The following is a 57,671-nucleotide window of genomic DNA, read 5'->3' as shown; positions in this document are numbered from 1 at the left end:
CAACTACGGCTACTTTTTTGCCTGCCTTACATGCATTAATAGCAGCCCCTTCACCTGCTGGACCACTGCCTAGCACTACAACATCAAAGTTATAAATCATGTCTTTTCCTTTATTACCGCTTGCTAATTATTCTAAATAGCTATTCTTGTTAATTACAGACCAACAATCATTTCAATTGTTCAGTAAAGAACTTTAAAAATCCCACTATTATAAGCGATTGTTCATATTTTAGTTTGAAAAAATAATGTTCCGTATCTCTATTTACGCAACTGCATTCCTGCTAGATAAATAGCTTCTCCCTCCAGATGAACAAGCTCTGCCGTTTTTAATGGCAATGCAAAATGTTGACTTCCCTCTGTCAATAATGCAGCCAAAACGCCTAATAAAGGTTGATGACTTACAATCAGTATATTTTTACCCTCATAACTATCTAGTTTTTTTATCACTAATTGAGCATTATCATCAGGTGTAATCCAATCAACTTCCTGTATTTTACCCTTATAGCCTATTGTTTTACAAACAAGCATAGCAGTTTGAATGGCTCGTTTGTATGGGCTATGCAAAACAATATCAATAGGTACATTTTGTAATTTTTGTGCAGAGATTAATACTTCTTGTTCGCCATGTTCAGTTAGATTGCGAGCGGCATCTGTTGTTATTCTGAACTCAGCTTCACCATGTCTTAATAACCAAAGATTCATTGTTTATCCTTTGTTAATAATGTTTACATATATAAATCATTTCAGATTGTATTAATCTATTAGATATTACATAAAAACAGTATAATACATTTAACATTTTATTTTAGGCTTTTTCATATGATACCCTTTTCAGTTCTTGATTTATGCCCAATCCTCCAAGATGGTAATTCAGCACAATCATTTGCAGACTCGGTTGAACTTGCACAACTGGTCGAAAAACTTAATTTTAAACGTTTTTGGTTAGCTGAATTTCATAACTCAGCCAGTCATGCTAGTGCTGCTACTTCTATAATTATTAGTCATATTGCGAATGCTACAAATCATATTCGAGTAGGTTCAGGTGGTATCATATTACCCAACCATTCGCCCTTAATTATTGCCGAACAATTTGGTACTTTAGCTACCCTTTATCCTAACAGAATCGATTTGGGAATAGGTCGTGCACCTACCGCAGATCCTATCATAGCAGACGCATTAAGACGGGATTTAGAAACAGAATTAGATACTTTTCCTGAAGATTTAGTAGAGCTTAGGTACCTATTACAACCTAAGCAAGACAATCAAAGTCTTGTTGCTATACCTGGAGAAGGAACAAAAGTTCCTATGTGGCTACTTGGATCAACATTGTTTAGTGCTGGCCTATCAGCTAACTTAGGAATGCCCTTTGCTTTTGGCTCTCATTTTGCTCCAGATTTTCTAATGCCAGCTTTAGCACTCTATAGAAGTCAATTTCAATCTTTAAATGAGCTTACTAAACCTTATTGTATGGCTGCATTAGTGGTGGTTGTGGCAGAAACTGATCAGGAAGCACAATATCAATTTTCATCACTACAACAACAAATAGCTGCTCAACAACGTGGTAAATCGATTCCTTTACCGCCACCTTGTAAAGATATTACTAGTATTTGTAATAATCAAGAACTTGAAAATGTTAATCGTAGTTTAACAGAAGCTATTGTTGGCTCACCAGATACTGTTAAATATAAGCTACAACAGTTTATTGATAAGACTCAGGTTGATGAATTAATAATAACTTCCCGTATCTATGATCGTGAAGCAAGACTATACTCATTCACCAAAATAGCTGAAATTCGTGATTCTCTATAAAAGAGTTAAGATTATGGCAAACTCTATTCAAAAAATAATTATCTGTTTTAGTTTTGTGAGCATAACGACACATTCACTAGCAGAAATTGAGTTTATTGACCTATATAATCGCTCTCCAGAAGAAATTGCACCTGTTATTAATAATAACTTTCCGAACATACCTGTTAGTAAATACGGTAACCAATTAGTAATTAATGGTACCTCAAGTGAAAACCAACAAATTAGAGAGATGGTAGCGCAATTAGATACTCCTGCCCGTCGACTTCTTATCACACTTGATACAGGCGACAATAGCCAATCCAGCCAACAAAGTTTACAAACAAGAGGTCATATTCAGTTAGGCAGTAATAACTCTATTCATGGACGAGCCCGATTCGAACAAAGAAATACTATTAACAATAGTAACTCCATTAAACAACTAATGGTTAACGAAGGATCACCCACGATGATTCAGGTTGGACAAGTTATTCCTGTTAACTACACAGTACCTGATCGTTATGGTCGTCCTATAATGGCTACGCAATATCAAGAAGTTATGCAAAACTTATATGTGACTGCTCAAGTAGTAGGTCAACAGGTTTTTGTTAATGTAAACAGTCAAAATGATCATGTTTCACAAACCACAGGTAATATTAACCAACAAGCAATTAATACGCGCGTATCAGGATCATTAGGTAGTTGGATTACTATTGGTTCCTTACAAGATAGTAATAACTATAATAGTCAAGGCATCACAGGTTACTCTCAACGCTCAGGCGCTAGCAATACAGCAATACGACTCAAAGTTGATTTGGCAAATTAAATTTTACATAAATTTATGATGTCGTTTTTTCTCAGTTTCTGCCATAATATTTGACTACATTAACTCCTGCGAACTTAGTAATGTTAGAAATCTTTCAGAATACTAGTGCTTGGCTGCTAATCGGCTTATTTTTTGCCCTTCTTTTTGTTTTATTCTTTGAGTTTATAAATGGTTTTCATGATACAGCTAATGCTGTAGCGACAGTTATTTATACTAACTCCATGCCAGCCAAGACAGCTGTTATCATGTCTGGTATTTTTAATTTTCTAGGTGTATTACTAGGTGGTGTTGGGGTTGCTTATGCTATTGTTCACCTACTGCCTGTTGAATTATTGGTAGATTCGCACTATGGATTAATCATGGTGTTTTCTATTGTAGCCTCTGCTATTGCTTGGAATTTAGGTACTTGGTATTTTGGTATTCCTGCTTCTAGTTCGCATGCTTTGATTGGTTCAATACTTGGTGTGGCTTTAGCTAATGCAGTGCTTAAAGATATACCTATAGGCCAAGGGGTCAACTGGCAGAAAGCCATTGATATTGCCATTTCACTCGTGGTATCACCACTGGCTGGTTTTGCCATGGCTGGCATCTTGTTATTACTTTTAAAGTTTCGTTTCCCTAAATCTAAAATGCACCAAACGCCTGAAAAAAGAAAAGAAGTTAAGGCAAAAAAGAAACCTCCTTTCTGGAATCGTGTTGTACTGATCTTATCAGCTATGGGAGTTAGCTTTGTACATGGCTCCAATGACGGCCAAAAAGGTATTGGTCTGGTTATGTTAGTATTGATTAGCTTTGTCCCTCAATACTTCGTACTAGACCTTAATAGCTCAACTTATCAGATAGAAAAAACACGCGACGCAGCACTTCACTTAAATAACCTTTTTGTACGTAATCAAGAAAAACTCTCTCCAATCTTATCGCTTAATATTCAATCAACACCATTGAATGATGAGTTTAAATGTACTCCCAGCGTGACAGGGACTATATTTCATGATTTAAACAAAACACTATCAGGCATTAGAGATTATAAATCGCTTACTGATGAACAACGTGTGTTAACTCGTCACTATATTCTTTGTATTGATGATATCGCTAAAAATGTAACAAAAACTTCTATTTTAAATGCTGAAGATAATGGCAATGTCACTCGCTTACGTAACGATTTACGCTCTACCACTGAATATGCACCTTTATGGGTAATTTTTGCAGTTGCATTAGCCCTTGGCACTGGTACAATGATTGGATGGCGACGTGTCGTATTTACTGTAGGTGAAAAGATTGGTAAACAAGGCATGACTTATGCCCAAGGTATGTGTGCCCAAATTACAGCGATTATAGCGATTGGTGCAGCTAACTTATTTAGCTTACCTGTGTCTACTACTCATATTTTATCTTCTGGTGTTGCTGGTACTATGGTAGCCAATAAATCAGGGCTACAAAAAGCAACTGTTGTTAACATTGCACTGGCATGGGTATTAACATTACCTGCTGTTATTGTTATGGGTGCTGTGTTCTTTTGGATTAGCTCTCTTTTCATATGACACTTAGCCTTTTAGAGTATATAATTCGTCAGTTTTAAGTAATGTAAAAGAGCTTTGGTTTGAAACAAACAACAGAAGAAAACTCATTATTATCTTTAAGCTTTTGGCGACAACAAGCCATAGCAAGATCTTTAGAAGTACTACTTATTATATTAGTGCTTGTAGGTGTTTATTGGCTTTTAACATTGTTAACCTGTAATCCTAATGACCCTACCTTTAATAAAACTGCTAGTTATATTGAAATAAATAATATTGGTGGTATTACAGGCGCAAAAACAGCTAGTCTTTGTTTCTTTTTATTTGGCTATATCGCTTATCTGCTTCCTATTTTATTAATCGCTAAGTCTGTACAGATTTTTTATCATCGTAAACAGATCAATCTTAAAAATTTTTGGCTAATTGGATATCGTCTTTTAGGTTTACTATTAATCATTTTTAGTAGTTGTATTCTAGCGCACCAACATTTTGCCACTAATAATATTTTACAATCCGTTGGTATAGCAAGTGGTGGTGGTATTATTGGGGACTCTATTGGAACATTATTCCTATCCTCGCTATCAAACCAACTATCAACTTTAATCTCTTTATTGTGCTTTTGTGTTGGCTTAACTGTTTTCTTACAGTTTTCTTGGCTTAAACTCGTTGATTTTGTTGGTAAGTTTACTATCGATCTGTATGAGCTATTAGCAATTAAACTAAACCAATGGTGGCAAAAACGTTCTGATAAAAAGCAGATTAGACGTAATCTACGCGATGTTGATGATCAAATTAATGAAGTAGTAGCGCCTGTTGTTGCTGATAAACAAGAACAAGAAAAAATTCGTGAAAATCTCATTAAACGCCAAGAGTCTTTGGCAAGTTATATGAGCAAGCAAGAAGAGCGGCCTGCTGTTAAAGTAAATAAACCAATACCCACTAAAATAGCTGAACCCAGTAAGCGTGTTTTAAAAGAAAAACAAGCGCCTCTTTTTGAGGATTCTGGCGATCCCTTACCACCCTTCTCTCTACTTGATCCTGCTGAGAAAAAACAACGTAGTTTTTCTGCTGAATCCTTAGAGGCTATGTCTCGTTTACTTGAAATCAAACTTAAAGAGTTTGGTGTAGAAGTTACTGTAGTAGATGTGCATCCTGGCCCTGTGATCACTCGCTTTGAGATTGAGCTTGCACCGGGTATCAAAGTCAGTCGTATCTCAAATTTAGCTAAAGATTTAGCGCGCTCACTGGCTGTATTAAGTGTGCGTGTGGTAGAAGTTATTCCAGGTAAAACTACTGTAGGTATTGAAATACCTAATGAAGACCGACAAATTGTACGTCTTTCTGAAGTCATTACATCAGAAGCTTATGACCAGCAAAAATCACCTGTTACCCTAGCATTAGGCCAAGATATTGGTGGCGAACCCGTTATTACTGATTTGGCTAAAATGCCTCATTTACTAGTAGCAGGTACTACTGGTTCAGGTAAGTCTGTAGGCGTTAATGCCATGATTCTCTCTATTCTGTTCAAATCCACACCTGAACAGGCTAGATTAATTATGATTGACCCAAAAATGCTAGAACTTTCAATCTATGAAGGTATTCCTCACCTACTCTGCCCTGTCGTGACTGATATGAAAGAAGCAGCCAACGCATTACGTTGGTGTGTGGCAGAAATGGAACGCCGTTATAAATTAATGGCAAAAATGGGTGTTCGTAATATTGCTGGCTATAATCGTAAAATTAAAGATGCTTTGGAAGCTGGCGAAGGTATTGAAGATCCATTTTATAAACGTGAGTCAATGGATGATGAACCACCATTACTAGAGCATCTTCCTATTATTGTCGTTGTAGTAGACGAATTTGCCGATATGATGATGATTGTGGGCAAAAAAGTAGAAGAACTTATTGCTCGAATTGCTCAAAAAGCTCGTGCCGCTGGTATCCATTTAATTCTAGCAACACAACGGCCATCAGTAGATGTAATTACGGGTTTAATTAAAGCCAACATTCCTACTCGTATGGCTTTCCAAGTGTCTAGTAAAATTGACTCGCGCACTATTCTAGATCAAGGTGGCGCTGAACAACTACTAGGTCATGGTGATATGCTGTACTTACCACCAGGTACTGGTCTACCTGTGCGTGTTCATGGCGCATTTGTTTCTGATGATGAAGTGCATCGTGTAGTAGAAGCATGGAAACAACGCGGTGAACCTGATTATGAAGAAGCTATTTTAAACGGCATTGAAGAGTCCAATGGCTCCTCAGATGGTAATGGTGACAGTGGTTCTACTGAAGATGATGACCCACTTTATGATGAGGCTGTACGTTTTGTTACAGAATCGAGACGCGCCTCTATTTCATCTGTGCAAAGAAAGCTTAAAATAGGCTATAACCGTGCCGCTCGGATGATCGAGGCAATGGAAGATGCAGGTGTTGTAACTGCAATGAGTTCAAATGGCTCACGGGAAGTGTTAGCACCACCTCCTGTCCGTGATTAATAGGATACTTAATGAAAATTTTACGTGCTTTCTTTTTTACTGCTATCACCCTTTTTGCTTTTCATAATGTGGCAATGGCAGCAACTGAACAACAAAGTATTAACGAACTTTCTAAACTACTTGATCAAGCAAAAAGTATGACAGGGAATTTTACCCAAGTCACCTTAGATGCTACAGGTACTCGTTTACAAGAAACAAATGGTGAGTTAGTACTTAAAAGACCAGGTTTATTCCGCTGGCATACCAGTGCCCCACAAGAACAATTATTAATTTCTGACAACCAAAAAATCTGGTTATATGATCCTGATCTAATGCAATTAACCATTCAAAAGATGGATCAACGTATGAGTCATACCCCTGCTCTACTTTTATCTGGCAATGTTTCAGAAATCCAAAAGAACTTTAAAATCTCTTCTAAAACAACAGGTAAATTACAATCTTTTGTATTAGTGCCTAAAGATAAAGAAAGTTTATTTAATAGCCTAACCCTAACCTTTAACGATAAAACTGTTAATGGTATGCAGTTAGTGGATAATGTAGGACAACGTACTAATATTACCTTTAAAAATATTAAAATGAATGTACCTGTTGATAGCAAACTATTTAAGTTTGATCCACCAGAAGGTACTGACGTTATCGAAGAGTAAAGATGGATCTATTTGCAAATGCAACTTCACCTGTTCAACCACTTGCTGCTCGATTAAGAGCAACTAATCTAGATGAATATGTTGGACAGGAGCATTTGCTTGCTCATGGTAAACCATTAAGAGATGCCCTAGAACATGGGGCATTACACTCCATGATCTTTTGGGGGCCTCCAGGAGTTGGTAAAACCACCCTCGCTAAACTGCTAGCTAATGTCTCTAACGCTCATTTTGAAACCCTTTCAGCAGTGTTGTCTGGTGTTAAAGAAATTCGCCAGGCAGTAGAAATTGCCAAACAACAGTTAGCTTACGGCAAACCTACCCTACTCTTTGTAGATGAAGTACATCGTTTTAATAAAAGCCAACAAGATGCTTTTTTACCTTATATTGAAGATGGTACGTTTATCTTTATTGGTGCTACCACTGAAAATCCTTCTTTTGAACTAAACAACGCACTACTTTCTCGTGCTCGTGTCTATGTATTAAAACCTTTAGATGAACCCGCATTAAAAAAACTAATCAAAAGAGCCTTAACAGAAGAAAAAGGCTTGGGTAATAGACAACTCACATTGCCTGAAGATAGTTTACAGCTACTTTTAACAGCCGCTGATGGTGATGGCCGTAGAGTTCTTAACTTACTAGAAAATGCTGCTGATTTAATAGAAGACGGTGGCACGATTACTACACAGTTATTACAAGACTTACTTACCAATAGCTTAAGACGCTTTGATAAAGGTGGCGAAGCTTTTTATGATCAAATTTCAGCCCTTCATAAATCAGTGCGTGGCTCAAATCCTGATGCGGCACTTTATTGGTTATGTCGTATGCTTGATGGTGGCTGTGACCCACTATATTTAGCTCGCCGCATTGTGCGTATGGCTAGCGAAGACATAGGTAATGCTGACCCTAGAGCACTAAACCTATGTTTAGCCGCATGGGAAGTACAAGAAAGGTTAGGCAGTCCAGAAGGTGAGTTAGCACTGGCACAAGCTGTTGTATATCTAGCTTCTGCCCCTAAAAGTAATGCTGTTTATATGGCTTATAATACAGCTAAAAGAGCAGTTAAAGAATATGGTTCGCTTGATGTGCCATTACATCTACGCAATGCTCCTACTAAACTAATGAAAGAGCTAGGTTATGGTGATGAATATCGCTATGCCCACGATGAACCTGATGCTTTTGCAGCAGGTGAAGACTACTTTCCAGAAGAAATAGAACCCCAACAATTCTATTACCCAACACCTCGTGGTTTAGAAGCTAAAATTAAAGAAAAATTGGCTTACTTAAGAGAGCTTGATAAAAATAGCCCCAAAAAACGACGTAAATAGTATTCAAAAATCATAATACATCACTACTATTAACATTATTATCATTAATGATGGGGCAACAAAATTAAAAAATAGGATCGTTTTAGCAATCTCACTACCTTTATTTAAATTAATTTTTCTAATATCTAGCCACATAACTCTTATTAAAGAAGCAACAAAACCACATATTCCAGTATATTCCAGTAACAATCATGCCTAAATAAAACCAATATATCTCAAACCCACTTCTAGAATATAATACCAAGAAGAAAGTTAATAAATTAGTTAAAGCAATAGCAACAATGGTTATAAATAACACTAATAAATAATTTAATTGATATAATCGAATATAATAATGAAAAATACTACCTAAAAGAATGGCTGGTAATGTACAAACTCCCATTAATACTAACCATATTACAAAAAACTCAATCATTACTTTTACCCTAAAAACCTACTATATTTGTTATAGCAATTATTAGTTAGTTTTATGAAATAATGATGAGTTTTATATGGAGATTTAATAGAAATAATGGCTAAGAATGCTATAAATAGCAGTAACTCTTGATTTAATACTGTTTTAATAGATATCGATTAACAAATGATTTGTAAATAATTATTATACAGAGCGTTTATATGATACAAGAATTTAACCCTTATCAACCACCTACTACCAATACTATTAAAATTAATCCTAACGGCGAGTACTGGGCTGAAGGAAAGTTATTAGTAATGCCTATAGGACAAACTGAGTTACCTCATAGATGTATATACTGTAATAAACCTATAACTATACTCAAAAAGAAAACATTTTATAAATCTACTTTACAATTTCCATTTTTAAAAATAGTTCCTTTGCAATTTGGCTTCTGTAGTAGCCATAGAATACAACGAATAATAAAGTTTTTCTTAGGATGGATATTATTTTTCGGCAGCTTTATTTTAATTAGCATTAATAATTATTTTTCTAAATTTGGAGTTTTATTATTGTTTATCGCTATTATTTCCCTAAGTAATATGTCATATATATTAATAGTAAAGAAGATTAAGAATGGTTTAGTTTATATCAAGAAATGCGGTAAACCTTTTTTAAATAGCCTACCTAAGAATAGTTGATAAGAGTTTAGTTTAGTAAAACTATCTGCGAACTTACTAGTTTGCAGATAACACCTCTAAAGTATATGGATAATAATAATCGCTATTACCACACATTGTTCTAAAGGTAATTCCCTTCATATAAAACTTATATTTACCTGTTTTTTCTGGAATACCTTTAAGAATCCAACTATAGTGATCTCTATGCTCTGCTGACTCTTTGTCATCGTTTTCAACCATAACTAACTCTAACCCTGCAGGTAATTTATCCTGCTTAGTATCTAATACCCAACGCATATAGGATTGATCTTGTGGATATTCAAGCACAAATTCGTAATACTCACCTATTTTAGCCTTTGGTAATACTTGAGTTTCTAATGTTTTATCCCAAGTTAATGCTTGATTAGTACCACAAACTATGACAAACATTGCCTCACAACCTGTACCAGTCAATATCATTAATATCACTGGTATTATTTTTAATTTATTGATCATCCTCCTAATCTTTAAGTTAGCTTATCACCAATAAATAAAACTGTTTAGCAAACTCATCTACCTTATTCCAATTGGTATAACTATAGTTTTGCTTTATATCGTGGTTTTTCTCACCACCTAATCGCATAATTAAGCGAATCATTGTTCGATCAAACCAACCATATTTTGGATAGTATAGTGCCCCTGCAAATACACCCTTTAAATTAGGTTGCCATTGTACTTTTTGGAAAAGTTTACGTACATACAGACTACCCTCTGGAGTATCCTTACCCACTTTCCTTGCTGTTACACAAACACAAAAGAAAGCAGTTTTTTTACTATTTAATAACTGTGTATTTTGTTGAATAAATTGTATTAACGGTTTTCTAAAATGGCCATAACGAATCGAGCCACCAATTAATATTGTTTCATAATCGTCTAGATTTATAGGCAGTGCTTCTTCAATATTGTAAAGATCATAACTTATCTCTGGTGACTGTGCAGTAAGATGCTCAGCTATCTTTTCCATTATTGTTAAAGTCTGTCCTTCAACAGTTGAATAGAGTAATAATGTTTTTTTCATCATGTATTAAAATCTTTGTTAAATTTCTTCTGTATAAGTATATACATCTACCCAGAAGAAAGGGATCTCTGACCAATTTTGTCGTTTAGTTACTAAAGTTTCATCTGAACCCATTGTAATATAATAAGTTATATTAGTCTTTGGATCTTTATATTCACCTTCATTTTTGCTATACCCTGCTTTTCTAATCTTATCAATAGGTTCCCAGATACAACATACAAAATAAAGGCTTGGCATATCAAAGTTCTTTATAAGATATTGTTCGATTACAGCAGCTTGCTCTCCTGTAACTTTATAAGTAGCAACAGCGGGCTTAGCTTGTTTATCATGTTTCACTTCACAATATTGAAATACTAGATTGTTCGGCTTATGATTAAATATAGCTAAAAAATCATCACATTGAGATGAAACTGATTTATTTTGGTTAGAAGAGGAAGAGCAACCTATTAAAAAAACCATGATAATTAATAAACTATAATTAGTTAATTTCATTTTAAATCTTTGAAACGTAATAAATAGAACAGATATTACATTATCCACTAGCATAAGATAAACCTTTTTCATTTTGTTAACTTATCTTTATAATGAGTAGTTATTTTTATACACTATCTTCTAATACTTAATTAATCTATTGAGACAGAATAATGCTTGATTCAAAATTGGTAAGAACCCAACCTCAAGAAGTAGCTAAACGACTAGCAACACGTGGTTTTACCCTTGATGTGGAAAAAATTGAAGCGTTGGAAGAACAACGTAAAACGGTACAAATTAAAACTGAACAGTTACAAGCTGATCGAAACTCACGAGCAAAAGCTATTGGTCAAGCTAAACAACGTGGCGAAGATATCATACCACTATTAAATGAAGTTGATCAATTAGGCACTGATCTTGAAAGTAGTAAACGTGAATTAGAGGCTATTCAAGCTGAATTAGATAATATCTTATTAAATATCCCTAATCTTCCTGATGAAAGTGTACCTGTAGGTGCAGATGAAGATGATAATGTTGAAGTCAGACGTTGGGGTACGCCAAGAACTTTTGATTTTACAATCAAAGATCATGTAGATTTAGGTGCCAAATATGGTTGGTTAGACTTTGAAGCAGCAGCCAAACTATCTGGCGCACGCTTTGCCGTACTTAGAGGCCCTATTGCTAGATTACATCGTGCTTTAGCTCAATTTATGATTAATCTACATACCTCTGAACATGGTTATGAAGAAGCTTATACACCTTATTTAGTACAAGCAACTGCTTTACAAGGAACAGGTCAATTACCTAAATTTGAAGAAGATTTATTTAAATTACCTCGTGAAGATGCAGCTGACCTATATATGATTCCTACGGCTGAAGTTCCTTTAACTAATTTAGTGGCAGGAGAAATTTTAGACGCTAAACAGCTACCTATTAAATTAGTGGCACACTCTCCTTGTTTCCGTAGTGAAGCAGGCGCATCAGGTAAAGATACCCGTGGCATGATTCGCCAACACCAATTTGATAAAGTAGAAATGGTGCGTATTGTTGAACCTGCAACTTCTATGCAAGCATTAGAAGAATTAACCGCTAATGCTGAAAAAGTATTACAGTTATTAGAACTACCTTATCGTGTTATTACTTTATGTACAGGTGATATGGGCTTTGGCGCAGTAAAAACCTATGATATTGAAGTATGGGTCCCTAGCCAAGATAAATACCGTGAGATTTCTTCATGTTCTAACTGCGGTGATTTCCAAGCGCGTCGTATGTTAGCACGTTATCGTAACCCAGAAACTAATAAACCAGAATTAGTACATACCCTTAACGGTTCAGGTTTAGCAGTAGGTCGTACTTTAGTAGCGGTATTAGAGAATTACCAACAAGCTGATGGCTCTATTGTAGTTCCTGAAGTATTAAGAGCCTATATGGGTGGTATTGAGGTAATCAATTAATTTTTATGGATTTCTTACCTCTTTTCCATAATTTACAAGGACGTAAAGTTTTATTAGTAGGTGGTGGTAATATAGCTCTACGTAAGGCTAGATTATTGCTGGCTAGTGGCGCTAATTTACAGGTTATCGCCCCTACTATTAATAATGAGCTTATATCACTTATTGAACAGCATCATGGTAGTTATACATTACATGACTATCAAACTACAGATATTAAAGAACATGTATTAGTGGTAGCTGCTACAGATGATACAGCTATTAATCAACAGGTTTCTAGCGATGCTCAAACACTTAATATCCCTGTTAATGTGGTTGATAATCCAATATTAAGTACAGTTATCTTTCCTGCTATTGTTGATCGCTCCCCTATTATTGTTGCCGTATCTAGCAGTGGTAGTTCTCCTGTATTAACTCGTCTATTACGGGCTAAATTAGAAACACTATTACCAAGTAGTTACGCCAAACTAGCTAAATTAGCTGAAAAATTTAGAGAGAAAGTTAAACAGCATTTTAGCCATTCCGAACAACGTCGTATTTTTTGGGAAAAGGTATTACAAAGTCCTATAGCCGAACAAGTGCTAGCAGGTAGAGAGCAACAAGCTGAACAACAGCTACAGCAACTTTTAGACAATACTAAAGACCAGGCATCTCAAGGTGAAGTTTATTTAATTGGCGCTGGCCCTGGTGATCCTGACCTACTAACTTTTCGTGCACTACGTTTAATGCAACAAGCTGATGTAGTTTTATATGATCGTTTAGTTTCACCAACTATCATAGACTTATGTCGTCGTGATGCTGATCGTATTTATGTAGGTAAACAACGTAGCAACCATAGCGTACCGCAAGAAGATATCAATCAACTGCTAGTAGATCTTGCTAAGCAAGGTAAACGTGTTGTCCGTCTAAAAGGTGGCGACCCATTTATTTTTGGGCGTGGTGGTGAAGAAATAGAGACCTTAGCTGACAATAATATCCCCTTTCAAGTAGTGCCAGGTATTACTGCCGCCAGTGGTTGTGCCGCCTATGCAGGTATTCCCCTTACCCATCGTGACTATGCACAATCAGTGCGTTTTGTAACAGGTCACTTAAAAGACAATACCATTGATCTACCTTGGCAAGAATTGGTAGCAAAAGAACAAACGGTTGTGTTTTATATGGGATTAGTGGGACTTGCTACCATTTGCCAACAACTGATTAACCACGGTCAATCAGCAGATGCACCCATTGCCTTAGTAGAGCAAGGCACAACTGAGGCACAACGAGTATTTACAGGCACATTAGCAACCCTACCAAAGCAAATTGCTGACCAGCAGGTACATGCACCTACTCTTATTATTGTGGGTGATGTAGTAAAATTAAGGGATAAATTAGCTTGGTTTAAATAATTCAATGTAACAAGTAATATGGATATCAATCTATTAAAAGTCGAACTACCTAATCTATTACCTAAAGCTATTAAATGGGCTGAAGATATTGAAGCACAAATTATTAAACATGGTATTGCTCTTAATAATGCTCAACAAGCTGATGCAAAAGCAGTTGGAGTTATTCAACCAGAAAAAATCCACTTATTAGAATTAGAGAGTTTTCCATTGCCTGAAGATCCAGTTTTACAAGATGCTGCTACTACACTTGGCTTACTAGGAAAAAATACTGCTGGCTTAACATTAGGTTATGGTATTTTAATTAAAAAAGGCTTGTTATCTAGAAGACTTTTATCTCATGAATGCAGACATGTTTATCAATATGAGCAAGAAGGTTCAGTAGCTGCTTTTCTTAAAGGTTATTTAGTATCTATTGTAGAGCATGGTTATTTTGAATCACCCTATGAAATAGATGCTAGAAAATATGAGATATTATTATAATTATGATAAAGACATACTTGTATTAAAAAGTAATTTTAACTTTTCTTCAAAAATAGCAATAACTTCTTCTTGTGTTGTTCTGGTTAACTGCTCATCATTATAAAAATAATCATCTGCTATAAACATTGATACATCTGCATTTATATAAGGATTATCTTGTTCAGTTCTTGGAAATGAAGCCATTAGATTATACATATCTAATCTAAATACTAATCCCTTATATGCATTTGAGGTTTTATAAATTTCTAATCGATAGTTTAAAGACTCATCTAAACCATCGATCTTATAATTATAAGTAGCGATTAACTCACTTTTTTGTATCGATAACATATCTATTATTAAAACAAAGTTGCTGTTTTATAAAAAACTCTTAATGCTCTAATTAAATAGAATAAATCTTTAGCACCTGCAGTCTCTCTAATAGAATGCATAGCCCAAGTAGGAATACCTATATCAACTGTTTTAATACCTATCTTCCCTGCCGTAATCGGTCCTATTGTGGAGCCACATCCCATATCACTACGCGTTACAAAGGTTTGTACTGGTATTTCATTACTATTGCATAAATGACGGAAGAAACTTGCTGTTTCACTATTGGTTGCATAGCGTTGATTAGTATTAATTTTTATAACAGGCCCACCATTAATTTTAGGAGCATGTTGCTCATCATGTTTTTGAGGGTAATTTGGGTGTTGTGCATGAGCATTATCAGCCGAAATCAATAGTGAGTTTTGAATACAGCGGTTACGTATCATAGGGTCAGGCATTAATCTAGACAATACTTGTTCTAGAAATGGGCCATCTGCGCCACAAGCTGAACAAGAACCTACTTCTTCATGGTCGGTACATATTAATAAACAATTTTGGTCCTCATTGGAGTGTAATAACGCTTCTAACCCTGCATAACAAGAAAGTAAATTATCTAGTCGTGCACTGCTAATAAAATCCTCATTAACACCTATAATGCTACCTTTTTGGTTATCATAAAAACTCAGCTCATAATCTAATAGCTCAACCTCTTGTAAACCATGTTCAGTCAATAACTGTTTAGCTAATAACTCTCTTAAATCAAAAGGCTTCTCAGTATCTTCACAACAAACTACAGGTGGTAATTCTGTTTGTTGATTAATCGCCCAGCCCTTATTAGCCTCACGATTTAAATGAATCGCTAAATTAGGAATAACTGCAATAGGACGATCAATATTGATTAAACGACTTTGTAATTGCCCTTGATGGGTAAAAGTAACACGCCCCGCCAAAGAAAGATCTCGATCAAACCAAGGTGCTAATAATGCACCACCATACACCGCTACCCCTAACTGCCAGCATCCACTTTTATTTAATTCTGGTTGTGGTTTTACTTGTAAGCAAGGGCTATCTGTATGAGCACCTACCATTCTAAAACCTGAGTCTTCTAATTTATTCTTACCTAGTTTAAAGGCAATAATAGAAGAATCATTACGCACTATATAATACCGCCCACCTTCACGAATAGACCAATTAGCACGCTCAAATAAATGCTGATAGCCTGCTGCTTCTAATAAGCTAACCATATTAGCAACAGCATGGAAAGGCGTGGGGGAAGTATAAATAAAATTAATAAGTGCCTGATTCAGAGGAGTAGTCATACAATATCCTTTACCCTTTTGTGATCAGATTACCCGCATGTAGACCACATTCTTTTTGTGTAGCCTCTTCCCACCACCAACGACCTTCTCGTTCATGCTGGTTAGGTAATACAGTTCGTGTGCAAGGTTCACAGCCTATACTGATAAAACCTTTACTATGTAAGCTATTATAAGGTATTTCCATCATCCTAATATAGTCCCATACCTCTTTACTTGACATATTAGCCAATGGATTAAACTTATAGAGCTTATTAGTTGCTGTAGAGAAAGCTGTATCTAACTCCATAACGGGTACATGACTACGGGTAGGACTTTGATCACGGCGTTGCCCTGTTATCCAAGCCTTTACAGTAGCTAACTTACGACGTAAAGGCTCTACTTTACGAATACCACAACACTCACTATGACCATCTTTATAGAAACTAAATAATCCTTTTTCTTTCACAAAAGGTTCTAACTTTTGATAATCTGGTGTTAATAGCTCAATATCAATGTTATAAAAATCTCTTACTTCTTCTATAAAACGATAGGTTTCAGGGTGTAATCTACCTGTATCTAGAGAAAATACTTTAACAGACTTATTAATACGCCAAGCCATATCTATGGCTACTACATCTTCTGCTCCACTGAATGAAACCCACAACTCATCAGCAAAGTGTTCAAAAGCCAACTTTAAAATATCACGGGATGATTTATCAGCATAAGTTGTAGCTAAAGCTTCAACATCAAAGGTAGAAACAGTCATTTAGTTATATTCCAAGTTACTAATCACAGTATTAATTTTAAGTCCCATAGTAACAAAAATAACTTTTGGGTTAAATGAACGTATTTTTATAAGCTTATTTTAAAATGAGCGCTTTTATTTCAGCGATTAATCGATTTGTTATTTACTAGGGGATTTTTCATATTCAGAAAAATTATTCATATTATGTATAACCAAGTACTATTACAATCAGTATAAGTTATATAGATTAAACGTACCTTAACATTTATTAATTTCTAAATAACTACTCAATTTAAATAATATTTTTTAAACTACTATTATATACGGAATTAGCAAGAGAATATTTTATGCCTGAACTACCAGAAGTTGAAACAACTCGACTTGGAATAGAGCCACATATTATTAACCAAAAAATTACACAGGTTATTGTTAGAGAACGCCGCTTACGTTGGACTATACCAGATGAACTAGATGTGCTTGCATCTGAACAGCATATCAAGCAAGTGAAACGCCGAGCCAAGTATTTACTGATTGAGCTTGAGTCAGGCACTATTATTATTCATTTGGGGATGTCTGGCAGTTTAAGGGTTGTTGAACAAACAGCTAGCTGTCAAAAGCATGACCATGTGGATATATTATTAGCCAATGATTTAGCTTTACGCTACCACGATCCTAGACGTTTTGGCTGTATATTATGGACTAATGATCCTGTTACTCATGAATTATTAACCCATTTAGGCCCTGAGCCATTAACTGAAGAGTTCAATCCTAATTATCTTTTTCAAACCTCTCGTAACCGTTCAATAGCTGCAAAACTATTTATTATGGATAATAAAGTAGTGGTTGGTGTCGGTAATATCTATGCCAATGAAGCTTTATTTGCAGCAGGAATTAACCCTAATAAACCTGCTAATACTATTTCCAAAGCCCGTTATGAAAAATTAGTAACATGTATTAAAGAAATATTGACTCGCGCTATTGAGGTTGGAGGAACTACCTTAAGAGACTTTGTAGGTGGTGATGGTAAGCCTGGTTACTTTCAACAAACGCTAAATGCTTATGGCAGAGGTGGTTTACCCTGCAACAAATGTGGCAGAATAATGAAAGAAACAAAACTAGGCCAAAGAGCCACCGTATGGTGTAGCTATTGTCAACGCTAATAATTATCAATAAGCTATCGCCTTTCCCATAGAAAAGCAGTAGAATCAGTGAGTTTGAATTTAATTATGGATAAATAAATTGACGCACCGCAGTTACACCAGAAACTTACTATTTATCTTACTTATCATTGGACTACTCTGCTCTTTCTATTTTAGTAAAAGCTGGATTGACCTTTGTGCTGGTCTTGCATTCTTTTTATTTGGAATGCAGTGCATGGAAGATGGCTTAAAACAGTTAGCTGGAGGTAAATTAGAACAACTACTGGCAAAAAGTACCTCAACGCCTTTTAAGGGCCTATTGTTTGGAATAGGCTCAACAACAGTATTACAATCCACTACTTTAGTATCTTTATTAACCATTGCTTTTATTAGTACGGGTTTAATTACACTAGCAGGCGGTATTACTATTATTTTAGGGGCTAACCTTGGCGCAAGTAATGGTATTTGGTTACTAGCAATTGCAGGACAAAGCATTAGCCTTAGTGCATTTGCTTATCCACTAGTCGTGCTAGGTGTTTTAGCTGCTTTTAATGGTGATAAAAGTAAAGCCATTGGTCGTATATTATTAGGTATTGCTTTTATCTTTTTAGGTATTGATCAAATTAAAAGTGGATTCTCAAGTTTTACTGGTGATTTAGACCTAGCACAATATCAATTTACAGGCTTTTTAGGTGCTTTACTCTTTTTAGGTATTGGTTTAGTTATCACGGTTGTTTTACAATCTAGCCATGCCACCTTAATGCTAATTCTAACAGCCTTAGGACTAGGACAGATAGGTTTAGAACAAAGTTTTGCTTTAGCTATTGGTGCTAACGTTGGTAGCGCTGTTACAACAGGTGTAATGGGGTTTATAGGAGGTAATCGTAGTGGTCAACGATTAGCTTTAGCCCATGTTATATTTAATGTGACAACAGGATTAATAACCTTTGTATTACTAACGCCTCTAACATGGACTGTAGCTTCTTTGGCAGAGTTATTAAACCTTAATCCATTGATTCAACTAGCCCTATTCCACACTATTTTTAACGTTTCTGGCGTTGTTATCTTTTGGTTTTTACAATATAAATTGGCTGCTGCTCTTATTAAGTGGTTACCTGATATTGAAGAGCCTAAAGTACTTATTACCGAAGTTTCACAGCCAACCACGTCTGATACAACTCCTGTAGAAGAAATAATAACGCCTGCACGTTACTTAAACGATAACGCGTTATCTTCTGTAGAAACAGCTATTACCACCGTCATTAAAGAACTTGAACATTTAGAACGAATAAGTTTAGAGGTTATTTGCCATGCGCTTTATATTCCTGTTGAACAATTATCCGCTAATCAAATAGATTTAGTATTATTAAACGCCTCTCCTGAAAATAGAGGCATTGACGCAGATACGCTGTATAAACGTCATGTAAAAGGTATCTATAGTGATCTACTAACCTTTATGGGACGCATTGAAATCCCTAGTGATGATGAAGAACATCAACAACTGTTTATGACTTGTCAGGTAGTAGCATTACAATTAGTTGATGCGGTAAAAGATGCTAAACATCTACAAAAGAACTTACATAACTATTTAGATAAAACTGATTCTACAGCTTATACATTCTATATAGAACTCAGAAAATATTTACTAGGTAAACTACGTGAAATCTATAAATTAGGTAATTTAGATTTACCTGATGAATTGTGGTTTTCTCGTTTACAATTATTAAATGATGATTCAGCAAGTTTCGATACTAGTTTCCGTAATAGATTATTTTCTTCCGTTCGTTTACATCAATTAAATGGTACACAAACCAGTTCTTTAATGAATGATGTTGGTTACGCTAGTCGTATTGTACAAAGCTTACGTAATGTGCTTATTCTTAGCCATAGCTCTGATACCAATATTTTTAATAAGTTTAAACAAGCAGTAGATGAAGATAGATCAGAACATTTGATTATTATGTAAATAGGTGTAGACTGAGAATAATTATTATTAATCAATCTAATTGATAAACTACTTGTTAGTTTTTATTAGCTTTCCTGTATTAGCCATAACTCAATTTTTATTCTCTTACTCAAGAAGGTGTTATGCTTTTTGAACGTTTTGAAAAATTTGTAGACCCTTTTAAAAAAGCACCTGATGTAATGCCACCCAAAAATATTTTGGCTTTCTATTGGCACTATCTAAAACAGGTGAAAGGTATTCTCTTTTGCTTGTTAGTAGTAGGTTTTTTTGCAGCGATTATTGAAGTAGCCTTTTTCAATTTCTTGGGAAAAATTGTTGACTACATTCAAGCTTCCCAATCTCCACAACAATTCTTTGCTCAACATAGTTCTGAACTATTGTGGATGGCTGTTGTTGTCTTATTGCTTCGGCCATTCTTTTTCTTAATCCATGACTTATTAGAAAGACAGACTATAACCTCTAATCTAGTGACATTAATTCGTTGGCAACAACACCGTTATATATTAAAACAAAGTCTTAACTTCTTTCACAGTGACTTTGCAGGTACGATAGCTAATCGTATCATGCACACTGGCAATGCATTACGTAGCTCAGCAATGAGTTGTGTAAATGCCATTTGGCATGTTGTTATTTATATAGGCAGTGCCCTCTTTCTATTTTTTGAAGCAGATTGGCGCTTAACCATCCCTTTATTCGTTTGGCTAATCACTTACGTTATTACACTTTACTATTTTGTGCCAAAAACCCGAGAGCGCTCTGCTATCTCGGCTAAAACTCGTTCAAAATTGATGGGCTGTATTGTAGATGGTTATACCAACATTACTACGTTAAAACTATTTGCTCATACAGAATTAGAACAAAACTATGCAAAAGCAGTCATGGCGGAACAAACCTATGCGGCACAAAGATCCACTCGTTTAGTAACAGCAATGACTTTAGTATTATCCATTATCAATGGTGCGATGATTGTAGCTACTACAGGATTAGCTATTTGGCTATGGAGTAATAGCCTTATTACCATTGGTGCAATTACTTTAGCAACTGCTCTAGTGATACGTATTAATAATATGTCTGAATGGATTATGTGGGTTGTAAATGGTATTTTTGAAGAAATTGGTGTTGTCCAAGATGGTATTCGCACTATTGTACAAGCGCGAGCAGTACAAGATAAAGCTGATGCTAAACCATTAATTGTTCAACAAGGAAACATCCATTTTAACCAAATAAACTTTTGCTATGATAATAAACGACCTGTTTATCAAGATTTAAATTTAAATATCCAAGCAGGTGAAAAAATAGGTTTAGTAGGACCTTCTGGTGCAGGTAAATCTACCCTTGTTAATCTATTGCTACGACTCTATGACTTACAAGGCGGTAGTATTACTATTGATGGTCAAAATATAGCTGATGTTACCCAAGATAGTTTACGTTCAAAAATAGGTATGGTCACCCAAGATACTGCCCTTTTACACCGCTCTATCAAAGAAAATCTGCTCTATGGTAAGCCCGATGCTACTGATGAAGAAATATTAAAAGCATTGCGACGAGCAAAAGCAGATGAATTTGTTTTTGATTTAATTGATAGTGATGGTAAACATGGATTAGAAGCTAAGGTTGGCGAACGTGGTGTTAAATTATCTGGTGGTCAACGACAACGTATCGCAATTGCCCGTGTATTACTTAAAAATGCACCTATTCTTATTTTAGATGAGGCTACATCTGCCCTAGACTCCGAAGTAGAAGCTGTGATTCAAGAAAGCTTAGAACTATTAATGGAAAATAAAACCGTTATTGCTATTGCTCACCGACTTTCAACCATTGCTAAAATGGATCGCTTAATTGTTTTAGATCATGGGGCTATTGTTGAGGTAGGAACACATCAACAGCTTATTAAACAAAATGGCTTATATAGTCGTTTATGGCAACATCAAGCTGGTAATTTTATGGGAGCAGATTAAATTCTACTCCTATTATACTGAGTGTTTAAAAAATGTAACTGTAGTAGCTACTATTATTACTAACAGTCCTACAGGTAATAAAATTTTCCAACACTTATGGGGCAATGGTTGCATTTTTTCTCTTGACTCAACCCATGCCAATACTAGCATACAAATACCTGTAGCTAATAAACCACCTGCTACAACATCAGTTACCCAATGTACTCCCAAATAAACCCTTGATAATGCAATAAGCACAGCAGGTAAACTAGCAATAAATAACCACAACATACGTGTTTTAGAAGAACGCCCTAAGCCCGCTAATACCCCTAAACTAAGGAAAAAAGCAAAAGAAGCAGAAGTATGCCCACTAGGGAAACTAAATGTCTGCATTATATCAGTCATTGCCTGTGGCCGAGCTCTATCTACTGTCTCTTTAATAATCCAACCTATTGTTGCTGTTCCAAACATAGTACAAGCAAAGAAGATTAATGGTTTTATCTGACGCATAAATAACAGTAAACAGCATAATACCGCTGATATTACAAACTGTACTTTATAACCACCCAACTCGGTTATAAATTGATTAACACTATCAAATTCAGGAGAACGTACTTCTTTGGCAATTAATAGCAAACCTTGATCTAATGATTGTAAATAAGGTAAAAAAAGATAAAGTGCTAATAACAATAAAAAACTGACAAAGGACATATAAGCAGCAATCCATCTTTTTTGCTTTATACATCCATAAATACCAATACCTAATAATGTCCCTAATATAGCCACGACACAGCCTAATTCTAGCCAAAACTGTTTGCCAACAGGTAATGTAAAAGCTGCCCCTGTCACCCAGCCAGGCACTACAAAGGTAACACTCCATGCAATACTAGAAATAAAAGTAACAAATAGACATTTTGTGAAAGATAGCTGAAAAATACCTGCCATCATTGGCATAATTGGCCGCAGAGGGCTAATAAACCGCCCTATTAATAATCCCATACCACCAAAGCGTTGAAAATAACCATCAGCCATATTAATCCATTTCGGATGATTTTTTATAACAGCTGCCTGATATACTCGGCTTTTAAGCTTATAGCCTATGCCATAAGACAGCATATCCCCTAACCAACCACCTAATATTCCTAAAAGAATAGCTTTCCAAAGAGGATAATCAAAACCTCCCGCAATAGCACTAGCAATCATTAGCATAGTGGCACCGGGTATGGCTAAACCTAATAATGCCATACACTCAATGAAGGCAATTAAGAAAATAGCTAACCCTATTAACTCTTGATGATTAGTTAAAAATGTATCGAGCCAATCAAGCATAAATAATAGTACCTAAATAACCTCGGCTTATAATCAATTGGCTTGATATACAATACGTCCATCTACTAAGGTAGTATGAACTTTAGCAGGTAAACAATGCCCCATAAAAGGACAGTTACTGCCTTTAGAATACCAATTATCTCCAACAATAGTTGAAGAATTAATATCAAATAACACAATATCAGCAACCTTACCAACGGCTAAATCACCTACAGGTAAACGTAAAGCATCAGCAGGCCCTGAGGTTAGTCTAGTTAATAAGGTTGGTAAATCTAACAGGCCATCTTCTACTAAAGTCATGGCTAAAGGCAATAAAATCTCAACACTACTCATACCAGGTTCAGTTTCTGCGAAAGGTGCTGCCTTAGCATCTTTTTCATGAGGTTGGTGATGACTAGCAATGGCTTGAATAACACCAGATTTTACACCCTCACGTAATGCATCTCGATCTTTTTGAGTACGTAATGGTGGTTGCACATAATAAAGGCTAGAAAAATCAGACAACGCTTCATCTGTTAATATGAGCTGATACAATGCCACATCAGCAGTAATAGGCAACCCCCTCGCCTGTGCAGCAGCAATTAATTCCACTGATCTTGCCGTAGTTAGTTGACTAAAATGAGCCCTTACCCCTGCTTGTTCAGCTAACAATAAATTACGGGTTAAAGCAATGGTTTCAGCCGTTTCTGGAATACCAGCTAAGCCTAAAAAGCTCGCTATAGCTCCCTCATGTACCACACCATCTTCTGCTAAGGTAGTGTCTTGTGAGGTAAAAACAACTTGTAAATCAAACGTAGCAGCATACTCTAGCGCTCTTCTTAGAATACGATTACTTTCAATTGGTGCTAAACCATTCGTAAAAGCCACACAACCTGCATCTGATAATGCCACTAACTCAGCTAGTTGTTCACCCTCACAACCTTTGGTAAGTGCGCCTATAGGGTAAACTTTGGCATGTGCTGATTCACGCGCACGTTCTAAAATAAGATCAATAACCGCTGTTGTATCAGCAACTGGCTTAGTATTAGGTGGACAACATAGGGAAGTAACACCACCTACAGCAGCAGCTAATGTTTCTGTAGCAATAGTACCTTTACGGGTATAACCGGGTTCACATAAGGCTACATTTAAATCTACCAAGCCTGCAGATGCTATTAAACCTGTTGCATCAATCGTTTTAGTGGCTTTAAAGTTTGCAGGTGCTTCGCCTAAAGCAATAATCTTGCCACCATCAATATGAATATCTGTTTGCTTATCTAACTTAGTTTTAGGATTAATCACACGGGCATTACTAATCGTTATACTCATAAACTGCCCTCCTGTTCTAATTGTCGCTCTGCTAACTGACCACTCATTGCCATTGATAACACTGCCATTCTTACTGCAATACCATAAGTGACTTGGTTTAAAATAACGGACTGCTCACAATCAGCCACTGAAGATTCAATTTCTACACCGCGATTAATAGGTCCAGGATGCATAACAATGGCATTAGGTGCTGCCATGGTTAAACGCTTTTCCGTTAAGCCATATTGTTTAAAAAACTCGCCCTCACTGGGTAATAAACCACCTTTCATGCGCTCTTTTTGCAAACGGAGCATTATCACCACATCAACATCTTTGATACCTTCGTCCATATTGGTAAATGCTTTAACTTTATATTGATCCGTCAAACCTACGGGCAATAATGTATTTGGGCCAATCACACGGATATCTTTACAGCCTAAGGTTTCTAATGCCAGCATATCAGAGCGTGCTACTCGAGAATGCATGATATCGCCAACAATAGCCACTGATAAATCACTATAATCACCTTTATGACGACGGATAGTTAGCATATCTAACATGCCTTGGGTAGGATGTGCATGACGACCATCACCCCCATTAATAACAGCTACGTGTGGTGAAACATGCTCAGCAATAAAATGTGCTGCTCCAGACTCGCTATGACGTACTACAAACATATCCGCAGACATTGCCTCAAGATTACGCAGTGTATCGGTTAAGGTTTCCCCTTTACTGGTTGAAGAGGTAGATACATTGAGTGTAATCACATCCGCAGACAGTCGTTTTGCTGCTAGCTCAAAGGTAGTACGAGTGCGTGTAGAGTTTTCAAAAAACACATTACAAACTGTTTTTCCACGCAATAAAGGGACTTTTTTAACAGCCCTTGCACCGACTTCAAGAAAAGAATCTGCTGTGTCTAAAATTTCGGTTAATAATTCTTTAGATAATCCATCTAATGATAGAAAATGCCTTAATTGTCCCTGACTATTTAGTTGAAGTGCTTGTTTTCTTTTAAGCATACAAAAACTCTCTTAGGAAACTAAAGTTTTTAACTCAAGGGTTAGTGGTGATGGCCCTTGTACTTTTACACGTTGATCAGTTGCTAAATTTAATACTTCTCCTACTACATCAGGGCGAATAGGTAATTCCCTTGCATCTAAATCTAATAAACACACTAAGGTAATACTGGCTGGTCTACCATAATCATAGAGTTCATTCATGGCCGCTCGAATAGTACGCCCACTCATCAATACATCATCAATTAAAACAATATGTTGGTTATCTATTTCAAAAGGTAAAGCAGATGGACTTACTTGAGGGTTTAAACCTTTCTGCGTAAAATCATCACGGTAGAAAGACACATCCAAAATACCGAGGGTTTCATCTTGTTTACCCATTGTTTCTAATAATGCTTGAGCAACCCAGACACCACCTGTTCTGATGCCTACATAAGCTGGTTTGGTAATACCACGCTTAGTTAAGTAGTTCTGTAAATTGCTTGCCATTTTGGATAAGAGTTCGGTTGGTGAAGGTAACTTCATGTTCTCTCCGTTATTGAAGAATAATTTTCTAGCCAACTTTCAATAATTAGGGCGGCTGCTAGTGCGTCGACAGGGCTCTTATGATAATCCCCTTTGTGTCCCTGCTTAAAATATTGTCCTTTAGCTTCAAAACTGGTTAGTCTTTCATCATGTGTATAGACAGGTAATCTAAAACGGCCATGTAAACGACGTGCAAATTTCTCAGCACGAGTACTCATTTCACTGGGTGTACCATCCATATTTAGGGGTAGGCCTACAACAATTACCTCTGGTTGCCATTCTTTTAATAAATTTTCTATTTGTTGCCAATTAGGTATACCATCTTGAGCCTTTAAAACACAAAGCTCTCGAGCTTGTTGTGTAAAACCTTGCCCGACTGCCACGCCTATTTGCCTTAACCCATAATCAAAACCTAAGATAATTTTAGGTAAGCTCTGCTCCATTAAGCATGCCCTGCTTGAAATGATAATGAAGAAAAATGAATACCTAATTGTCCTAAGGCTACATCTAGACGTTGCTCACAAGGAACATCAAATAATACATCCGAACGAAATGGACAAGTCAACCAAGCGTTCTCTAGCATTTCTTTTTCAAGCTGACCCGGGCCCCAACCTGCATATCCTAAAGCTATTAGATATTGTTTAGGCCCTTTTTTTTCAGCAATATTAAATAAAACATCTTGTGATGAAGTAATATTTATTTCAGGCAGGTCAATAGTTCCCTCAAAGCTTGCATCTTTAGAGTGCAATACAAAGCCACGCTCTTGTTCAACAGGACCACCAGAATAAATAGGTGTCATTAAATTTTCTGCAGGAAATAATATATCTGGTTTTAGCTGTTCTAAAACATCCACTAAATGAAACGATCTTGGTTGATTAACAACAATCCCCATCGCCCCTTCAACATTGTGATTTACTAAATAAATAAGGGCACGTGCGAACTCTGAGCCTTCCAATTGAGGCATGGCAATTAAAAACTGATTATTTAAATAGGTTGAATTCATAGGCTCTTATATTTCGACTTAATATCGGCGAATATTATAAAGGTCATTCACCTAAAGGTCACGAACTCAAATTATTTAACTGTTACTAAACACTAATCTTGGTTTACTTAACTACCAAAAAAATTACAAACAGCCCATCTACTGGTACTACAATCATTATTTTTTAGGGCTTTACGAATACTTTTTACATCTGCTCGTTTTATATAGGCCATTGCCTCATCAACATCTTCTTTTTCTGTAGAATCAATCCCATAAACTAACTCATTAACGGCTTGCTCTTTTGTCCAATGTTGAATAACTATACGATACATAGCAACAAACAATCCCGTTCTATTTTGCCCATGCTTACAATGTAATAGCACGGATTTCCCCTCACTTTCTGACTGTTTAATCAACTTTAAAACCTGTAATACATCATCATCTTTTACACGGTCGGCATGGGTTGGATAACTAATTAACTGTATTTTTTTGTCATTTCCCAACCACTTGCTATCATCCTCTTTAATCAATGTAATAATTGTAGCTATACGTTGATTTTGAATGATATCTACTTTGCTAGTATCAGGTAATGCACTACGATACAGTAAAGAAGTGACCTTATAAAAGTTAAAACTAGGATCAATAACATCAGCCCAGTTTTTATTATTTTGCATTGCCATTGCCATATTAGTAAAAATACAAATAAATATCAGCCAAGCTAAACGATAATAGTGTGATATTTTCATGATTGATCTGCTACTATAACCAATATAAAACCCTTTGATTTATCATATAAAAGACCATGTAAATTTTTTGTAAAAATTCTGTCTTGTTTTTATTGAGAAACTATTAACTAAAACCATAGGATTATTAATATGCAACTAAGGAAGTTTTTTATCTCTTCTTTATTAGGATTTGTTACACCAATAGCTCTAGCCTCATCCTTAAAATCAGATGAGTATGTTATGTTTATTCCTGATATTGCCTATGAAATAACTGGAAATAAAATTGCTGTAAATGTTCAAACATGGATTTATGAAAAAGAACGTCGTTTAGGCATGACTACCACACTAACTAAGTATTTAGGTATCAATAAAGACCAACTTAGCCCAGAGCAATATGCTAGGCTCTATGAGAGAAGCCAGTTATTTAGAGTAGATTCTGAACGCGGCAAAACGATTAAAGTACAGTTTGCAGATCAATCTGTACACAGTCTCCCTAAGACCAACAAAGATGGTAGAGCCAATAAAACAATTTATTTTGAAGCTAGTTCTGCTATAACAAGTAATAACATTATCACCTATCAGTTATATCAATCTGGAACTCCAGCAGGAGCCGATAATGGTTATGCTGTTTATGCTTTCCCTGAAGGTATATCAGTGATTTCTGATATAGATGATACAATCAAAGACTCTAATGTATTAGATAAAAAACAGTTACTTATTAACACTTTTATTGAAGAGTTCAAAGCTATTGATACTATGCGCGACTGGTATCAGCAAATGGCTAATAATAGTGAACAAAATGTCGCTTTCCATTATGTATCATCAAGCCCTATACAACTTTACCCTGCGCTTAAAGACTTTATGGATAAAGCAAAATTCCCACAAGGTAGTTTTCATTTACGTGAGGGAACAACATGGAACTCTGTTATAGCAACAGGCGATGACTCTCTGCAACACAAAAAGAAAAGTATTGAAAAATTATTAATGGCTTATCCCAAGCGTCAATTTATTTTAATTGGTGACTCTGGTGAAGCTGACCCTGAAATTTATGCTGATATGATGCGTCGTCATCCTGAGCAAATAAGTTGTATTGCTATACGCAATGTAACCGATGAGGATAGTCAAAATAGTCGCTATCAACAAACATTTAAAGATTTAGATATTAATAAATGGCGTATATTTACTGATCCTACCGATTTAAAAAACTGGTGTATCAGCACGCAATAAAAAAGGGCTATTAAGCCCTTTTTTATTATTGGTTAGTTTCCTGCTCAGTAAACATATCCGCAAATAACATACTGGATAAATAACGCTCTGCTGAATCTGGTAATATCACCACAATAGTTTTACCTTGACTTTCAGGTTGCTCCGCTAGTTTTAATGCTGCTGCTAATGCTGCACCTGAAGAAATACCGCATAAAATTCCTTCTTCTTGCATTAAACGTAAAGCTGTTTGTTTAGACTCTTCATCAGTAACCTGTATTACTTTATCAATTAATGAAAGATCTAAATTTTTTGGTACAAACCCTGCACCAATGCCTTGAATTTTATGTGGTGCAGGCTTAACCTCTTCACCTTGTAAAGTTTGACTAATAACAGGTGATGTTACTGGCTCCACTGCTACAGAAAGAATAGGCTTTTTCTGGGTATTTTTAATATAACGTGAAACCCCAGTAATTGTTCCGCCAGTACCAACGCCTGCCACAAAAATATCGATATTGCCATTGGTATCATTCCAAATCTCTGGTCCTGTTGTTTTTTCGTGTATTGCTGGGTTAGCAGGGTTATCAAACTGCTGAGGCATAAAGTATTTATCTGGATCGCTATTGACTATTTCATTTGCCTTTTCAATAGCACCTTTCATTCCTTTGGCAGGTTCAGTCAACACCAACTCAGCACCTAATGCTTTTAAAATTTGACGGCGCTCTAAGCTCATAGAAGAAGGCATGGTTAAAATTAATTTATAACCTCTTGCAGCAGCTACATAAGCTAAGGCAATGCCTGTATTACCTGATGTAGGCTCAACAATGGTCACACCTTCCTTTAACTTACCAGAATTTTCTGCATCCCAAATTAAATTGGCACCAACACGGCATTTTACAGAATAACTAGGGTTACGCCCTTCTGTTTTCACAAGAATGGTAACCCCCCTCACTGTCAATTTATTTAATTGAATAAGGGGTGTATTACCAATAGATTGTGCATTATCTGTAAAAATACTCATTATTTTGCTCCTGAACTTGTTTTAAGGATACTTTTATTCTACTCTTTTTATTTCAACTAGTTAGACTATGATGAAATGAATATATAACAAGAAAACATAAGTAACAAATTATTTATTATCTTTGAATATATAATATTTTATTTCGGTTTACTAATTTTTTTATTTTATAACCAATAATAATTACCACAACAACTGTGCACAACACAGCTTTTATCCAAAGGCCATATTCAATTGGTAAATCAATAAATAAAATAAACAATGTTGTCACTACAAAAACTGATATAAACAACAGTTTTTAGTCGAGCTCATCCATATAACTATATCTTGTACATATTATCGTTAATAAATATTTCTATGCTATTAAAACTATAACCTAAATTATAATTTAATAAAATTAATCACATGATCTGCCATTTGCTGCGACATTGTAGGTGGAAATAAATGCCCCATATCTAATTTAATTAACTTAGCACCTGCAATATTATCTGCCAAATATTGACCATGATCGATAGGTAACACAGGATCAAACTCACCATGCAACACTAAAGTAGGCGCTGTAATCTGTTGCACTGTTTTTAAACGATCTGGCGAATTACCAACAGCGGCACCATGGTTCATAGTAGCCATTGGATTTTGTATTCTAGTTATGGACTCCTTAATAAGTATAGTCATTTCTTGCTCAGGAAAAGGCAATGAACCGCCATGTGTAGACTGCCAATGACCTAATGTAGACTTGACTACTTCTTCAGGTGTTTTAGGTATATAAAATGAAGCTTGAGTTAAATGGAAAAGATAATCATCAGAAGGTGGAGATAAGGGAAATTGCCCCATATAAGTCCCTTGTAATGAATACATTAAAGGTCGATGATCTGGCGAACTAGATAGCAGTAATAATTTATTAACATATGAAGGGTAATTAATGGCCATCAACTGAGCAATATATCCCCCCATCGACATACCTATCACGGTTGCTTTTGCTAAATTATAGGCCTCTAAAATAGCAATCGCATCCTCTGCCATATCATCTAATGTATAGGGACTCATTGCATAATTAATAATAGAAGACTTACCAGTATCACGATTATCATACCGAATGACTAAAAAGCCAGCATTAGCCAGTGCTTCACAAAAAGGTTGTGGCCAAAATAGTCCTTGATTCATGGCGCCCATAACTAGCAAGATAGCAGGGTTTGTTGGCTCACCAAAAAACTCTGTCCAAATCTCAACGCCTGTAGGTGTCTTAACTATTTTTTCGGTTGGAGTAGTCATTACAGAATCCTCACCTTAATTTTAAATACACTATAAACCTTTCAATCTATATATAAAAATGAGATAAATCATTTTTATAATAATTTTTGTTAATTAATCGGCGTATCTAAAAAAATAGGTAATGTTTCTAATTCTTTGGTAAATTGTGACAGTGTTGGAAAATCTTCTGGTTTTAATAAATCAGGTACAGCAAATTGATTAAATGACCAAGCAACGGCTGTTGAAATAGCTGCTTGATTAATAGAGTCATCGATTGCTTTAAATGTATTTTTAGCAACCTCTTGCTCTAATACAGTAAAAGCACCTTTAATCTGATTAGTAACCCGATCTATCCAAGGTTGATAATGTTTTTCTTCAGGTCTTCTATGTAATTCATAAGCCAACTGAACTGTTTTTTCACAGCCCATTAAAGCAAGACCAATAACTTTGAGATGTGTAGCTAATTCATTGGGGCTTGAAGGTAATAATTTTTGCATCATAGGTACTTGAGATTCAAAATACTCAAGTATCAAACTGGAATCCATTAGAATATCACCATTATCTAAAACCAGTGTAGGCAATTTCACAACAGGATTGATGGATGCTAACGTAGCATAATCATCACCAAATGCAGATAAAGGATAATGTTCAAAAGGAATACCATAATATTTTAAAGAAATGGCTACCCTTCTCACAAAAGGTGATCTTAATAAACCTATTAGCTGCATTATTAAACACTCCTTAATCATTTAAATACTGTATGTTATATCCTACACCTCAAGATAGAAACCCTATCCATAAGTCGAATGCTAGCTATAAAATACTATCCTAATTTTATAGCAAGTGTATTATCTTTATATTAGTTATTGAAAACAAAGAAATATTTTAAAAAAGTATATCCGTATATAAGCCTAAAAAGTAATAATTAATTATTGCTACAAAATCTAAAAACCTTTTTCCCAACATAAAAAAACCAACTTGCCATTAAAACAAGTTGGTCAAAAGTTTTACAATTTTTAACTAAAATGAGTAACGATATCCAACATTAAGTTGTTGTTTATCAAATCGATTACCATTGCTATAACTCACTTCACCATAAACATTATGGTTTTTATTAATAGTCGCACTCACACCTACAGCATTTTCAAACCAACCACCTCTGAAACTAGTGTTTTCTTTAGTATCATTTACTTTATAAGCTACTTTACCTTTAAATTCTCTTACATAACCTGTTTTAAAATAAACATTAACAGGATTTTCTGTATTAGAAATTTGATAACCAATAACGGCACTGCCTCTTCCTATCAATGAGTCATAATTATTAAACTTAACTTTTAGATCATTAGAGGCACGTGTGCTATCTGATCCATTATAGGTATAAACTAATTGTGCTTGAGGCTCTATATATAAACCCTGCTTTCCTTCATTTACATAAAAACGTTTACCTATCTCACCAGATAAACTGATAGCATTAGTATTACCTGTACCTGTTACACCAGTACCTTGACTATCTTTAACATTAAAACTATTTTTTAATTTGGCATATTTTACAACACCATCAAAATAGAGGTCATCATTTGTAATATAGGTGGTATATAAACCTAAATGATAGTTTTTAGCAGAACCACTGCCCTTTCTAAAATCTTGGTCAGCATCAATATAACCAACCATACCACCCACATATAAACGGCCTTGATTAGTGGTTTTAATTAATTTATCGATACCTGCTTGTGTTCCTCTATAGTGCATATCATAACCATCAAAGGCACTACTATTAAAAGTATTTAACTTACCTGCAAAACCACGCATCCAGAAATCACCATCACCTTCTGTGTCGCGTAGCTCACCCATTCTTTGTAAAAGTGTTTGGATATCAATATAAGTTAACATATAGTTAGTATTAACAAAGGTATTAAACGCTTGTGCAGTTGAACTTCTTCTTGGTGTTGCATAAAGTTGCCAATTGCCATTTTGTTGTCCTGTTACGCTATCAACAGTTCTTCTTAAGCCATACTCCCATTGACCTAGTTCAACAGACTTACCTTGATATAAACTAAAATTAGCAGAACCACCTTCTGTTTCAATAATATCAATCACTTCAGTGCCATTTGTGGCCTGACTGGCATCATTTTTAACAGTGATTAGATGACTACCAGTAGCTTGATTTATATCTGTTACAATTAACTTATCGGTTTGTTGAGCAACAATATCAGTATTAAAAAAGAAATGACCATTACCCGCTAAGGTATTTACTGTTAACTGATTACCAAAATTACTAGGTGTTGTATTAGACCAATTATTGAAGGTATTTAAATATACTTTACTATTTTGAGCAGTTAAGTTAGTTACATTTGAATCACGCTCAATATACCATTCTGTATTGTTAGTAAGATTTAATGTGGAAACACTCGCCTTACCATCTTTATCTAACGTTGTATCAGTAGATACACTACCCTTTAATACTGATGAATCAGCATTTAAAGTAAAGCTACTGGATACTTTATCAGGTACATAAGTAGTCCCCCCACCAAAGGTAACATTTAACAGGTCTCTGCCTGTTACTGCAGTTGCCGTACTGTCTTTTAAGTTTAGCACACCGTCTACTACAGCATCAGCAACTGTCATTGCATTACGACCATCATCTACAGCACGGCCTACATCACCACTATTGTCGCCCACTTGTATTAAATTACCACTCGCCCAAGTATTATTACCATTTGTATCACAAAGGCTGGACGAAAGATTACATATTGCTCCTGTATTGGATAATACAAAAGAACCTGCTGTACCATCATGGGTAAGATCAACACTCTCCAAAGTCATGGTTTGTGCTTTAATATCAGTTGTACCATCTGCATTATTACTGTAGCCATTACCAAAGCCAAAACGTACTGCAGTACTTTTTGAATGCACAGTACTTCTTCCTTGTCCTGCAACACTCAGTAAATTAATAGTTGCACCATCACCTATTAATCGAAGACCATAAGAGCTAGCATTTTGTGTTGTAATATGCGCTTCGCCATATACCGTAATCTCTGAACCGCTATATACAGAACCTATTTCACCGGCATGATTCACATAAGTTCCATCTGCTCGTTTAGCACCCAAACGCCCAGCATTTAAACCATCAGAAATACTACCTGAGGTTGTAATTGTTGTCACAAAACCAGCATGTTGCTCCGAATTAACTGTAACCACTGATTGTCCAGTAGACCTAATGCCTCTAGCATCCATACCTGTTGTAGTGATATTGAAATGACCATTATCATAGCCTAGCGCATCAACACTGGTCAGATTTAATGAACGAATCCCTGAACCTGCACGGCTTTGAGTTGTAATGTCACCACCTACAAAAGTAACTGAGGCTCCACCAGCATCTGCAGTATAGATACCCATGCCATAATTACCATTTGATAATGTATTTACAATATTAATTAACTCTAAATTAACATGTCCGCCAGATTGTACAAAAATACCAGCACTTGAACCACCACCGCCAGTAGTAATATTAGTCATGGATAAACCAGTATTACCTTTAATATTAACTGTACCGTTAACAGCACCTATGGTTCCATAAGGAACTGTTGCCTCAACTGCTGTTAGATTCAACTCATCAGCAAATATATTTAGGGTACCATTACTACCTGCAAATATAGCATTATTTGCATTCCAGTCATTTTTATAATCACCCAATGTATTTACTGTAATTTTATTAGCATAAATAGTCGCAGTTCCACCATTTTCAACAGTAATACCACGACCTCGTTGATTCTGCTTGCTAGTCCCTGTATTAATTTCAATATCACCCTTATCTGTTGCAGAATTTAAAATATATTCTGCTCCTGCACCAGATACTCGAACTCCATAAGTACCTTGGCCAGCCCAACCAGAAAAGTCCCCATTAGTTGAGGATGGATTATTAATAACTAAATCACCTGTTGTAGTATGGGTAACCTTGGCACCATTAACACTGACCATTGTTAAATTATCATCGGTCATTTGGCAATCTGTAGATGCACTGACTTGAAGACCAGTGACAGTGCAATCGGCCGCTTGAGCACTAAGGATACTAACAAAGCTCATACTTAAAACAGAAATAGTTTGAGACAATATAGAAGGTTTAATCATAGCATACGTCCTTTTCTTTAAACCTATTATCTACAGAGCAATTACATCATGTGAATAACAGCTATGAGAACAATAGAGCATTTATTAAATTTATTGTGGTAACTCAATCTCTCAAAAAATATGCCAAAAAAACTTATCAATTATAAACAATGGGTTATATAAAATATAAACTTATACCAAAGTATAATAAAAGCAAATAATTGACAATTTTTGTCACTGCCTTACACTTCTGTTAGTGCTACTGCTTCTTCCATATTAACTGCAACTAAACGTGAACAGCCGGGTTCATGCATTGTAACACCCATCAGTTGATCGGCCTGTTCCATGGCTATTTTATTATGGGTAATATAGATAAACTGTACTTTTTCGGACATTTCTTTAACTAAGTTAGCATAACGACCAACGTTAGTATCATCTAATGGTGCGTCTACTTCATCTAGCATACAGAAAGGAGCTGGGTTTAGTTGGAAAATGGCAAATACTAGTGCTAATGCTGTTAAAGCTTTTTCCCCACCTGACAGTAAGTGAATAGTACTGTTCTTTTTACCTGGTGGTCTTGCCATAATTGCCACGCCTGTACTTAACAAATCTTCTCCAGTAAGCTCCAGTGATGCCATACCACCACCAAACACTTTAGGAAATAGTTTTTGTAGGCCATCATTAATTTTATCAAATGTCTCTTTAAAACGTTGTCGCGTTTCTTTATCAATTTTTTGGATAACATTTTCTAAAGTAGCCAATGCCTCTACTAGGTCATTATTCTGTGCATCTAAATAGTTTTTACGTTCAGATTGTTGCTGATACTCTTCAATAGCCGCTAAGTTTATCGCTCCTAAACGATTAATACGTTCAGTTACTTGCTCTAAACGTTTTACCCAATCTGCTTCATTAGCTTCTTCTGACAAATTTTGTAGTAAGGTATGTAAATCATAACTATCTTCTTGCAACTGCTCTTGAAAAGATTTTTTACGAACATTTAACCCTTGCCAATCCAAACGTTGCTGTTCTAACTGCGACCTTAAAGCTTGTGATTGTTGCTCTGCCCTTATACGACGCTGTTCTGTTTCACGTAGCGAACTATCAGCATCTTCTAAAGCCAAACGTGCTTGTTTTAACTCTTCTTCTACTTGTAAACGTTTTTCTAACTGTTCTTCAAGGCTAAAACGTAACTCTTCTATAGGTGCACTACCCTCAGCCAATTGTGATTGCAATAATTCTTTTCGCTCTTGTAAACGACCAATTTGTTGTTTTAATCGTTGCAACGATTGCTCTATTGCTTGTTGCTGCGTTACTAAGCCATTTAGTTTAATTGATAACTGGTGTAATTGATCTTTTTGAACACGCTCTTCCCGACGCCAATGTTCTAATTGCGTTTGTAACTTACCACGCTCACTCTGCAAGGTAATATCTTGCTGAGCATATTCAGCCATTTGATCTAAAGCTTCTTGTAATAAAGCCCTAGCTTGCTTTAACTCTTCATGCTGTGCTTGTTGCTGTATAGTTAGTTCACTAATTTCTTTATCTAAATACTGACGACGTTGAGTTACTTGCTCTACCTGTGCTCGACGCGCTACTAACTTAGCTTTTAACTCACCCATTTGTTGGGTTAATTGTTGCAATTTCTTATGTTGGTCGGCTAAGGATTGTTCTTTATTCTGTAGTTGCTCATTAAGCTGTTCTATCTCTTGCTGGGTTTGCTCAATAATCTCTTCTAATTGCGCTTGCTGCTCTACTAGCTTATCTAGTTCTTGCGCTCTGGCTAATACACCAGTAGTGGTTTGCTCACCCCGCTTAATGCGAATAAAGTCACTACCTACCCAATAGCCATCTTTTGTAATAAGGCTTTGTCCTAACGTTAACCCTGCTCTTTGTGCTAATGCCTCATCTAAAGTTTCCACAGGAATAACCATAGCTAACCACGAAGGTGCAATATCTTTACTTATTACTTTATCCAACAAGCTAGCAGAATTAGTAATAGTTGTATTCATAGCAATAGGCTGAATAAGTCTTAACTCACCTTGCGTAAAACTATGTAAATTTGCGTTGTCCAATGAGTCACAAATAATCGCTTGTAAATCAGCCCCTAAAATGGTTTCAACCGCTAATTCCCAACCCTCTACTACTTTTAAACGATCGGCTAAATGTTGATTATTTGCTAAACCCTGCTCAGTTAACCATTGGGCAGTTTTACTATCAGGATTTAACGCTGCCTGCTGCAATGCTTCTAATGAGGCAATACGACCAGCTAAACGTTGACTATCATTTTGTTGCTTCTGATAACGTTGATCTAACTCTGTACGCTGACCACGCAAGTTTTGAATAGCTTGTTGAAATTGTCCTTTTTCTTCTTCAACTTGTTCAATAACGAGTTCAGACTCAGACAACTGCTCATTTAATAGCAAAATTTCGGCTGCTTGTGGATCAGCATTTAACTGTTCGCTCTCACTAACAAAGCGTTGCATGCGTTCAGCAATACGCTCTAAACTTTGCTCAAAGTGTTGCGTGCGAGATTGTTGTACCTCTGCCTGACGTTTTGTATCATTGCTTTTTTGAGTAAACTCATGCCATTGCTCTTGCCAAGTGGCCATGGCTGTTTCAACTTCATGCAGTTGAATAGCCGCTTCTTCTGTTTTGGCTGCTAATAATTCTTTTTCTGGTTCTAATAATAAAACTTCTTCAGCAATAATAGCCAACTGCTCTTCATCTGCTGTAATAGTTGTTAACGCTTCTTGATAACTATGTTCTGCTTCTATACTGTCTTCTTGTAATTGCTTTAATCGTTGTTGACTATGTTGAATACTTTGTTCAAAACGCGCAATTTCACCACCAATTGCATAAAAACGCCCTTGCACCTGATTGAAATGCTCAGATAAATCATGATGTTTATCACGATGTTGTTCAATATGGGTATCTGCATTTTGTTGCTCAGTGATTAACGCCTCTAACGCTAATTCTTGTTCTCGAATAATGCGCTGATGATTCTCTGTCTGGCTATGTAAAGTTTGCCAGCGTATCGCTGTTAACTCTGCTTTTAACTGTCTTTCTTCTATTTTATATTGTTGATACTTTTCAGCCGATTTAGCCTGCGAATGTAAACGTTCTAACTGTCTACCTAGCTCTTCCCTTAAATCAGATAAACGTGCTAAGTTTTCTTGAGTACGATGAATACGATTTTCTGTTTCACGACGACGCTCTTTATATTTAGAAATACCTGCTGCTTCTTCTATATAATTACGTAAATCCTCAGGCCGAGCTTCAATTAAGCGGGAAATCATGCCCTGCTCAATAATCGAATAACTACGCGGCCCTAACCCTGTTCCTAAGAAAATATCGGTAATATCGCGACGACGACATTTTGTACCATTTAGAAAGTATTGATTTTGACCATCTCGTGTAACCCGACGACGAATAGAAATTTCTGCGTAACTAGCGTATTCACCTAGTAAAGTACCATCACTGTTATCAAAGATTAGTTCAATGGAGGCTTGGGTTACAGGTTTACGTGTATTAGAACCATTAAAGATAACATCTATCATGGATTCGCCACGTAGGTTTTTAGCCGAACCCTCACCCATTACCCAACGCACAGCATCAATAATATTAGATTTACCACAACCATTTGGCCCTACTACTGCCGTCATATTTGTAGGGAAATAAGCAGTCGTAGCATCCACAAAAGATTTAAAACCTGCTAGTTTGATCGACTTTAAACGCATAACCCGCTAACTTCTCTTATTCATCAGTGGTTTCTATAAATGGCATAGCAGCAGCGGCCACTTTTAGCTGTGCTACTTGCTGTACCATTTGCAGAGCAATGGCTTGATAAAGCTTAGCTTCATCACTAGCAGGATTTGCAAACACGGTTGGTTTACCTGAATCAGCTTGCTCTCTAATAGACAATGATAAAGGTAATGAACCTAATAGATGAACGTGGTACTGTTTAGCCAGTTTCTCACCACCACCCTCGCCAAATAAATGCTCAACATGGCCACAATTAGAACAAATATGCACAGCCATATTTTCAATGATACCTAACACAGGAATATTTACTTTTTCAAATAAACCTATCGCTTTTTTGGCATCAATTAAGGCTAAATCTTGTGGTGTAGTCACAATTACCGCAGCAGTAACTGGAACTTTTTGTGCTAACGTTAATTGAATATCGCCTGTACCAGGTGGCATATCAATAATTAAATAATCTAACTCACCCCATGCTGTTTGCGTAAGTAACTGTAATAATGCACCTGATGCCATAGGACCACGCCATGCCATAGGTGTTTGATCAGAGGCTAAAAAAGCCATAGACATTACTGCCACATCATGTGCTTTAATAGGTACAAAATATTTTTCATCTTTTACCGCTGGCTTAGTGCCTTCTGGCAAACCAAATAGAATACCTAAGCTAGGGCCATAAATATCTGCATCAAGAATGCCTACTTTTGCTCCTTGCTGACTTAAAGCGAGTGCAAGATTAGCAGCCGTGGTTGACTTACCAACGCCACCTTTACCAGAAGCCACTGCAATAATATGAGCGACTGAATCTAACATAGAAGCAGATGTTGTCATTTAATTTCCAAATCAATTTACATTACAAAGAATTTACAACAGCGGGTAATTGCCAGTTAATAGGTGTAATACCACGCTGTTCTAAGAAATAATTAGCTTTACTAAAATGCCCATTGCCTAAAAAACCACGATGAGCGGATAAAGGCGAAGGATGTGCAGAGCATAAAACAAGATGCTTAGTGGGATCAATCAAATTTCTTTTACTTTGCGCATGCGAGCCCCACAACATAAATACCACACTAGTACAGTGTTGATTTACTTCTTGAATAACCCTATCAGTAAACTGTTGCCAACCTTGTTTAGAATGCGAAGCTGCTTTATTAGCCTCCACTGTTAGCGAAGTATTTAATAGTAATACACCTTGTTCAGCCCAAGATTGTAAACAACCATGTTTAGGTGGATCAATATTTAAATCTCGTTTGATCTCTTTATATATATTAACCAAAGAAGGTGGAATAACAACACCTGGCTGTACAGAAAAACTAAGGCCATGTGCTTGATTAGGACCATGGTAAGGGTCTTGACCTAAAATCACTACTTTTACAGCATCAAGTGGTGTACTGTTTAATGCATTAAAAATGAGCGAACCTTTAGGATAAACTATTTTACCTGCTGCTTTTTCAGCCCGTAAAAAGTCTCCCAAAGCGGTCATATATGGCTTTTCAAATTCGTCTTGTAAAACATTTTTCCATGATGTTTCTAAGGCAACTTCTTTAGTCATTTCCGTTATCCGTTCCTTTGCTGTTTTGATTACGTTTCCTGTTGTTATAGTACCTACGTTTTTTACGTTGAGGAGCTGGTTGGTTTCCATCAGCTAAAGCATGAAAACTTTCAGCTTGACTAGTGTCCTCTAACTGTAAACGTCTTTCAGTTAATATTGCCCATACAGTAATAAACATCGCCGCCACTAATGGCCCCAATACAAAACCATTAATACCAAAAACAGAAATACCACCTAAGGTTGACAACAGAATTAACCAATCTGGTAATTTAGTATCTTTACCTACTAAAATGGGGCGTAATACATTATCAATCATGCCAATAACCACTGCACCAAAGACAATTAAACTAACACCTTGCCAAATCATACCTGTTACCAAGAAATAAATAGCTACAGGCCCCCACACTAAACTAGCACCTACTGCTGGTAATAGTGAAAGAACAGCCATAATGGTGCCCCACAATATAGCACCCTGAATACCATAAAACCAAAAAGCAATACCACCTAATGCTCCCTGTATACAAGCTACGATAATATTACCTTTGACAGTTGCTCTAATAACAATAGAAAATCTTTCATATAAATCAGATTTACGGTCATCAGAAATAGGGATAGCACGCTTGATACTTTGTCCTAACCATGACCCATCACGTAATAAAAAGAACAACAAATACAGCATTACACAGAGGCTAATCGCAAATTGTAGTGTAACCTGCCCAATACTATAGGCTTGATTACCTGCAAAACTTAACGCTTTCATTCCCACATTGGCTAATCTATCTTTGATATCAGCGATATCTAAATTCCACCCCATTCTCTCCATTAAACTTTGTAAAGGAGCAGGTAAACCATCCATAATATGTTGTAAATATTGGCCAATATCAAACTTACCCTCTTTCATCCGGGTTAATAATGCAGAACTTTCTTGAAATAATGAATTAATAACAAAAATAACAGGAATAACCACTATTAAGATACAAATACAAACAGTAATAAAAGCCGCTAAATTATTTTTGCCCTTTAAACGATGCTCTAAATTTCTTTGCATAGGGCTAAACAAAATAGTTAAAATAATAGCCCAAAAAATAGCGCCAAAAAATGGCAACATAATGTTTAAGAAAGCACAGCTAAAAAATACTAAAATGACAAAAAAAGTAAATATTTCAAGCTTATTATTACTCGATTGCATAGTTGGCCTAATGGTAAAATCCATTCAATTAATAAAAGGTGATAATAGTAGTAGTTTTATAGGGATAAATCTATTCTTTTTCGACTAAAGACAATCTATGAAGCACTTCAATTATTTAATATTGATAGTCTTGAAAATTTTTCAGACATAGTTTGAAATAAACCTTTGCTTGAACTTCTCTCTAATAAACCTTATACAACACAAGTATAAAAAACAAAATAGTTTTACTTAGGAGTTTTTAGCTAGATGACACGTATTTTCCTATATCTATTAACCAACTTAGCCATTGTCGTAGTAGCAGGTATTGTACTAAGTTTATTGGGTTTTTCAGGTTATATGGGGCAAGATGGCCTTAATTTAACTGCTTTACTTATTTTCTGTGCTATTGTTGGCTTTGCTGGATCATTGATCTCGCTGTTTATATCTAAATTTATGGCCAAACGAGCCATGAATGTACAGGTAATTGAACAACCTAGAACACGCCATGAGCAATGGTTAATCCAAACGGTACAAGAGCTTTCTCAAAAAGCAGGTATTAAAATGCCAGAAGTGGGTATTTTCCCTGCTTATGAAGCTAATGCTTTTGCCACAGGCTGGAACAAAAACGCTGCCTTAGTGGCAGTCAGTCAAGGTTTACTTGAGCGTTTCTCGCCTGATGAAGTAAAAGCGGTACTTGGTCATGAAATTGGCCACGTAGCTAATGGCGATATGGTAACGCTTGCCCTAATTCAAGGGGTAGTTAATACCTTTGTTATGTTTTTTGCCCGTATTATCGGTTACTTTGTGGATAGAGTAGTCTTTAAAAATGAAAATGGTCGCGGCATAGGTTTCTTTGTTGCGACAATTGCCGCTGAACTAGTATTAGGTATATTAGCCACTATGATTGTTATGTGGTTCTCAAGAAAACGAGAATACCGTGCAGATTATGCAGGTGCTTCATTAGTAAGCCCTATTGCAATGATTTCAGCATTACAACACTTACAGGCTGAAGCCAATATTCCTGCTGAAATGCCCGATAGCTTACAAGCATTTGGTATTAATGGTTCATTAAAAAGTGGCTTACAAGAACTCTTTATGAGTCACCCTCGCTTAGAAGATCGTATTACAGCGCTTCGTCAACAATAGTTTTTTCTCTTATAACTAAGGTCTATAAAAATATAGATCTTAGTTCTGCAACTTTTTAGTTTTTTCCAATTGAACCTGTTAAAATAGCGACTTTCTATAAATACAATATGACTTTTGACGAGAACTTATGAGTGTAATCATTAAAACAGCTGAAGACATTGAAAAAATGCGCATTGCTGGCCGTCTAGCAGCTGAAGTATTAGAAATGCTAGATGAACATGTTAAAGTAGGCATAACCACGGACGAATTAAATACTATTTGTCATGACTATATCGTTAATGTACAACAAGCTATCCCGGCTCCATTAAACTATCATGGTTACCCTAAATCTATTTGCACTTCTGTAAACCACGTTGTTTGTCATGGTATTCCAAATGATAAGCCATTAAAGAATGGTGATATTGTTAATATTGATATTACGGTTATTAAAGATGGTTACCATGGTGATACCAGTAAAATGTATTTACTGGGTGATGTTCCTGAGTGGGCAGACCGTTTATGCAAAGTCACTCAAGAATGTATGTATATGGCTATTGAATTAGTAAAACCTGGTGCACACTTAGGTGATATTGGTGCAATTATTCAAAAACATGCAGAGAAAAATGGCTTCTCTGTCGTACGCGACTATTGCGGACACGGTATTGGTACTGGTTTCCACGAAGCACCACAAGTTTTACACTATGGTAAAACAGGCACAGGTTTAGAGCTTAAAGAAGGCATGATCTTTACCATCGAACCGATGATTAACCAAGGTCGTTATGAGACACGCACATTAGGTGATGGCTGGACGGCTATTACTAAAGATCGTAAATTATCAGCCCAATATGAGCATATGATCTTAGTAACCAATCATGGCTATGAAGTATTAACATTACGTAAAGAAGAAACTTTTCCCCGCAGCAATTAGTAGTTGGAGATAAGTGGTTATGAGTAGTACTGCTGAACTATTTGATCAAGGGCAATTCCAAGCAGAACTTGCCTTAAAATCAAGTCCTATTGCAGCTTTTAAAAAAGTGATTAAGCAAGCATGTACTATTCTAGATCAACGCTTTTGCACTGGTTACGACATTCGTAAGCTCATCACTGAACGTGCATGGCTTATTGACCAAATTCTTATACAAGCTTGGAAGCAATTTAGCTGGCCAGAATCTAACCGAATTGCACTATTAGCAGTAGGTGGTTATGGTCGTGGAGAATTGCACCCTCATTCAGATATTGATGTATTAATTCTTATAGAAAATGGTTATCAAGAGCAGTTTACCTCCTCTATTGAGAAGTTTTTAATGCTGTTATGGGATATTGGTTTAGAAATTGGTCATAGTGTTCGTACACTGGATGAATGTGCTGAACATGCCCGCAATGACCTAACAATCATTACCAACCTAATTGAATGCCGTACCATTACAGGGGCAGATACTCTCCGCAAACAAATGCTAGCGGCAACCAGTACTGAACATATGTGGCCAAGCTCAGAATTTCTTATTCAGAAATACCTTGAGCAAAAAGCTCGCCATGAAAAATATAACGATACAGAATATAACTTAGAACCCAATGTAAAAGGTTCTCCTGGTGGCTTAAGAGATATTCAAACTATTTTATGGATTGGTCGTAGAGAGTATGGCAAATTAAAACTACATGCCATGATTGCTAAAGGCTTTATTACAGAAAATGAATATCGTGTAATGAATGCCTCGCTGCTTTTTTTATGGAAAGTACGCTACGCCCTACATATGTTAGCTAACCGCGCAGAAGACCGCTTACTGCTCGACTATCAAGCTAAAGTAGCCAATTTATTAGGTTATACGGCGGAAGAACCTAAAGTAGCCATTGAACAATTAATGAAGAAATATTACCGAATGGTAATGAATGTTTCGAGCATTAATGAAATTATTTATCAGCATTTTAAAGAAGTTATTTTAGAAAAAAATAAAACGCCTACTATCACGCCACTAAATAATCATTTTCAAATACGTAATGATTTTATTGAAGTTACTCAACCTGATGTATTTAAAAAAGAACCCTCTGCTCTTTTAGAGATCTTTTTAGTACTGGCAAAAAACCCTGCAATATGGGGAATTAGGGCAAATACTATTCGCCTATTATGTGAAGCTAGACATCTGATTAATGATAAATTTCGGCATGATCCTACAAACTCACAACTATTCCTCGACCTATTTAAGTGTGAGTCAGATATTCATCGTAACCTAAGACGCATGAATCGTTATGGTATTTTAGGCCGCTATATTCCTGCATTTGGTCATATTGTTGGACAAATGCAATATGATCTATTCCATATTTATACGGTAGATGCACATACCTTAAATGTTATCAAACATTTAAGAAAACTGTCTCGTTCAGAGATGATGGAAAAGTTTCCATTACCTAGCAAAGTATTCCTAAAACTGGCTAAACCTGAATTAATCTACTTAGCAGGCTTATTTCATGATATAGGCAAAGGACGTGGTGGTGATCACTCAGAAATTGGTGCAGAAGAAGTATTTAATTTTGGTAAGCTACATCGACTCCCTACAGAAGACACTGAACTTATTGCATGGTTAGTGGCTAACCATTTGATTATGTCTACCACCGCTCAACGCAAAGATTTAACTGATCCTAAAGTAATTAATGATTTTGCACTACGCGTAGGCGATGAAAATCATCTTAACTATCTGTATGTACTAACCGTAGCTGATATTAACGCTACCAACCCTACTCTTTGGAATTCTTGGCGTGCCACCTTACTACAACAACTTTATACAGAAACCAAACGTGCCTTAAGACGCGGCTTAACCAATCCGCTAGGTCGCAATGAGCAAATTCATCAAACCCAACAAGCTGCTATGGATATTTTAATTCGTAGTGGTATTGATGAAGATGAAATTATGTCGTTATGGTCGCAAATGGGAGAAGATTACTTTTTACGTCATACTTCCAGTGATATTGCTTGGCATACCGAAGCTATTTTACATCACGAAAATAACCAAGACCCATTAGTGCTATTTAAACAAACCTCACAACGAGGTATTGGTAGTGCATCACAAATCTTTATTTATGCACCCAAGCAATGGGATTTCTTTGCAGTAACAGTATCTATTATGGGACAACTGAACCTTAGTATTCAGGATGCACGAATTTTACCTTCAACTTCTAAGTTTTCACTAGATACCTATATTGTTTTAAATGAAGATGGCTCATCCATAGGTCAAGATCAACACCGTATAAATACCATACGTGAAGAACTTATTAATGGTCTAAAAAATCCAGAAAACTATCAAACTATTATTCAACGTCGTGTGCCTAGGCAGCTAAAGCACTTTACCTTTAAGCCAAGAGTATCTATTTATAATGACCCACAAAACGATGTTAGCATTGTACAAATAGAGGCTCCTGATAGGCCTGGTTTACTAGCACGTATTGCTAAAATATTTTTGTCTTATGATTTAACCATTCAAGGTGCTAAAATAACCACCTTAGGGGAGCGAGTAGAAGATAACTTTTTAGTTATTGATAAAACAGGTCATGCTATCTCTGACAATGAACTAATAAACGAACTACAGCAAACTATTATTAACAAGCTATCAGAAACCTCTCAACCTGCTTCTGATAATTTTATACTATCTATTTAACTTAAAACTATTAACAATATGAATCCATTACTAGAAAAATTACAACCTTATCCCTTTGAAAAATTAAGGGTTTTATTGAGTGATGTAAAAGCAAACCCTAATAAAACAGCAATTGCTTTATCTATTGGCGAACCAAAGCATGAATCCCCTGCTTTCGTTAAACAGGCTCTAATAGAACATATTGATAAACTAGCCGTCTACCCTACTACCGCTGGTTTACTATCATTACGTCAAGCAATGGCTAGCTGGGTTGAGAAACGTTTTACTGTACCTGATGGCTGGGTAACACCTGAACAGCATATCTTACCTGTTAATGGTACTCGTGAAGCTTTATTCTCTTTTACGCAAGCAGTTATTGATAACACCAAAGATGCTTTAGTGGTAAGTCCTAACCCTTTCTATCAGATTTATGAGGGAGCAGCATTATTAGCTGGCGCTAAACCTCATTATTTACCTTGTTTAGCTGAGAATGGCTTTAACCCAGACTTCGATGCTGTACCATCTGAAATTTGGCAGCGTTGCCAAATTTTATTTTTATGCTCACCTGGTAACCCCACTGGGGCGCTTGTTCCTGTAACAACACTTAAAAAGCTTATTCAACTGGCTGACACTTATAATTTCATTATTGCTTCTGACGAATGCTATAGCGAATTATATTTTGATGAAAACAGCCCACCTGCTGGTTTATTAACAGCCTGTGCAGAATTAGGACGCAATGATTTTGATAAGTGTGTAGTTTTCCATAGTTTATCAAAGCGCTCTAACCTACCTGGATTACGTTCTGGTTTTGTTGCTGGTGATGCCAAAATATTAAAACAATATCTGCTTTACCGCACCTACCATGGCTGTGCTATGGCAGAACACACACAATATGCAAGTATAGCTGCTTGGCAAGATGAACAACATGTTATTGCTAATCGAGCCCTCTATCGTGCAAAATACGATGCTGTTTTAGAGATTCTAGCGCCTGTTATGGATATTCAAAAACCTGATGGTGGTTTTTATTTATGGCCTAAAACCCCTATAGCAGACACTGAATTTACTAAACAATTATTAGTGAAACAAAACGTACTGGTAGTACCTGGTTCTTACTTGTCTAGGGAGGTAGATGGTTTTAATCCAGGCGCTAACAGGGTAAGGATGGCTTTAGTAGCACCTATTGATGAGTGTATAGAAGCCGCACACCGAATAAAAGAATTTCTTACAGAATATAGTTAGGAAAGACTAAATTATTGTTTTATTATCCCTTTTATTCTGGCGTAATATTATTTATTAATTAATGGAACAATGTTAAAACCCATGAAAAATATTTCCACTAAAAAAATTATATCCACACTTTGTGCTTTTAGCTGTACAGGTGCTTTACTTTTTTCAATGGGCATTACTGCACCTAGTGTTTTGGCAGATGTGTCGGCTACTCCTGCCAAAACAACCACTAAAAAAGATGCAAAAGCAGTAGCTTGGAAAGACCTTAAACCTGATGAAAATCAGATTATTACCAGTTTAAATATTTTTGAAATATTACGCCGCCATCATTACTTAAAATTACCACTTGATGATGCTCGCTCAACAGTTGTATTTGATAGTTATCTAAAATCTTTAGATCCTCAACGGAGTTTCTTTTTACAATCAGATATTGATGAGTTTGCACCATTACGTACACAATTTTTCCGTCTACTACGCTATGGACAATTAAAACAAGGTTATACTATCTATCAACGTTATTTAGAGCGTGTACAAAGTCGTGTTGAGTTTCTACTAGCTAAACTTGAAAACGGTATTGATAAAATTGATTTTAATAGTAATGAAACATTATTAATTGATCGTGAAAAAGCCCCTTGGCCAAAAGATCTAGCTGAACAACATGATTTATGGACTAAACAGTTCACTGATGATGTATTACGCTTAAAATTAACCAATAAAAAGAACGAAGATATTACTTCACAACTCACGAAGCGTTACCAAAATCAATTAAAACGCTTAAAACAAATTTCCAGTGAAGATATCTTCCAAAGCTATATCAATGCTTTCGCGACTTCTTATGATCCACATACTGAGTATATGTCACCAGAGACTGCGGAAAACTTTGATATCAATATGAGTCTTTCTTTAGAAGGTATTGGTGCTGTTCTACAAAGTGATAATGACTATGTCAAAATTGTCCGTTTAGTGCCTGCTGGCCCTGCTGCCAAATCAAAACAACTTGCTCCAGCCGACCGAATTGTAGCTGTAGGCCAAGATAAAGAAGAAATGATTGATATTATTGGCTGGCGTTTAGAGGAAGTTGTTAAAAAAATACGTGGCGCTAAAGGTTCCAAGGTTCAATTAGAAGTTATTCCTGCTTCTAATCCACCTGGAGATTTGACTACCAAGAAAGTCACCATAATCCGTGAGGCCATTAAACTTGAAGATCAAGCAGCAAAGAAATCTGTGCTTAATCTAGATTATCAAGGTAAATCAAGAAAAATTGGAATTATTGAACTGCCTACTTTTTATCTTGACTTTAAAGGCGTTAGAAATAATGACCCTAACTATAGAAGTAGTGTTCGTGACGTAAAAAACTTACTCACAGAACTTAAAAAAGAAAAGGTAGAAGGTATTATTATTGATCTGCGTAATAATGGTGGTGGCTCATTACAAGAGGCTACTGAATTAACAGGTTTATTTTTACCCTTAGGACCTGCTGTACAGGTTCGTGATAGTAATGGACAAGTGACAGTGCTTGATGATGCCTCAGCATCTGAAAAAGATGGTAAAGTTAAACAATCGCCTATCTATAATGGCCCACTTATTATCTTAGTCAATCGACTATCTGCTTCTGCTTCTGAAATTTTTGCAGGTGCTATGCAAGACTATCATCGTGCATTAATAGTAGGTAGCCAAACCTTTGGTAAAGGTACTGTACAATCTGTATTACCATTAAAACATGGAGAGCTTAAATTAACTGTTGCTAAATTCTATCGTGTTTCAGGACAAAGTACGCAAAATCAAGGAGTTGTACCTGACATTAGCTACCCTTCTATTATAAATACTGAACAAATTGGTGAAAGCAGCCTACCTGAAGCGATGCCATGGGATACTATAAATCCTGCTATTTCAGCGATTAATAATCCCTTTAGTACTGTATTAGATAATTTACAGCAAAAACATGATGAGCGTGCTAAAAATAATCCAGATTTTGTTTACTATAAGCAACGTGCTGATTTAGTAAAAAAACTGGCTGAAGAAAAAACACTTTCGTTGAATATAAAACAACGTAAGCAACAAAAAGATCAAGCAGAGCAAGAACTGCTTAATCTAGAGAATACTAGACGTATCGCTAAAGGTGATAAGCCTATTGATAAATTAGATGCATTAGAAACTGAATTTAATAAAGAACTCGAAGAGAATGCAACGCCAAAGCCTGAAAAAGATGGTTATTTAGTAGAAACAGCTCATGTTTTATTAGACTATATTACCTATCATGAGCAAACAAAGTAGATAATATGAAAGCACTCTATAGCATAGCCAAGCAGCTAAATTGGCAACCAGAACAATTTATTGATTGTCCTAAAGGCTATGTAAGAGTGCAAGTTGCTGCTGCTGGCTTAAATCGAGCAGATTTGCTACAACGCCAAGGTAAATATCCTCCACCTAAAGGTATTACTGAAGCATTAGGTTTAGAATGTGCAGGTATTATTACAGAAACTAATCAAGTCACCAATTGGCAAGTAGGTGATCGAGTTTGTGCTTTATTAGCAGGTGGAGCAATGGCATCGGAAGTGGTTATAGATGCTCGTCATTTACTACCTGTACCCAAAAATCTTTCATTAATAGAAGCAGCTGTAATACCAGAAGTATATGCCACCGCTTGGTTGAATTTATTTCAGATCGCGCAATTAAAATCTACTGAAAAGGTCTTAATTCATGCTGGGGCTGGTGGTGTAGGCTCTGCAGCTATACAACTATGTAAAGCTTTTAATAATCCTTGCTGGGTAACAGTAGGTAGCCAAGCTAGATTAGACTATTGCCTATCATTAGGTGCTCAAGGTGGTGTTGTACGTACAGAAAACCTAGATGCTCTTACTAAAGATGCCCCTTTTGATGTTATTTTAGACCCTGTAGGTGCTGATTATATGGCACTTAATACTGATCTGCTCAATGTGGATGGCCGTTGGGTTATTATCGCTATGATGGGTGGTCATAAAGCAGAAATTAATTTAGCTAAACTACTAGCGAAACGTATTCAACTTACAGGCTCAACTTTACGTAGTCGTGATAACGATTTTAAAGCAACCCTAATTAAAGGACTAACAGACAAAGTCTGGCCCTTATTTGAAACTAATCAGCTCTCTCATAATCTAGCTAAAAGCTTTGCTATTGAAGAAGCAGAACAGGCTTTTGAGGCTCTAGCAAGTAATCAGATTAATGGCAAAATAGCTTTAGTTATTAACTGAAATACCCAAATTGTTGTAAATCTATACGACCATCCTTGCTAAAGACTATTCCTTCTGCAATCAGTGCTTGATATTGGCGTTGATAATCATCCCCTGTTAAAGATATTCTGCCATGACGATTAACTATTCTAAACCAAGGAAGTGATGAATCCTCAGGTAGTTTTTTTAATATACCGCCTACTTGACGTGCAGCACGAGAAGAACCCGCCTGACGAGCAATCTCACCATAAGTTGCCACTTTACCATAAGGAATACTATAAACTGCTTGTAGTACTCTTTGATAGAAATTATCTTTAGGTAAAGTATTATCTGGCATAATTTTCAATTAATTACTGCTCTGCTGAACCTGCCCTAAATATATAAGCTAAACAACATAGAGGTAAATAAGCAATTAACAATGCAAATAGTCCATTAAAATCATTACTAGCAACCAATAGCGCAATGGGTAGTAACCATACAATATTAATCAGTAACACAGCTAGTGTAACAGGGGTATGTTTTCCAAAATACCTTGCTGCAAATTGGTAAGTGTGGCTACGATGGGCCTCATATACTTTCTCTTTACGTAATAAACGATGAACTAGTGTCCAAGTAGCATCCACAATAAATACTCCCAACAAAATAAGCCAAGCCCAAAATAGTTGAGATGAAATCCAAGCAGCTTGGATAGATAAACCGCCTAAAATAATGCCTAAGAAACCACTACCAGCATCTCCCATAAAAATTTTAGCAGGTGGAAAATTCCAGTATAAAAAACCAGCTACAACACCTGCTAAAATAAGTGCTGTATAACTTATTAATGAATAACCTGCCACATAATAAAGTAATGCTCCACTCAGACAAACACAAATAGCCTCAACACTAGCAATACCATCAATACCATCCATAAAGTTATAAAGATTAAGCAGCCACACCAAATAAAATACAGCTAATATAGAAGTTATAACAGGCGGTAAATTAATACCTAACACAGTTAGATTGGGAAATCCTGAAAACCAATACAGTAACCAAATAGCTGCTATAAAATGAGCTAATAAACGCCAACGTGCAGCGATATGGCCATGATCATCTAAAAAACCTATGATTGCCACAATAATGCCTGCCCCCCATAGTCCCCATAGAGCAAACTCAGGAATTAATTGCCACCAATATAAAAAGGGTAATAAAAACAGAAAAACAATAACAAACGCTACACCACCACCTCTAGGTGTAGGAATGGTATGAGAACTACGTTCATTTGGAATATCCATTAAGCTTTTTGCTAACGCATAATTTTTTATTAAATAAGTTAATAGACCACTGGCTAACGTAGCAATAATAACTAATATTAGTAATGACAAAGACATTATGCTTTATCCTTTAGAAAAACATTAACTGTTTTTTCTAATCCTTGCTGAACAGTAACTTTTGGTGTCCAATCTAATAATGTTTTTGCTTTAGTGATATCCACCTGCAATGAATCACATAATTGCCTTGCTATATTTTTTTTCCCTACTAGTGTAGCCATTAATCTTAGACAAGTTACGGGGATTGGTATTAAATTAGTAGACTTATTCATTGCTTTAGCCACTGCCTTTAATAGTTGAGGTGTTGATAAATCCTCTCCATCAGCCACTAAAAATAGTTGATTAGCTGCCTTAGGATGTTCCATAACTGTCCACAATAAATCAACTAAATTATCTACATTAACAAAAGAACGTTTATTGTTAATCAAACTTAATGGTAAAGGAACACCTCGATACACCCATTTAATTAAGGAAAGGAAATTAGCCTTCACCCCTTCCCCATACACTAAAGGAGGCCTAATAATAACTAACTCCATATGGGTATCTTTAGTTAATTGCCACAACGCTTGTTCTGCCTCAAACTTAGAAACTGCATAATCACCTTGTGGATTAGGTGTATCTTGTTCAGTAAAGGGCTGTTCAGTATGGTTACCATTAACACCTATTGAGCTCACAAAAATAAAACGCTTAACACCTGCTACAAGCGCTTGTTTCGCTAATTGTATAGTAGCCTCTACATTAATATCACGAAAGGCTTGTAATGGATCTGTTGCTGTTTCTTTTAAAATATGAGCACGACCAGCAATATGGACCACAATATCCGTATTATTTAGTGCTTCGCTCCAATCAACTGGCTGAGCTAAATCAGTGACTACAAATTGCTGTAGCTCACTATGTTGGGCAAGCGGTTTACGTACAGTTATTACAGGTATATAACGATGATCTGCTAATAGTCTTTTAACAAAAGCCTGTCCAACAAACCCCGTAGCCCCCGTTATTAACACTTTTTTCATTTAGAGCTCCAATAACTCTATTAAACGCTTATTCACTTTAGCTGCATCAAAATTTTGTTGAGCAATTTGATAGCTATTATTACCCATTTCAATAATCTTCTCAGGATGCTCAATGAAATAACACATTTTATCAGCCAATAGTTCTGCTGAATATGGAGCGACTAAAAAACCATTAACCCCCTCTTGTACTGTCTCCCTACAACCAGGAACATTAGTGGTAATAACTGCCCTACCAATAGCCATTGCTTCTTGGGTACTACGAGGGAACCCCTCTCTATAAAAAGAAGGCAATACAAAAACACTGCTTTTTTTAATCCAGTCAGCAACATTACTAACAAAACCAGGCCAAATAATAGTATGTTCATCTATTAATTTTTGTAATTCTAACGCTGTTAACCCACCTGGATTTTCTGTATCAATTGGACCTAGTATGACAAACTCTGCCTGAGGATATTTTTGTTTTACTATTTTAGCAGCTTCAACAAACTGAAAAACTCCCTTTTCTTTTAATAATCTCCCAATAAATAAAAAAGAAACGGTGGTATCTTTAACTGGAGTATAAGGATAATCCGATAAATTAAGCCCTATCGCACCTAAAATAGCAGTGTTTACTTTAATATTGTAATGTTCTATTAAATCTTTTCTGTCATCATCATTTAATAAAATAAGGCGATTTAAATAAGGCAAAGTACATTGATAAAGAAAAACTTGTACTCGCTTTAATAGTTTTGTTTTAAAGGGGATTCCTTCTGCTTGAGGCGTAAAAGTAAAACCTAATCCCTCTAACATTGCATAACGACGTTTTACACCAGCTAAAACTGCTGCCAATGTGCCAAAAATAACTGGTTTAGTAAAATAACAAAAAGTTTGTTCTATACTGTAAAACTTTAATTGTTTAACTAGTTTATAGGTATTAACTAAATCAACAAAAGGGTTTAAACCTGTTCGATTAAAACGATATTGAACTGCTATTGCACCTAACGCTTCTACTGCTTGCTTAGATGATTGTTGATAATCTTGAGCAAAAGCATAAACCTCATGACCTTTAGCAATAAGTGATTTAATAAGATCAATACGAAACCCTAAAATTGAATGGGCTGTCGTACCTATAATTGCTACTTTCATTCAAGTAGTTGTTCCTTAGCCAAATACTCTTTAAAACTAGGCGCTTTTGCATCTTTTTCAGAAACCAATATATCAATATCTAACTGCGGCCAGTCAATAGCTAATATAGGATCACTCCAACAAATCGCACTTTCTGAATCTTTATGATAATAATCAGTTGTTTTATATAAAAAATGAGTATTATCTTCCAGTGCTAAAAACCCATGGGCAAATCCTTCGGGAATCCATAACATCTTTTTATTTTCAGCAGATAATTCTACTGCTGTCCATTGCCCTATGGTCGGTGAACCCGCTCGAATATCAATCGCCACATCCCATGCAGAACCTTGTATCACCCTTACTAACTTACCTTGTGCATAAGGAGCACGTTGAAAATGTAAACCTCTTAATACACCCTTTTGTGAGCACGAATGATTATCTTGAACAAAAGGTCTAGGCGTAGGCAAATTTAACGCTTTTAAAGCAGTAAAAAACTTCTGCTCATTATAGCTTTCCATAAACCAACCACGATCATCGCCAAAAACCTGTGGTTCAATAATAACCACATCAGCAATCTTTGTTTGGATTAGTTTCATTTATACACCTTTTTACTATTCAGTTAACAATTCAGCAATCACACGTTTAACACCTAATTGCCAATCTGGCAAAGTCACGTTAAATGCTGTTTTTAGTTTAGTAGTCGCTAATCTTGAGTTTAATGGACGTTGGGCTGGTGTTGGGTAAGCATCCGTTGTAATTGGATTAACATTTTTAACTTTTAGTTGATCCGCAATATAAAGCTTTGCCTCATCAAAAATAACATTAGCAAAATCATACCAAGAAGCTTCACCACTAGCTGTTAAATGATAAATACCTGACAATTCAGGCTTAAGTTGTTTAATTGCATGTGCTGTGATATCTGCTATTAACTCAGCTCCAGTAGGTGCTCCTACTTGATCATTAATTATAGCTAACTCTTCTCGCTCTTTGGCTAAACGTAACATAGTTTTAATAAAGTTATTACCATGCGTTGCATAAACCCAAGATGTTCGAAATATTAGATAATTATCCACTAGTTGCTGGATAGCTTGTTCACCCACTAATTTAGTTTTACCATAAATATTTAATGGATTAGTTTTAGCAGCTTCCAATCTTGCTGTTTCACCACTACCATCAAATACATAATCAGTTGAGTAATGTATTAGCCAACTATTATATTGTTTAGCCTGCTCAGCTAAAAATTCAACAGCCTTTCCATTAATTTGTAGAGCAAGTTCTGCTTCTGACTCAGCTTTATCAACCGCTGTGTAAGCAGTTGCATTAACTATAATATGAGGTTGGTAATCAGCTATTAGCTTTTGTAAACTTTTTAGATCAGTTAAATCACCACCTTGATCATGACGATCTAAAGCTAACAACTGCCCTACAGGTGCTAAAGATCGCTGTAACTCCCAGCCAACCTGACCATTTTTACCTAATAAAAGTATTTTATTAGCCATATTGCTTAGCTATCCATTGGCGATAAGAACCACTTTTTACATGCTCAACCCATTCAGTATTAGCCAAATACCATGCAACTGTTTTCCTTAACCCCGTCTCAAAGGTTTCCTGTGGTTTCCAACCGAGTTCATTAGCTATTTTACTGGCATCTATGGCATAGCGCACATCATGACCAGGACGATCTTTAACATAGGTAATCAGATCAGTATATTGCTTTACACCTTGTGGATGACTAGGTGCTAACTCTTCCAATAAATTGCATAGAGCTTTTACCACATCAATATTACGTTTCTCATTATGACCGCCAATATTATAGGTTTCCCCTACTTTACCTTGGGTTAAAACAGTATAGAGTGCCCTTGCATGATCTTCCACATAGAGCCAATCACGAATTTGATTGCCCTCACCATAGACGGGTAAAGGTTTACCCTCTAAGGCATTTAGAATCATTAAGGGGATTAATTTTTCAGGAAAATGATAGGGGCCGTAATTGTTTGAACAGTTAGTAACTAAAATAGGTAAACCATAAGTACGTCCCCACGCCCTTACTAGATGGTCAGAACTGGCTTTACTCGCTGAATAAGGCGAGCTAGGTTCATAAGGTGTGGTTTCTGTAAATAGATCAGTAGTACCTTCTAAATCGCCATAAACCTCATCGGTAGAAACATGATGAAAGCGAAATGCCTGTTTAGCTATTTCTGTTAAAGTATTCCAATAATGACGTGTAGTTTCTAATAAGGTATAAGTACCTACAATATTGGTTTCAATAAAAGCGGCTGGACCTGTAATTGAACGATCCACATGTGATTCTGCGGCTAAATGAATAACTAAATCGGGTTGATGTGTTGCAAATACTTTTTCTAATGCTGCTTTATCACAAATATCAACCTGCTCAAAAAAGTAACGATCAGAATCAGCAATGGTTTTTAATGACTCTAAATTGCCTGCATAAGTCAACTTATCAACATTAATAACTGTATTATCAGTTTCATTAATTAAAAAACGCACTAAAGCCGAACCAATAAAGCCAGCACCACCTGTGACTAGTATTTTCATGTAATACCTAATTTACCTACGTTTATTGTCTAATAATTTTTGATACAGTGTTAACCACTGTTGAGTAATATTCTCTATATTATAATGTATTAGCACTCTTTGTTGTGCTTTTTTCGTTAACTTTAAAGCTTGCTCTGTGGATATATTTAAAGCTTCTTCCATGGCTACCGTTAATATTTTATTTTGTTTAGGTGGTACAAGCCAACCACAATCACCTAATACTTCGCGAACCCCACCACAATCAGTAGCTACAACTAATCGTTCACAGGCCATAGCCTCAGCTACGACTAAACCAAATCCTTCCCAAGCCGATGATAAAACAAAAAGATCAGCGGCAGATAATAAAGCTGCAATATCATTTCTAACACCCAAGAAAAAAACTTTATTGGTAATAGCCAATTGTTCAATTAATACCTGCAAATGAGCCTTATAGTTTTCTTCTCCTGTGCCAACTATCCACAAGACTGTATTAGCTTCCTTCAATGTTGCATAGGCCTGTAATAAATTAGGATAATCTTTAGCTTCAGTTAAACGGCCAATAGCTAACAGTACTTTGGTTTCATCTGAGATTTGATATTGCTGGCGTAATTCGTGGCGTTTTATTAGATTAAACTGAAATTTATCAGTATCAATACCATTGTACATAACTATCATGCGATCTTGCTTGGTTGC

At 36.0% G+C, this 57,671-nt stretch carries 50 protein-coding genes and 1 pseudogene (2 of these 51 running past the window's edge); 20 read left to right on the top strand and 31 right to left on the bottom strand.

Going from position 1 to position 57,671, the window contains the following annotated elements; all coding sequences use genetic code 11:
- Positions 1-100, bottom strand: partial view of a Si-specific NAD(P)(+) transhydrogenase gene (gene sthA / locus ACQVD9_RS09250; RefSeq protein WP_264745754.1) — the 5' end (the start) only. It extends 1,298 nt beyond the left edge of the window; 100 of the gene's 1,398 nt are visible here — the first part of the coding sequence; it begins with the start codon at positions 98-100; the stop codon falls past the left edge of the window.
- A 158-nt stretch (positions 101-258) separates the two neighbouring features.
- Entirely contained in the window at positions 259-702 is a 444-nt protein-coding gene (gene sixA, locus ACQVD9_RS09245) for a phosphohistidine phosphatase SixA (RefSeq protein ID WP_264745753.1), read from the bottom strand.
- A gap of 117 nt (positions 703-819) precedes the next feature.
- Between sixA and ACQVD9_RS09240 the strand changes: the two genes are divergently transcribed.
- From ACQVD9_RS09240 to ACQVD9_RS09210, 7 genes are all read left to right on the top strand, one after another.
- A complete protein-coding gene (locus ACQVD9_RS09240; RefSeq protein ID WP_264745752.1) occupies positions 820-1,809 on the top strand; it encodes an LLM class flavin-dependent oxidoreductase in 990 nt (329 codons plus the stop codon).
- 13 nt (positions 1,810-1,822) lie between these two features.
- Positions 1,823-2,611 carry a secretin N-terminal domain-containing protein gene (locus ACQVD9_RS09235; protein ID WP_264745751.1) on the top strand — a complete coding sequence of 263 codons (789 nt, stop codon included), beginning with the start codon at positions 1,823-1,825 and terminating at the stop codon, positions 2,609-2,611.
- Positions 2,612-2,691: 80 nt separating this feature from the next.
- Positions 2,692-4,152: an inorganic phosphate transporter gene (locus ACQVD9_RS09230; RefSeq protein WP_264745750.1), complete on the top strand. Its 1,461-nt coding sequence runs from the start codon at positions 2,692-2,694 to the stop codon at positions 4,150-4,152.
- 59 nt (positions 4,153-4,211) lie between these two features.
- Complete coding sequence (locus tag ACQVD9_RS09225; protein ID WP_264745749.1) at positions 4,212-6,626, top strand: DNA translocase FtsK; 2,415 nt, start codon at positions 4,212-4,214, stop codon at positions 6,624-6,626.
- A gap of 11 nt (positions 6,627-6,637) precedes the next feature.
- Positions 6,638-7,273 carry an outer membrane lipoprotein periplasmic chaperone LolA gene (gene lolA, locus ACQVD9_RS09220; RefSeq protein ID WP_264745748.1) on the top strand — a complete coding sequence of 212 codons (636 nt, stop codon included), beginning with the start codon at positions 6,638-6,640 and terminating at the stop codon, positions 7,271-7,273.
- A gap of 2 nt (positions 7,274-7,275) precedes the next feature.
- Positions 7,276-8,598 (top strand): replication-associated recombination protein A, encoded by a 1,323-nt coding sequence (locus tag ACQVD9_RS09215; protein WP_264745747.1) that lies wholly within the window; start codon positions 7,276-7,278, stop codon positions 8,596-8,598.
- Between the two features lie 615 nt (positions 8,599-9,213).
- Positions 9,214-9,693 carry a hypothetical protein gene (locus tag ACQVD9_RS09210; RefSeq protein WP_264745745.1) on the top strand — a complete coding sequence of 160 codons (480 nt, stop codon included), beginning with the start codon at positions 9,214-9,216 and terminating at the stop codon, positions 9,691-9,693.
- Positions 9,694-9,729: 36 nt separating this feature from the next.
- Here ACQVD9_RS09210 and ACQVD9_RS09205 read toward each other — a convergent pair whose 3' ends face one another.
- From ACQVD9_RS09205 to ACQVD9_RS09195, 3 genes are read right to left on the bottom strand one after another with little or no spacing between them, the layout of a single operon-like run.
- A complete protein-coding gene (locus tag ACQVD9_RS09205; protein ID WP_264745744.1) occupies positions 9,730-10,167 on the bottom strand; it encodes a hypothetical protein in 438 nt (145 codons plus the stop codon).
- 16 nt (positions 10,168-10,183) lie between these two features.
- The gene (gene hemG / locus ACQVD9_RS09200; protein ID WP_264745743.1) at positions 10,184-10,732 is read right to left on the bottom strand and encodes a menaquinone-dependent protoporphyrinogen IX dehydrogenase; all 549 of its coding nucleotides are present in this window, start codon (positions 10,730-10,732) and stop codon (positions 10,184-10,186) included.
- Between the two features lie 15 nt (positions 10,733-10,747).
- On the bottom strand, positions 10,748-11,221 hold the full coding sequence (locus ACQVD9_RS09195; protein WP_264745742.1) for a DUF4952 domain-containing protein: 474 nt from the start codon (positions 11,219-11,221) through the stop codon (positions 10,748-10,750).
- Between the two features lie 152 nt (positions 11,222-11,373).
- On the opposite strand from ACQVD9_RS09195, the gene serS reads away from it, so the two are divergent.
- The 3 genes from serS to ACQVD9_RS09180 are packed head-to-tail and all read left to right on the top strand — an operon-like array spanning position 11,374 to position 14,519.
- Positions 11,374-12,654 carry a serine--tRNA ligase gene (gene serS / locus ACQVD9_RS09190; RefSeq protein ID WP_264745741.1) on the top strand — a complete coding sequence of 427 codons (1,281 nt, stop codon included), beginning with the start codon at positions 11,374-11,376 and terminating at the stop codon, positions 12,652-12,654.
- Between the two features lie 5 nt (positions 12,655-12,659).
- Complete coding sequence (cysG, locus tag ACQVD9_RS09185; protein WP_264745740.1) at positions 12,660-14,039, top strand: siroheme synthase CysG; 1,380 nt, start codon at positions 12,660-12,662, stop codon at positions 14,037-14,039.
- Between the two features lie 18 nt (positions 14,040-14,057).
- The gene (locus tag ACQVD9_RS09180; RefSeq protein WP_264745739.1) at positions 14,058-14,519 is read left to right on the top strand and encodes a hypothetical protein; all 462 of its coding nucleotides are present in this window, start codon (positions 14,058-14,060) and stop codon (positions 14,517-14,519) included.
- Here ACQVD9_RS09180 and ACQVD9_RS09175 read toward each other — a convergent pair whose 3' ends face one another.
- Genes ACQVD9_RS09175 through ACQVD9_RS09165 form a run of 3 tightly spaced genes read right to left on the bottom strand, consistent with a single transcriptional unit; the run spans position 14,520 to position 16,892 of the window.
- Entirely contained in the window at positions 14,520-14,849 is a 330-nt protein-coding gene (locus tag ACQVD9_RS09175) for a hypothetical protein (protein WP_264745738.1), read from the bottom strand. It lies immediately after the preceding gene.
- Positions 14,850-14,857: 8 nt separating this feature from the next.
- On the bottom strand, positions 14,858-16,147 hold the full coding sequence (locus tag ACQVD9_RS09170) for a M18 family aminopeptidase (protein ID WP_264745737.1): 1,290 nt from the start codon (positions 16,145-16,147) through the stop codon (positions 14,858-14,860).
- Positions 16,148-16,157: 10 nt separating this feature from the next.
- A complete protein-coding gene (locus ACQVD9_RS09165) occupies positions 16,158-16,892 on the bottom strand; it encodes a phosphoadenylyl-sulfate reductase (RefSeq protein ID WP_264745736.1) in 735 nt (244 codons plus the stop codon).
- A 326-nt stretch (positions 16,893-17,218) separates the two neighbouring features.
- On the opposite strand from ACQVD9_RS09165, the gene mutM reads away from it, so the two are divergent.
- The 3 genes from mutM (at position 17,219) to ACQVD9_RS09150 (ending at position 21,934) form a co-directional block, all read left to right on the top strand.
- Positions 17,219-18,031 (top strand): bifunctional DNA-formamidopyrimidine glycosylase/DNA-(apurinic or apyrimidinic site) lyase, encoded by an 813-nt coding sequence (mutM, locus tag ACQVD9_RS09160; protein WP_264745735.1) that lies wholly within the window; start codon positions 17,219-17,221, stop codon positions 18,029-18,031.
- A gap of 79 nt (positions 18,032-18,110) precedes the next feature.
- Positions 18,111-19,976, top strand: a complete 1,866-nt coding sequence (locus tag ACQVD9_RS09155) for a Na/Pi cotransporter family protein (RefSeq protein ID WP_264745734.1) — start codon at positions 18,111-18,113, stop codon at positions 19,974-19,976.
- A gap of 122 nt (positions 19,977-20,098) precedes the next feature.
- Positions 20,099-21,934: an ABC transporter ATP-binding protein gene (locus ACQVD9_RS09150; protein WP_264745733.1), complete on the top strand. Its 1,836-nt coding sequence runs from the start codon at positions 20,099-20,101 to the stop codon at positions 21,932-21,934.
- Positions 21,935-21,946: 12 nt separating this feature from the next.
- Here ACQVD9_RS09150 and ACQVD9_RS09145 read toward each other — a convergent pair whose 3' ends face one another.
- From ACQVD9_RS09145 to ACQVD9_RS09115, 7 genes are all read right to left on the bottom strand, one after another.
- Positions 21,947-23,242: a bifunctional DedA family/phosphatase PAP2 family protein gene (locus ACQVD9_RS09145; RefSeq protein ID WP_264745732.1), complete on the bottom strand. Its 1,296-nt coding sequence runs from the start codon at positions 23,240-23,242 to the stop codon at positions 21,947-21,949.
- Positions 23,243-23,275: 33 nt separating this feature from the next.
- Positions 23,276-24,550, bottom strand: a complete 1,275-nt coding sequence (locus ACQVD9_RS09140) for a dihydroorotase (RefSeq protein WP_264745731.1) — start codon at positions 24,548-24,550, stop codon at positions 23,276-23,278.
- Positions 24,547-25,548, bottom strand: a complete 1,002-nt coding sequence (locus tag ACQVD9_RS09135) for an aspartate carbamoyltransferase catalytic subunit (RefSeq protein WP_264745730.1) — start codon at positions 25,546-25,548, stop codon at positions 24,547-24,549. Before ACQVD9_RS09135 ends, ACQVD9_RS09140 begins: the two co-directional genes overlap by 4 nt.
- A gap of 12 nt (positions 25,549-25,560) precedes the next feature.
- Positions 25,561-26,070, bottom strand: coding sequence for a bifunctional pyr operon transcriptional regulator/uracil phosphoribosyltransferase PyrR (pyrR, locus tag ACQVD9_RS09130; protein ID WP_264745729.1), 510 nt, complete (start codon positions 26,068-26,070; stop codon positions 25,561-25,563).
- Positions 26,067-26,513 (bottom strand): Holliday junction resolvase RuvX, encoded by a 447-nt coding sequence (ruvX, locus tag ACQVD9_RS09125; protein WP_264745728.1) that lies wholly within the window; start codon positions 26,511-26,513, stop codon positions 26,067-26,069. Before ruvX ends, pyrR begins: the two co-directional genes overlap by 4 nt.
- A complete protein-coding gene (locus tag ACQVD9_RS09120; protein ID WP_264745727.1) occupies positions 26,513-27,073 on the bottom strand; it encodes a YqgE/AlgH family protein in 561 nt (186 codons plus the stop codon). The genes ruvX and ACQVD9_RS09120 overlap by 1 nt, the downstream gene beginning before the upstream one ends.
- 107 nt (positions 27,074-27,180) lie before the next feature.
- A complete protein-coding gene (locus ACQVD9_RS09115; protein ID WP_264745726.1) occupies positions 27,181-27,798 on the bottom strand; it encodes a dual specificity protein phosphatase family protein in 618 nt (205 codons plus the stop codon).
- A 129-nt stretch (positions 27,799-27,927) separates the two neighbouring features.
- Here ACQVD9_RS09115 and ACQVD9_RS09110 point away from each other — a divergent pair, with 129 nt between their 5' ends.
- Positions 27,928-29,004, top strand: a complete 1,077-nt coding sequence (locus ACQVD9_RS09110; RefSeq protein WP_264745725.1) for a phosphatidate phosphatase App1 family protein — start codon at positions 27,928-27,930, stop codon at positions 29,002-29,004.
- 25 nt (positions 29,005-29,029) lie between these two features.
- Here the strand turns inward: ACQVD9_RS09110 and cysK are convergent, their stop codons facing one another.
- The 8 genes and pseudogenes from cysK to ACQVD9_RS09070 form a co-directional block, all read right to left on the bottom strand.
- Positions 29,030-30,004, bottom strand: a complete 975-nt coding sequence (gene cysK, locus ACQVD9_RS09105; RefSeq protein WP_264747879.1) for a cysteine synthase A — start codon at positions 30,002-30,004, stop codon at positions 29,030-29,032.
- A 375-nt stretch (positions 30,005-30,379) separates the two neighbouring features.
- Positions 30,380-31,270, bottom strand: a complete 891-nt coding sequence (locus tag ACQVD9_RS09100) for an alpha/beta fold hydrolase (RefSeq protein ID WP_264745724.1) — start codon at positions 31,268-31,270, stop codon at positions 30,380-30,382.
- A gap of 89 nt (positions 31,271-31,359) precedes the next feature.
- Entirely contained in the window at positions 31,360-31,977 is a 618-nt protein-coding gene (locus ACQVD9_RS09095) for a glutathione S-transferase (RefSeq protein ID WP_264745723.1), read from the bottom strand.
- 292 nt (positions 31,978-32,269) lie between these two features.
- A complete protein-coding gene (locus tag ACQVD9_RS09090; RefSeq protein ID WP_264745722.1) occupies positions 32,270-35,377 on the bottom strand; it encodes an autotransporter outer membrane beta-barrel domain-containing protein in 3,108 nt (1,035 codons plus the stop codon).
- A gap of 221 nt (positions 35,378-35,598) precedes the next feature.
- A complete protein-coding gene (gene smc, locus ACQVD9_RS09085; protein ID WP_264745721.1) occupies positions 35,599-39,093 on the bottom strand; it encodes a chromosome segregation protein SMC in 3,495 nt (1,164 codons plus the stop codon).
- A gap of 16 nt (positions 39,094-39,109) precedes the next feature.
- Positions 39,110-39,904, bottom strand: a pseudogene (apbC, locus tag ACQVD9_RS09080) (iron-sulfur cluster carrier protein ApbC); the annotation flags it as partial.
- Between the two features lie 61 nt (positions 39,905-39,965).
- Positions 39,966-40,664 carry a uracil-DNA glycosylase gene (ung, locus tag ACQVD9_RS09075; RefSeq protein ID WP_264745720.1) on the bottom strand — a complete coding sequence of 233 codons (699 nt, stop codon included), beginning with the start codon at positions 40,662-40,664 and terminating at the stop codon, positions 39,966-39,968.
- On the bottom strand, positions 40,657-41,853 hold the full coding sequence (locus ACQVD9_RS09070) for an AI-2E family transporter (RefSeq protein ID WP_264745719.1): 1,197 nt from the start codon (positions 41,851-41,853) through the stop codon (positions 40,657-40,659). The genes ung and ACQVD9_RS09070 overlap by 8 nt, the downstream gene beginning before the upstream one ends.
- A gap of 246 nt (positions 41,854-42,099) precedes the next feature.
- Between ACQVD9_RS09070 and htpX the strand changes: the two genes are divergently transcribed.
- From htpX to ACQVD9_RS09040, 6 genes are all read left to right on the top strand, one after another.
- Positions 42,100-42,978, top strand: a complete 879-nt coding sequence (htpX, locus tag ACQVD9_RS09065) for a protease HtpX (RefSeq protein WP_264745718.1) — start codon at positions 42,100-42,102, stop codon at positions 42,976-42,978.
- Positions 42,979-43,105: 127 nt separating this feature from the next.
- Positions 43,106-43,885: a type I methionyl aminopeptidase gene (gene map / locus ACQVD9_RS09060; protein WP_264745717.1), complete on the top strand. Its 780-nt coding sequence runs from the start codon at positions 43,106-43,108 to the stop codon at positions 43,883-43,885.
- A 19-nt stretch (positions 43,886-43,904) separates the two neighbouring features.
- Positions 43,905-46,604 (top strand): [protein-PII] uridylyltransferase, encoded by a 2,700-nt coding sequence (locus ACQVD9_RS09055; protein WP_264745716.1) that lies wholly within the window; start codon positions 43,905-43,907, stop codon positions 46,602-46,604.
- A gap of 18 nt (positions 46,605-46,622) precedes the next feature.
- Entirely contained in the window at positions 46,623-47,822 is a 1,200-nt protein-coding gene (gene dapC / locus ACQVD9_RS09050) for a succinyldiaminopimelate transaminase (RefSeq protein WP_264745715.1), read from the top strand.
- A 156-nt stretch (positions 47,823-47,978) separates the two neighbouring features.
- Positions 47,979-50,084, top strand: a complete 2,106-nt coding sequence (locus ACQVD9_RS09045) for a carboxy terminal-processing peptidase (RefSeq protein WP_264747878.1) — start codon at positions 47,979-47,981, stop codon at positions 50,082-50,084.
- Between the two features lie 5 nt (positions 50,085-50,089).
- Positions 50,090-51,040, top strand: a complete 951-nt coding sequence (locus ACQVD9_RS09040; protein ID WP_264745714.1) for an NAD(P)H-quinone oxidoreductase — start codon at positions 50,090-50,092, stop codon at positions 51,038-51,040.
- On the opposite strand, the gene ACQVD9_RS09035 is transcribed toward ACQVD9_RS09040, so the two are convergent.
- The 8 genes in view from ACQVD9_RS09035 to ACQVD9_RS09000 are tightly spaced (at most 15 nt apart) and all read right to left on the bottom strand, a layout consistent with a single transcriptional unit that may run on beyond the window.
- Positions 51,033-51,356, bottom strand: coding sequence for an MGMT family protein (locus tag ACQVD9_RS09035; protein WP_264745713.1), 324 nt, complete (start codon positions 51,354-51,356; stop codon positions 51,033-51,035). The two genes, ACQVD9_RS09040 and ACQVD9_RS09035, sit on opposite strands and share 8 nt — an antisense overlap.
- Before the next feature lie 13 nt (positions 51,357-51,369).
- A complete protein-coding gene (locus ACQVD9_RS09030; protein WP_264745712.1) occupies positions 51,370-52,386 on the bottom strand; it encodes an MraY family glycosyltransferase in 1,017 nt (338 codons plus the stop codon).
- Positions 52,386-53,339, bottom strand: coding sequence for a UDP-glucose 4-epimerase family protein (locus tag ACQVD9_RS09025; protein WP_264745711.1), 954 nt, complete (start codon positions 53,337-53,339; stop codon positions 52,386-52,388). The genes ACQVD9_RS09030 and ACQVD9_RS09025 overlap by 1 nt, the downstream gene beginning before the upstream one ends.
- Positions 53,340-54,464, bottom strand: a complete 1,125-nt coding sequence (locus ACQVD9_RS09020) for a glycosyltransferase family 4 protein (RefSeq protein WP_264745710.1) — start codon at positions 54,462-54,464, stop codon at positions 53,340-53,342.
- Entirely contained in the window at positions 54,461-55,039 is a 579-nt protein-coding gene (gene rfbC, locus ACQVD9_RS09015; protein WP_264745709.1) for a dTDP-4-dehydrorhamnose 3,5-epimerase, read from the bottom strand. The genes ACQVD9_RS09020 and rfbC overlap by 4 nt, the downstream gene beginning before the upstream one ends.
- 15 nt (positions 55,040-55,054) lie before the next feature.
- Positions 55,055-55,942 carry a dTDP-4-dehydrorhamnose reductase gene (gene rfbD / locus ACQVD9_RS09010; protein ID WP_264745708.1) on the bottom strand — a complete coding sequence of 296 codons (888 nt, stop codon included), beginning with the start codon at positions 55,940-55,942 and terminating at the stop codon, positions 55,055-55,057.
- On the bottom strand, positions 55,935-56,999 hold the full coding sequence (gene rfbB, locus ACQVD9_RS09005) for a dTDP-glucose 4,6-dehydratase (RefSeq protein ID WP_264745707.1): 1,065 nt from the start codon (positions 56,997-56,999) through the stop codon (positions 55,935-55,937). The genes rfbD and rfbB overlap by 8 nt, the downstream gene beginning before the upstream one ends.
- 12 nt (positions 57,000-57,011) lie before the next feature.
- Positions 57,012-57,671: the 3' portion of a glycosyltransferase gene (locus ACQVD9_RS09000; protein ID WP_264745706.1), read on the bottom strand. 453 nt of this gene lie beyond the right edge of the window; the window shows 660 of its 1,113 coding nt (coding positions 454-1,113); its start codon lies beyond the right edge, outside the window; the stop codon is at positions 57,012-57,014.

The sequence above is a fragment of the Entomomonas sp. E7T21 genome (genome assembly GCF_058693955.1).
This window is presented reverse-complemented; position numbering and strand designations above follow the sequence as displayed.

What these genes read in the sequence shown, in the direction of transcription:
- sixA (WP_264745753.1), bottom strand. Translation starts at nt 702, where the DNA reads ATGAATCTTTGGTTATTAAGACATGGTGAAGCTGAGTTCAGAATAACA.
- ACQVD9_RS09240 (WP_264745752.1), top strand. Translation starts at nt 820, where the DNA reads ATGATACCCTTTTCAGTTCTTGATTTATGCCCAATCCTCCAAGATGGT.
- ACQVD9_RS09235 (WP_264745751.1), top strand. Translation starts at nt 1,823, where the DNA reads ATGGCAAACTCTATTCAAAAAATAATTATCTGTTTTAGTTTTGTGAGC.
- ACQVD9_RS09230 (WP_264745750.1), top strand. Translation starts at nt 2,692, where the DNA reads ATGTTAGAAATCTTTCAGAATACTAGTGCTTGGCTGCTAATCGGCTTA.
- lolA (WP_264745748.1), top strand. Translation starts at nt 6,638, where the DNA reads ATGAAAATTTTACGTGCTTTCTTTTTTACTGCTATCACCCTTTTTGCT.
- ACQVD9_RS09215 (WP_264745747.1), top strand. Translation starts at nt 7,276, where the DNA reads ATGGATCTATTTGCAAATGCAACTTCACCTGTTCAACCACTTGCTGCT.
- ACQVD9_RS09210 (WP_264745745.1), top strand. Translation starts at nt 9,214, where the DNA reads ATGATACAAGAATTTAACCCTTATCAACCACCTACTACCAATACTATT.
- ACQVD9_RS09205 (WP_264745744.1), bottom strand. Translation starts at nt 10,167, where the DNA reads ATGATCAATAAATTAAAAATAATACCAGTGATATTAATGATATTGACT.
- hemG (WP_264745743.1), bottom strand. Translation starts at nt 10,732, where the DNA reads ATGATGAAAAAAACATTATTACTCTATTCAACTGTTGAAGGACAGACT.
- ACQVD9_RS09195 (WP_264745742.1), bottom strand. Translation starts at nt 11,221, where the DNA reads ATGAAATTAACTAATTATAGTTTATTAATTATCATGGTTTTTTTAATA.
- serS (WP_264745741.1), top strand. Translation starts at nt 11,374, where the DNA reads ATGCTTGATTCAAAATTGGTAAGAACCCAACCTCAAGAAGTAGCTAAA.
- cysG (WP_264745740.1), top strand. Translation starts at nt 12,660, where the DNA reads ATGGATTTCTTACCTCTTTTCCATAATTTACAAGGACGTAAAGTTTTA.
- ACQVD9_RS09180 (WP_264745739.1), top strand. Translation starts at nt 14,058, where the DNA reads ATGGATATCAATCTATTAAAAGTCGAACTACCTAATCTATTACCTAAA.
- ACQVD9_RS09175 (WP_264745738.1), bottom strand. Translation starts at nt 14,849, where the DNA reads ATGTTATCGATACAAAAAAGTGAGTTAATCGCTACTTATAATTATAAG.
- ACQVD9_RS09170 (WP_264745737.1), bottom strand. Translation starts at nt 16,147, where the DNA reads ATGACTACTCCTCTGAATCAGGCACTTATTAATTTTATTTATACTTCC.
- ACQVD9_RS09165 (WP_264745736.1), bottom strand. Translation starts at nt 16,892, where the DNA reads ATGACTGTTTCTACCTTTGATGTTGAAGCTTTAGCTACAACTTATGCT.
- mutM (WP_264745735.1), top strand. Translation starts at nt 17,219, where the DNA reads ATGCCTGAACTACCAGAAGTTGAAACAACTCGACTTGGAATAGAGCCA.
- ACQVD9_RS09150 (WP_264745733.1), top strand. Translation starts at nt 20,099, where the DNA reads ATGCTTTTTGAACGTTTTGAAAAATTTGTAGACCCTTTTAAAAAAGCA.
- ACQVD9_RS09145 (WP_264745732.1), bottom strand. Translation starts at nt 23,242, where the DNA reads ATGCTTGATTGGCTCGATACATTTTTAACTAATCATCAAGAGTTAATA.
- ACQVD9_RS09140 (WP_264745731.1), bottom strand. Translation starts at nt 24,550, where the DNA reads ATGAGTATAACGATTAGTAATGCCCGTGTGATTAATCCTAAAACTAAG.
- ACQVD9_RS09135 (WP_264745730.1), bottom strand. Translation starts at nt 25,548, where the DNA reads ATGCTTAAAAGAAAACAAGCACTTCAACTAAATAGTCAGGGACAATTA.
- pyrR (WP_264745729.1), bottom strand. Translation starts at nt 26,070, where the DNA reads ATGAAGTTACCTTCACCAACCGAACTCTTATCCAAAATGGCAAGCAAT.
- ruvX (WP_264745728.1), bottom strand. Translation starts at nt 26,513, where the DNA reads ATGGAGCAGAGCTTACCTAAAATTATCTTAGGTTTTGATTATGGGTTA.
- ACQVD9_RS09120 (WP_264745727.1), bottom strand. Translation starts at nt 27,073, where the DNA reads ATGAATTCAACCTATTTAAATAATCAGTTTTTAATTGCCATGCCTCAA.
- ACQVD9_RS09115 (WP_264745726.1), bottom strand. Translation starts at nt 27,798, where the DNA reads ATGAAAATATCACACTATTATCGTTTAGCTTGGCTGATATTTATTTGT.
- ACQVD9_RS09110 (WP_264745725.1), top strand. Translation starts at nt 27,928, where the DNA reads ATGCAACTAAGGAAGTTTTTTATCTCTTCTTTATTAGGATTTGTTACA.
- ACQVD9_RS09100 (WP_264745724.1), bottom strand. Translation starts at nt 31,270, where the DNA reads ATGACTACTCCAACCGAAAAAATAGTTAAGACACCTACAGGCGTTGAG.
- ACQVD9_RS09095 (WP_264745723.1), bottom strand. Translation starts at nt 31,977, where the DNA reads ATGCAGCTAATAGGTTTATTAAGATCACCTTTTGTGAGAAGGGTAGCC.
- ACQVD9_RS09090 (WP_264745722.1), bottom strand. Translation starts at nt 35,377, where the DNA reads ATGATTAAACCTTCTATATTGTCTCAAACTATTTCTGTTTTAAGTATG.
- smc (WP_264745721.1), bottom strand. Translation starts at nt 39,093, where the DNA reads ATGCGTTTAAAGTCGATCAAACTAGCAGGTTTTAAATCTTTTGTGGAT.
- ung (WP_264745720.1), bottom strand. Translation starts at nt 40,664, where the DNA reads ATGACTAAAGAAGTTGCCTTAGAAACATCATGGAAAAATGTTTTACAA.
- ACQVD9_RS09070 (WP_264745719.1), bottom strand. Translation starts at nt 41,853, where the DNA reads ATGCAATCGAGTAATAATAAGCTTGAAATATTTACTTTTTTTGTCATT.
- htpX (WP_264745718.1), top strand. Translation starts at nt 42,100, where the DNA reads ATGACACGTATTTTCCTATATCTATTAACCAACTTAGCCATTGTCGTA.
- map (WP_264745717.1), top strand. Translation starts at nt 43,106, where the DNA reads ATGAGTGTAATCATTAAAACAGCTGAAGACATTGAAAAAATGCGCATT.
- ACQVD9_RS09055 (WP_264745716.1), top strand. Translation starts at nt 43,905, where the DNA reads ATGAGTAGTACTGCTGAACTATTTGATCAAGGGCAATTCCAAGCAGAA.
- dapC (WP_264745715.1), top strand. Translation starts at nt 46,623, where the DNA reads ATGAATCCATTACTAGAAAAATTACAACCTTATCCCTTTGAAAAATTA.
- ACQVD9_RS09045 (WP_264747878.1), top strand. Translation starts at nt 47,979, where the DNA reads ATGGGCATTACTGCACCTAGTGTTTTGGCAGATGTGTCGGCTACTCCT.
- ACQVD9_RS09040 (WP_264745714.1), top strand. Translation starts at nt 50,090, where the DNA reads ATGAAAGCACTCTATAGCATAGCCAAGCAGCTAAATTGGCAACCAGAA.
- ACQVD9_RS09035 (WP_264745713.1), bottom strand. Translation starts at nt 51,356, where the DNA reads ATGCCAGATAATACTTTACCTAAAGATAATTTCTATCAAAGAGTACTA.
- ACQVD9_RS09030 (WP_264745712.1), bottom strand. Translation starts at nt 52,386, where the DNA reads ATGTCTTTGTCATTACTAATATTAGTTATTATTGCTACGTTAGCCAGT.
- ACQVD9_RS09025 (WP_264745711.1), bottom strand. Translation starts at nt 53,339, where the DNA reads ATGAAAAAAGTGTTAATAACGGGGGCTACGGGGTTTGTTGGACAGGCT.
- ACQVD9_RS09020 (WP_264745710.1), bottom strand. Translation starts at nt 54,464, where the DNA reads ATGAAAGTAGCAATTATAGGTACGACAGCCCATTCAATTTTAGGGTTT.
- rfbC (WP_264745709.1), bottom strand. Translation starts at nt 55,039, where the DNA reads ATGAAACTAATCCAAACAAAGATTGCTGATGTGGTTATTATTGAACCA.
- rfbD (WP_264745708.1), bottom strand. Translation starts at nt 55,942, where the DNA reads ATGGCTAATAAAATACTTTTATTAGGTAAAAATGGTCAGGTTGGCTGG.
- rfbB (WP_264745707.1), bottom strand. Translation starts at nt 56,999, where the DNA reads ATGAAAATACTAGTCACAGGTGGTGCTGGCTTTATTGGTTCGGCTTTA.